The organism is Marivita sp., from assembly GCF_051859345.1.
GTDB lineage: Bacteria > Pseudomonadota > Alphaproteobacteria > Rhodobacterales > Rhodobacteraceae > Marivita.
On sequence record NZ_JBHYFV010000003.1, the window covers coordinates 162094 to 218505 of the forward strand.

Consider the following 56412-nt stretch of genomic DNA (forward strand, 5'->3'; position numbering starts at 1 on the left):
CGCCGTTGGTCTCGCAAAAGTCGATGGCCGCTTCGATGGCATCGTTGCCCGTCTGCTCGGTCTCTCCGGCAAAACCGCGCACATAGATCACGGTCTCGGTCTTGGGCGGCACAAATGCCGCACCCCCATCTTCGGGCAGGGTATGTCCCTCATCGTTCACCGAGGCGTAGGTCGAGACAACGGGAAGATCGTATTTCCGCGCAAAATCAAGGTCGCGCTGGTCATGTGCCGGGCAGCCGAAAATCGCGCCGGTGCCGTAATCCATCAGGATGAAATTGGCGACATAGACCGGCAATTCCCACGCCGTATCAAACGGATGGCGCACGCGAAGCCCGGTGTCGAAGCCACGCTTCTCGGCCTTCTCCAGCGCCTCTTCCGTGGTCCCGCCCTTGCGGCACTCGGCATTGAACGCGGCCAGATCGGCGTTGTTCTTCTCCAGATGCTTGGCCAGAGGGTGGTCCGGCGAGATGCCGACAAAACTCGCGCCCATCAGGGTATCGGGGCGGGTCGTGTACACTTCGATCCGGTCAAACCCGTCCGGTGCGTCAATCGTCGAAAACGCAAACTGCAATCCGCGCGATTTGCCGATCCAGTTGGCCTGCATCAGCTTGACCTTGGCGGGCCAGTCGTCCAGCCCGTCCAGCGCGTCGAGCAGTTCTTCCGACATGTCCGAGATCTTGAAGAACCACTGCGTCAGCTCTCGCCGTTCGACCTCGGCCCCCGACCGCCAGCCTTTACCGTCGATCACCTGTTCGTTCGCCAGAACGGTCATGTCGACCGGATCCCAGTTTACCACCGCGTTCTTGCGGTAAACCAGACCGGCCTCAAGGAAATCCAGAAACAGCGCCTGTTGCTGGCCGTAATATTCGGGATCACAGGTCGCAAACATGCGCGACCAGTCAAGGCCGAAACCCAGCGGTTTCATCTGGCTGACCATCGTGTCGATATTGGAATAGGTCCAGTCCTTGGGATGCCCACCCGACGCCATCGCGGCGTTTTCGGCTGGCATGCCGAACGCATCAAACCCCATCGGATGCAGTACGTTGTGCCCGGTCGCCAGCTTGTAGCGCGCGATCACGTCGCCCATCGTGTAGTTGCGCACATGGCCGATATGGATGCGCCCCGACGGGTACGGGAACATCTCGAGCACATAATATTTCGGCTTGTCGTCCGACCGCACGGCACGGAACGTTTCACTTTCTTCCCAGACGGCCTGCCATTTGGGTTCGATGGCAGAGGGGTCGTAACGCGACATGGGCATGTCCTTTGGGTGTGCATCTCTTGTTGACGGGGTGATAGGCTGATGCCACCGGATCGTCCAGTCCTGCCCACATCTGCGCCATTGTGATACGGGATTTTTCCCGTCATACCAAAGCGCATGGCAGGCATTAAAGATATTTGGGCTGATGAAACTCCTCCTGATCCACCAGAACTTTCCCGGCCAATTCAAACACCTGGGTCCGGCCCTCGCGGAACGCGGCGACCAGGTTGTGGTTCTTACACCAAAGGTCAAGGAACCAACGAAATGGCGCGGAATCACGATTCTGCCCTATACCGTCAATGGTGGCACGACACCGGGAATCCATCCGTGGCTGACGGATTTCGAAACCAAGATCCTGCGCGGCACCGCCTGCTTTGATGCGGCGCTGGCCCTGCGCGAACGGGGGTATGCGCCGGACGTGATCCTGGCGCATCACGGCTGGGGCGAAAGCCTGTTCCTCAAGGATGTCTGGCCCGACGCGCGACTGGGACTCTATTGCGAACTCTACCACCGCTCGGACAAGCAAACGACTTGTTTTGACCCGGAATTCCCAAGCCCGACTCCGGATCGCGATGCCCTGCGCCTGCGGCTCAAGAACCTGAACAACCGCCTGCACGAAGAGGTGATGGATGCCGGAATCAGCCCGACCTATTTTCAGGCCGGCACCTACCCCGACAGCCATCAAAAGCGCATTACGGTGTGTCACGACGGCGTTGACACACAGCGGGTCGCGCCGAATCCCTCGGCCTCGCTGACACCGCCAAATGGCCGGACCCTGACAAGCGCGGACGAGGTTGTGACCTTTATCAACCGCAACCTAGAACCCTATCGCGGCTATCATGTCTTCATGCGCGCCCTGCCTGATCTGCTGCGCCGCCGTCCAAACGCTCAGGTGGTACTGCTTGGAGGCGATGACACCAGCTACGGGGCCAAGCCTGCCAAAGACACAACCTGGAAACAGACCTTCATCGACGAGGTGCGCCCGCAGATTCCTGACGAAGACTGGGCCCGCGTGCATTTCCTTGGCCGCGTCCCTTACGAAACATTCCTGTCCCTGATCCAGGTCAGCCGTGTGCACATCTATCTGACCTACCCCTTTGTGCTGTCCTGGTCCCTGCTCGAAGCGATGAGCACCCAATGCGCCATCGTCGCATCCGATACCGCCCCCGTACGCGAAGCGATCACCGATGGCCAAACCGGGATTCTCGTGGATTTCTTCGACATCCCCAAACTGGTGGACGAAACCTGTGCCTTGCTCGATGCGCCAGAACGGCGGGATTTTCTGGGCAAGAACGCCCGCCGATTCGCCCGCGAGCACTACGATCTCAAGCGGGTCTGCCTGCCGCGCCAACTCAAATGGGTGGACGATCTCGCAAAGGTGCATCCGCCGAAACACCCACGCGACTGATCCCGCGCCCCAGTTCTGGCCTGCCAAGGGGCTTGCGAACGAAAAGGCACAGCCACACGGGGAAACCTCGGCAAACCGATCAATATCGACCGTTCCTACCGTGCAGGTATTCTCAGAATCGGCTGTCCTGCTGACGCAATTGGCGCGCACGCGTCAGAATCGCATCCTCGACCGCGCGCACCGTGGCTCCGTTTGCAGGACCAGAGCGCGTCATCAGCGCCACGTTCAACGACCGCGCATCCAGCGCCGGGTCATTGACCAGAATCGTTGCCCGGTAGGCCTGTCCACCACCCGGAGGTGTGCCGAATCCCGTGGTGATCACACCTGTGAACGGATCAACCGACTGCACCGGAAGAAAATCCAGTGTCTCAAGCGCTGCATTCCAGATGTACTTGTTGACCGCGCCAACCTGGCCCGCGTCATTGCGATTCCTGAAGAAGTCGAAAAGCGTGGACTGCGGCCGCTGGCGATCCTGATAAATGATGTCATCGGCGATTTCCGAGGCTGGCCGAGTCTCGACCGGTTCCCGGTCACCGCCGCCAAAAAATCCGCATCCCGATACAAACGCACCTATAAGAGCAACGCCAAAACCGGTCCTGAAACGTGTAAGGTCCATATGAGACTGCCCTCGATTGCCTGTTTGCCTTATGCTTTGCATACAAGCCGATCCCAATCACGACAAGCCGAACTTGTTCAGGGACAGTAAGGCTGTGATCTTTCAAGGGGAAACGCCGCAACAAAGCTTGTGGCAAATGAGCATCACAGAAGGCGAAGTTGGGAAAGTGCTTGCGGCTTGGCTTGCAAACTGGCCCCCCCAAAGAGCATAGAGTTTCCAGCTAATCCGGACCATCCGGTTTGGTACGTGCCTTACGAACACATGAGGGAAAAAATGAAAACTCTTCTTCTTGCTTCCACCGCGCTGGTTGCAACTGCTGGCATCGCAGCAGCCGAAGTGTCGATCTCTGGTTACGCCGAAATCGGTGTTATCGGCGGCGACCGCTACGCAACATTCGGCGACGACGATGGTTCCGCAGCTGAATTCCACACAGACATCGACGTCACATTCGCCATGACCGGCGAATCCGACGGTGGCCTGGCATTCGGTGCAACCGTTGATCTCGACGAGAACGGCGCATTCGACGCACGCTCGCAGGGCGGCGAAACATACTTCCTGTCCTATGGCGCAATGCGCTTGGACATGGGCGACACAGACGGCGCACTTGACGCAGTCATGAGAGAGACAAACGTCGCTGCTGCATCCATCGCGGATGACGAAACCGAGCATTCGGGCTTCAACGGCAACTCCGGCCTCGACGGTCTGTTCGGCGGTCAGGTTGCTCGCGCGTCCTACTCCGCAGCTGGTTTCACAGCCGCTCTGTCCGTCAACGTCGACGACGCTGGCAAGATGGACCCGGTTTGGGGCCTCGGCGTTCGCTACGTTGCGACACTTGCTGGTCTCGACCTTGGCGTTGGCCTTGGTTACCAGACTCAGTCCGACACAGCTGACATCATCGGCCTGAGCCTTGACACGAAGTTCGCAAACGGCCTGTCCGCTGCGATCAACTACAGCCAGGCTGACATCGACGGCGGCCCGGACGACGCGACACACATGGGTATCGGCTTCGGCTATACCATGAACGCTCTGTCGGTTGGCGTGAACTACGGTGAGTACTCTGACTGGACACTGGGTTGTGGCGATTGCTCCGGCTACGGTATCGCAGCAACATATGACCTCGGTGGCGGCCTCGCGGCTCACCTCGGTTATGGCGCAAGCGACGACGTCGCAGGCACCGTTGCTGGCGGCCCGGACGAAGACAGCTACTCCTTCGGTCTGTCCATGAGCTTCTAATAGCTCATAACCAGACTTGGTTAAGGAAAGAGCGGGCCTTGCGCCCGCTCTTTTCTTTTGTGCGACACCCAAGTAGCAAAGCCCTCAAAAGAGGCGGACATGAACACTGGCGCAGCACAACAGATCAAAGCCGAATACGACCGCGCCCTTAGGCTGGCGCAAGCAGGCCATCTGACAGACGCAGCGGCGCTGCTCGACGGTTTGGCACTCCGCGCCCCAGCAGCCGCCGAAGTCCCCTACAAACGCGCACAGATTGCCGCGCAACTGGGCGACATCGACACATGGTGCAGCGCCATCGACAAGGCGCAGGCGCTCCGTCCATCGGAACCCGCGATCCTTGCCGAGGCCGTAAAGGCCCACCGAACCGCTGGGCATGACACGCGCGTCCTGGCATTGATGGATGCGCACATCGCCCTGGACCGAACCGCCATCGCACCACAGGCCGACAAGGCGCTTTACCTTCAACAGATCGGCCAGTTCGACGCCTCGGAAAAGCTTTTCCGCAGGTTGCTGAAAAAGCACCCAACCGAATCCGAACTTTACCGCATGTTCGCCGCCACCATCCGCTTTAGACCCAACGATCCCCTCATCGCGGCCATGCGACGTCTGGCAAAACACCCACAGCTTTCTCCACAGGGAAAGATGCACATCAACTACGCACTTGCCAAAGCGATGGAGGACACAAAACAGACGGACAAGGTCTTTCCCCACCTGCGCCGCGCCAATTCTGCACAGGCTGCGATCTGGCCCGACGACCGCGACTCCCGCGACATGGAATGGCACGCAGTGGTCAAGGCGCAATCCGGTCTGGCCCCGCTCGCGGACAGCACCGGAACATCGCCGGGTTTGCTCTTCGTGACCGGTCTCCCCCGCTCCGGAACCACTCTCGTCGAACAGATCATCGCAAGTCACTCACAGGTCCACGCGGGCGGCGAAATGGCCACTGCGCTGCGCAACGCCTATGCCTGTTTCGGCTCTGGTGCGAACATGACGGCGCTTTCCTCACGACCTGCCAAAGACCTGCAAGCCTTCGTGACCCAGCTTGATCAGCGCAACCGCATCCACAGGGATCCGTCCAAACCGTGGCTGACGGACAAATCCATCATGGTGTTCCTGATCTACGGCCTGCTGCACGCCACTCTGTCGAACGCACGCTTCATCGTAGTCCACCGCGATCCCCGCGATATCGCCGTTTCGATCTACAAGAACTATTTCAACGGCGGCACACATCGCTATGCCAATGATCTGGCGACCATTGCCGACACGATCAAGACCTTCCGCCAGATCATCACCCATTGGCGCGACACGCTCCCCGACCGGTTTTCCGAAGTCCGGTACGAGGATCTCGTCTCCGATCCATCCACAGGATCCAGACAGCTGATCGCAGCCGCCGGGCTTGATTGGGAAGACCAGTGCCTCAACTTCCATGAGAACCGCGGCACGGTCAAAACCCTGAGCCTGCATCAGGTCCGCCAACCGATCTACAAAAGCTCTGCCGCCGCATGGCGGCGCTACGAGTCAGAGCTGCAACCTTTCTTGGACGCCTGGGGAGACACACCATGGGACTGACCGACATCACCACCCGCATCGCCAAAGCCGCGAAAGAGGCCGACCGCGACCCGTCCAACATTTCCCTGATCGCCGTCTCCAAGGTGCAGCCGAACGACCGCGTCGAGGCTGTTCTGAAGGAAGGCCATCGTATCTTTGGCGAAAACCGCGTGCAGGAGGCCGCGGGCAAATGGCCGGAATTTCGCGAAAGCTATGACGGGATAGACCTGCATCTGATCGGCCCCCTGCAATCCAACAAGGCCCGCCAGGCGTTCGAGTTGTTCAACGCCATTCATACGCTCGATCGTCAGAAACTGGCCACAACCTTCGCCCGACTTGCACAAGAGATGGGCCACTGCCCGCCGCTTTTCATACAAGTGAACACCGGCGAGGAACCACAGAAGGCCGGGATTTCACCCGCCGACACAGACGCCTTCGTGAAGGAATGCCAATCGCTTGATCTGCCCGTTCACGGCCTGATGTGCATTCCTCCGGTCGATGAAACCCCGTCGCTGCACTTTGCCCTGTTGCGCAAACTGGCCGACCGCAACGGCCTCTCGCAGCTTTCGATGGGGATGAGCGACGATTTCGAACAGGCCATCGCTTTCGGCGCCACCCATATCCGCGTCGGCTCTGCACTCTTCGGTGCGCGGGTTCCCACGTCACCTTGATCAAGAACCCAAAAAAGAAAAAGCCCCGGCAAGAACCGGGGCCTTTCAAACCTGTCGCAGATCAACCGATCAGTGAAGTTTCTGCGCTACCTCGGCAATCGAGTCGTCGATGCTCTTGGCTGCGTCCTTGGCCGTCATCTGCTTGGCAACCACATCGCGCGCCGCTTTGATCGCCACCGCAATCGCACGGTCGCGCACCTCTTTGACGGCACCGGCCTGCGCCGAAGCAATCTGATCCTCAGCCGCAGCCAAACGCCGCGAGATCGACTTTTCAAGATCGGCCCGCGCCTGTTCACCGGCCACAACGGCCTCTTCCTTGGCGTGGGCGATGATGCGATCCGCCTGTTCCTGAACCTCGCGCTGGCGACGCTCGTAAGAGGCAAGCAATGCCTGTGCCTCTTCACGCAGCGCCTTGGCTTCGTCCAGTTCGCTGCGAATTCCGTCAGCGCGCTTGTCCAGCATGCCAAGGATCATCGTCGGCACTTTGAAATACAGCAAAACACCAATAAATACGATGAAACCGATGGTCACCACGAAATCAGTATTTCCCAGCGAAAAGAAGGGACCGGTCGCGGCAAGGGCCGGGCTGGCCATCAGGGTTGCGGCGGCGATGGTCATGATACGTTTCATATCGCTCACCCCTTCATCTGCGCATCAACAGCGGCGTTGATCGCGGCGTCATCCGCCTGACCACCGACCGCGGCGACAATCGCACCCGCCGTGTCTTTGGCCACAGCTTCGACGCTTTCAACAGCCGATGCGCGAATGTCTGAAATCGCCTTTTCGGATTCCGCAGTCTTGGCTGCAATCTCGGCATCCGCCTTGGCGATGGCTTTGTCCAACTGCGCCTGCATCTCGGCCTTGTTCTGGGCAATGATCTTGTGCGCTTCGGTGCGCGCATCCGCCAGAGCCTTGTTATAGGCCTCTTCCGCCTCGACAGCCTTCTGCTTGAGATCTTCCGCAGCCGCGATGTCGTTGGTTATCGTGCCTTGTCGTTCCGCCAGAACCGTCGCAATGCGCGGCAACGCGATGCGGGACAGGACAAAGTAAATCGCGATCAGCGCGATCAGAAGCCAGAAAATCTGGTTCGGCATCCAGTCGGCGCACAGTTGCGGCATCCCGATGGCACTGCCATCCGGACCGACGCAGATGCCTGCGGCCTCAAGATCGATGGGTTCGGTTGCCATGTTGTCCTCCGTCGGAACTTGTCGTTACATCGGGCGGGCCGCGTGATTACGGCACCGCCCGCGCGTAAGGATAAAAGTCCGAAGCTTAGACGGCGAACATCAGCAGCAGCGACACGAGGAACGCGAAGATCCCCAGCGCTTCTGCAAACGCGATACCGATGAAGAGCGTTGCTGTCTGCGATGCAGCAGCCGACGGGTTGCGCAGGGCACCTGCAAGGTAGTTGCCGGCCACGTTGCCCACCCCGATTGCGGCTGCGCCGGAACCGATTGCTGCCAGGCCTGCGCCGATATGTGCGAGATCGCCTTCCATGTGAATTCTCCTTACGATTGGAAGTTGCGGTATGATGTAGGGTGCGTGATCTCACGCACCTTGCGTTAGTGAGACGGGTGCAGCGCGTCCTTGAGGTACACGCAGGTCAGGATCGTGAACACATAGGCCTGAATAAAGCCAACGAGCACTTCCAGTGCATAAATTGCGGTAATGCCGAGGATCGACAAAGGCGCCACAGCGGTGATTGCGGCAAAGCCTGCGAACACTTTCAAAACCGCGTGGCCTGCCATGATGTTGCCGGCAAGACGAATGGAATGGCTGACCGGGCGCACGAAATACGAGATCAGTTCAATGATCGCCAGCACCGGACGCAGCGCCAGCGGCGCGCTCGACACCCAGAACAGGCCAAGGAAACCTGCACCGTTCTTGACAAAGCCCAGTACCGTCACCGCGATGAACACGCCGAAACCCAGAACCGCTGTCACACCGATATGCGACGTTGGCGAGAAAGAGGTCGGGATCAGCGCAAGAAAATTCGAGAACACGATGAACATGAACAGCGTGAAGATATACGGGAAATATTTCACCGCATCCTTGCCGGTCACGTCCTCGACCATCTTGTAGACAAAGCCGTACGCCAGCTCCGCCACCGATTGCGTCCGAGACGGCACCCGTGCGCGCTTGGACGTGCCCAGCACCATCAACGCGACCACACAGGCAACAGCCAGAAGCAGCCACAGCGCCATGTTGGTGAAGGTGAACATGCCCACCGCACCGTCGCCGAAAACCGGCTTGACGATGAACTGATCCATCGGGTGGAACACAAGACCACCTTCGCTGTGACCGTTAGCTTCCGTCGCCATGTCGATCCCTCTCGTACTCTCCGGCCTCTTTGGCCAGTTGTTTGACCTGGAACTCCTTGGCGGTGCGCATCATCACCTTCACCCCCGCCGCAAAGCCCAACAATGTAAACAGCACCATCAAGAAGGGCTGCGTGCCGAAAAGCGCGTCTAGCCCGTATCCGATGCCAAACCCGATCCCAAGACCGGAAACCATCTCGATCACCATGCGCCACCCTTGTTGCGCCTGGCTGTAATGCTCCTCCTGGTGCGGCTTGTCTTCGACCCCCTTGGCCGCCGCGATCCGCGCCTCCAGCTCTTTCAGCCGTTGCTTTGGATCACCTTCAGACACGCGCTCCACCTCTTTGGAACTTTCGCCATGTGCTATGGCGGGATGCACGCCGAGTCAAGGCGCGTTGGCGCGCCGGTGGTTGGCGCTCAAACAATTGATAATGCTGCAGATATTTTTACCAACATCCCGGCCTCAATCCCGTCTTGGCGCCACAGATGGTCGCCATGGACCGTAAGCGTTATTCAACTTAACGGTTGAGTTTTGCGGCACCCCTCGGCTACTGCCCTGTATGGCAATGACCCTCGACACTGTATTTGCAGCACTGGCCGACCCGACGCGCCGTCAGATCCTGACGATGCTGCTGGAAGACGATATGGCTGTCACCGACGTGGCCGACCCTTTCGAGATGTCTCTGGCCGCAATTTCCAAACATCTCGGCATTCTCGCGGCCGCCGGCTTGATCAGTCAAGAAAAACGCGGCCGCGTTAAATGGTGTAAACTGGAGCCGGACGCGCTCCGGGATGCCAGCATCTGGATGCAGGCCTTCGGCCAATTCGAAGCCATCAACCTCGACGCTTTCGAACGATTCCTGCAATCCGAAAACCTGACCTCAGAATCGTGAAGCAAACTCTTGCAAGAGTTTGCCGCGTTCCTTCCAAGGATCGCGCACGCCTCTCTTCATCGGCGCGCACCTCGTCCAACGTTATGTCCCGTTTCTTCCGGAACGGTGGCACGTCTACGCCGCAAGCCCCCGTCCCTTGAGCAACGCCTCGACCCCTGGCATACGCCCCCGAAACTTTTGATACAGCACATCCGCTTCCTCGGACCCGCCTGCCGACAGGATGAACCGTTCCAGCTTTTGCGCCATCGCCGGATCAAACGCGCCATCCGCCTCTTCGAAGGCCTCGAACGCATCCGCGTCCATCACTTCGGACCACATATAGCTGTAGTAGCCCGACGAATACCCGTCCCCGGTGAAGACATGCGCGAAATGCGGCGTCGCGTGGCGCATCACAATCGACTCCGGCATGCCTAGATCGGCCAGAACACGCGCTTGCTCTGCCATCGGATCGGCGGGCGGTGCGCCCTCATGGAACGTCAGATCCACCAGCGCGGAGGCCACATATTCCACCGTCTGGAACCCCATGTCATAAGTCGCTGCCGCCAGCACCTTGTCCAGCATCTCTTGCGGCATGGACTCACCCGTATCGGCATGTGTCGCGAATTCCTGCAAAACGGCCGGCACCTCAAGCCAATGTTCATAAAGCTGGCTTGGCAATTCCACGAAATCCCGCGCCACAGACGTGCCCGAGATCATGTCATAGGCCACATCCGACAACATTTGATGGAGCGCGTGGCCAAATTCATGGAACAGCGTCCGTGCATCGTCATATGACAGCAGCGCCGGATCCCCCTTGGCGAAGTTGCACACATTTACCACGACAGGCGCCTGCACATCCGGGAATTTCCGCTGTGTGCGCATGGCCGAACACCACGCACCCGACCGTTTCGATGCCCGCGCAAAGTAATCGCCGATAAACACCGCCACATGTTTGCCGTTCCGCGTCACCTCCCACGCCCGCGCATCCTTGTGGTAGAGAGGCACATCCAGCGCCCGGAACTCCAGCCCGAACAACCGCGACGCACAGGAAAACGCGGCTTCGATCATCCGGTCCAATTGCAGGTACGGCTTCAACTCGGCCTCGTTCAGTGCAAATTCCTCGCGCCGTCGCGCCTCGGAGTAGTAACGCCAATCCCACGCCTGCAACGGGCCATTCACACCATCCGCCACCATCCTTTCTTCCAAGAGCGCCGCGTCCGCCTCGGCCTGCGCTTTTGCAGGATGCCATACGTCCATTAACAACCCCCGAACCGCATCCGGCGTTTTTGCCATCTCGGTCTCAAGCTTGTAGGACGCGAAATCGTCATAGCCCAGCAACTGCGCCCGCTCCTGACGCAACACGAGGATCTCTGCAGCCACATTCCGGTTGTCGGTCGTGCCACCATTCTCGCCACGCGCGACCCAGGCCCGCCATGCCTCTTCGCGCAAGCTGCGGTTTGGACAGAACTGCAAAAACGGCACGATCACGGACCGCGACAACGTGAGCAGCGGCCCATCTGCGCCCCGCTCCTCTCCTGCCGCCCGCACCGCATCCACCACGAACTGCGGCATGCCTTCCAATTCGGCTTCGCTCAACGCGCGCTGCCAGTCCCGCTCATCGGCCAGCAAATTCTGCCCGAATGTTGTACCAAGCGTCGCCAAACGCCCCTTGATCTCTTTCATCCGCGCTGCCGCATCGCCTTCAAGCGCGGCCCCCGCCCGCACAAACCCGCGATGGGTCAGCATCAACACCCGCGCCTGCTCTGGTGTCAGATCCAACGACTCCCGCGCCTGCCAAACCGCCTCAACCCGAGCAAACAACGCGCGGTTACCGTAAATCGCGGCAGAATGCGCGGCCAGTTTGGGGGAAAACTCCCGCATGATCTCTTCGCGCTTTTCGGTGCTGTCCGATCCGGCAAGGTTGTAAAACACCCCCAACACCCGATCCAGAACCGCACCCGTCCGCATCAATCCTTCGATCGTGTTCTCGAAGGTTGCGGCCTCCGGCGCGTTGGCAACCGCCTCGACCTCCGCCAATCCTTCGGCCATCCCTGTTTCGATCGCCGGCGCAAAATGCGCATCCTCGATCAGGTCAAATGGCGGCAACCCAAACGGTGTGTTCCAGGTCTCAAGCAATGGATTGGTCATCGAACTCTCCTTATTCCAACTCAACAGCTAGGCGTCCGGCATGGCGAACACCAGTCCTCAGGGACGATTGCGCAACCGCACTTCAAGACGTCTTAACAGGATCGACAGGCCAATGGTCATCGTGAGATACACGAGCGCCACCACGTTATAGGTCTCGAAATATCTGAAATTCCCTGCCGCCGTGACCTTTCCAAGCTGCGTGACATCCAGCACGCCCAACACTGAAACCAAAGACGAATCCTTGATCATCGCGACAAAATCATTCCCCAAAGGCGGCAAGATCGTGCGGATGGCCTGTGGAAACACGATGAACCGAAACCGGTGCCACCGGCTCAGGCCCAGCGCGTTTGCAGCCTCGATCTGACCCGGATCTACCGATTGCAAACCGGCGCGGAACACCTCTGCGATAAACGCCGAGTACCCGATCATCAACGCGATGATAGCCCGCCACAAGAGTGAAAACTCGCGCGTGCGGATGGGATCAAACCCCAATGGTTCCAAAACAAGGTTCCGAAACGCGACCAAGCCAGGTGCAAGCACAAAGGCCACATATAGCAGCAACACGATGATCGGTATGCCACGCACGATCTCGGTATAGAACCGCGCCACCTGCCGCAGCACCAGCGATCCGGACAACGACATCAGCGCGATCCCAAGCCCCAATGCCGAGGCGAGAGCGAATCCAACAAGCGTGACAAACACCGTCACCTGAACCCCGCGCAACAGCGTGGCCAGGATCTGCGCGTGCAGCTCGCTGATGACGATCTGCCAATACCCCCAAAGGCCAAGGCCGGCCACAGCCACCAGCCAATAGGGGAAATCGCTATCCGGTCTTGACGGCGGCATCATGCGCCAAGTCGCGCCGGTCTACCCGCCAATCTTGAAGTCTAGAAACCAGGTCTTGTTCAGCGCATCCAGGGTGCCATCCGCCTTCATATCCGCAATCGCGGCATTGATCGGCGCGACAAGCTCTGACTCTTTTGGAAAGATGAAACCGAAATCCTCGGTCCCCAGTTTTTCACCCACGATCTTGAGCCCACCGTCGGACGCTTCGACATACCCAGCACCCGCCGTGCCGTCTGTCAACACAAGGTCGACATCACCCGTGCGCAACGCCTGCACACCCGCGCCAAAGGTCTCGAACAGTTTAATGCGCGGGTTCGCCTCGTCCCCGTCCAGAACATCATACACACCCACATAAAACGGCGTGGTGCCCGGTTGCGCGGCCATCAACAGGTCCGCATCTGCCGCAAATCCTGCCGCGTCACTGAACCGGTCTTCGTCGCCCCGCACCAGCATCACCATTTCCGAGGTCATGTAGCTGTCCGAGAAATCCACCTTCTCGGCCCGATCTTCGCGAATTGTGATCCCGGTCATTCCCATGTCGAACTGGCCTTCGCTGACTGCCGCAATCATCGCGTCCCACGAGATATTTTCATAGACAACGGTGATGTTCAGCCGTTCCGCAATCTCGGCCAGGGCATCATATTCCCAGCCAACCGCATCCCCGCTCGCCGGATCGACGAATTGCAGCGGTGGATAGGCGTTCTCTGTAACAACCACCACTTCGCGCCCGTCAAGATCGGGCAGATGCCCCCCGGCCAGCGCCGAACTTGCCGCAAACATCATCGCGCACAGCGCACCGAACATCCGTTTCATATCACCGACTCCCCATCAGGTTTTCGTCAAAGTATGGCCCATGTGCGCCACAGGGCAAGCCCGCCCGACGCGATGCCCCTGCCAGGACACGAATTTACCGTTGATCCAACCTCACTCACTGCCGCTTTCCTGTGCGCCGCTTACTCAATCCCGAAACGCCATCCCGAACATAACAAGAACAAAACCACTCTGGCACGCAATTCCTACGATTTCGTAAATGCTAGCTCTGACGCTCGCCACATATCGGGCATTCTTCACGCCGTTTCAGCGCGATCTTGCGTGTCTCACCCCAAAGCGCATCATAAATCAGCATCTCGCCGCGCAGCGCCTGGCCCGCGCCGGTGATCACCTTGATCGCCTCAACCGCCATCATCGACCCGATCACCCCCGGCAGCGGCCCAATCACCCCTGCCTCGGCGCAGGACGGGGCCAACCCGGCCGCCGGGGCTTCGGGAAAGATACACTGATAACACGGTGTGCCAGAGCCCGTGTCAAAGACCGAAATCTGCCCTTCCCATTGCGACAAGGCACCGGAAATCAACGGTTTTCCCGCCTCAACTGCAACCCGATTGGCAAGATAGCGTGACTCGAAATTATCCGTTCCGTCGAGGAGCAGATCATACTCGCCAACCAGATCCGCCGCGACCGCCTCGGTCAGCCGCCGATGATAGGGCCGCACCTCCACATAGGGATTTTGCGCCATCATCGCGGCCTGCGCGGAAAACACCTTGGGCATGCCGATGTCCTGATCGCGGTGGATCACCTGCCGCTGAAGATTGGCATTCTCGACCACGTCATCATCCATGACACCGATGGTCCCCACTCCTGCCGCCGCCAGGTATTGTAGCGCAGGCGCGCCAAGACCGCCGGCCCCGATCACCAGAACCTTGGCATCGCGCAGCGCTTTTTGACCCGGCCCGCCAATCTCGCGCAGCACGATATGGCGGGCGTAACGCTCCAACTCGCTTGCGGAAAAATTGTCGCCACGCGTGACAGGCGGCGCATTCGCCCCCTCCTTCACCAAGGCGCGGTCCTTCAACCCCTTGATCACGCGGCCATAAAGCACCGCCACCGCCGCAAACACCCCGATCAGAATCCAAAGCGCCGCACTCTCGCCGGTCGCCATGCGCAGCGGATGCCCAAGGGGCAGGGCAATCTGAACAAACAGAACCCCGATATACAGCAGCCCGATCATGTAAAGGCGCGCCCGCGCGGGCATTTTCATCAGTGCCCCAATGCCCCAAAGCGCAGCCGCCATGGCAAAGACAGTGATCATGAAGACACCCCGGTCGATCCAAAGCCGCCTTGGCCACGAGATGTGGCGTCCAGTGCGTCCACTTCTGAAAACGCCGCGCGCATCACCGGGGCCACCACCATCTGCGCAATTCGGTCTCCGTGGGCGATCTCGAAGGCCACATGACCCGCATTCATCACGATCACCCCAAGCGGCCCGCGATAATCGCTGTCGATGGTGCCCGGCGCATTGGGCAAGGTGATCCCGTGCTTCAGGGCCAGCCCCGAGCGTGGCCTGATCTGTATCTCGAACCCCTCTGGTATCGCCAGCCGCAGCCCCGTCGGCACCAAAGCCCGCGCCCCCGGCTGCAAGACAAGTGACCCGCGATCACCTAGATTCGCGCGCAAATCGGCTCCGGCCGCGCCCGCACTGGCATAGACAGGCAGACCCAATGACCGATCCGCACCATCGTCCCACGTCAGTTCAATCGTGACCACGCCTCGCCCTTCTTCTTTTCTCAAATATGCAAAATGGCACAAGCGTGCCGTCAGACCAGCACTTCGGAAATCCGCGCTGCCAATTGTCGCGCCACCGCGTCCTTGCCCATGCGAGGCCAGACCTCCGCACCCGCTTCGGAAATCAGCGTGACCGCGTTTTCAGACCCACCCATGATCCCTGTCGCGGGGGATACATCATTGGCCACGATCCAGTCACAGGCCTTGCGTTTTCGCTTGGCCGTTGCGTTCTCAAGCACATCATCGGTCTCGGCGGCGAATCCGACAACCAAATCGGGACGCCCGTCGATCAATTGCGACACCTCGGCCAGAATGTCGGGGTTTTCCGCGAACTCCAAAGTCGGCAAGGCCCCAGCTTTCTTCTTGATCTTGCTCTGCGATGCACCAACCACCCGCCAATCAGCCACAGCAGCAGCAAAGACAGCCGCGTCAGTTGGCAGTGCCGCCAACACCGCCGCCCGCATCTCGACCGCCGTTTCAACCTGGACAAGCTCGACCCCATGGGGCGGCGCTGCGTCGGCAGGTCCGGTGACGAAGACCACCTCGGCTCCAAGCGAAACCAGCGCCGCGGCAATCGCCGTACCCTGCGCCCCGGAGGACCGGTTCGCAATATAGCGCACCGGATCAATCGGTTCATGAGTGGGTCCCGACGTCACGACAATCCGCTTGCCCTTCAATGGCTTGTCGCCCAGCGCAGCGATCACCTCATCGACAATCTCCAATGGTTCAGCCATCCGACCGGGACCAAATTCACCACAGGCCATGTCCCCGTCATTCGGCCCGACCACCGCAACGTCGTCCCCGCGCAGCATAGCCAGGTTCCGCTGGGTTGCGGCATGCTCCCACATCCGCACATTCATCGCAGGGGCAATCATGACCGGCGTATCCGTGGCCAGCAGCAACGTTGTCGCCAGATCACTCGCCAGCCCTTGCGCCATCTTCGCCATGAGGTCCGCCGTCGCCGGCGCCACCAGCACGAGGTCCGCCACGCGGGACAGCTGGATATGCCCCATCTCGGCCTCGTCCGTCAGATCAAAGATGTCGGAATAAACCTTTTCCCCGGCCAACGCCGACACCGACAACGGCGTCACAAACTCCGATGCCGCTTGCGTCATCACTGGTGTCACCTTCGCTCCGCGTTCGCGCAGACGCCGGATCAGGTCAAGGCATTTATACGCCGCGATCCCGCCGCCGATGATCAGAAGAATTCGTTTGCCGCTCAACATAAGGCACAGTCCTGACAGGGTTCCGCACCTTTGTTACGGGGCCGCCGTGCAAAACTCAATCAGCGGAACGCGTCGCAGGGATTACCCCGATCCACAGATGGTGCGCTTTCGACCAGATCAAAGCTGCCGGACGGCGCAGCATCGTCTTCGCCCTGTCCGAGCGCAACAACCCGCAAAGAGGGTGCGGCCGCTATCAGGTACACCGGCGCGCCCCAGTCCATCCGCGCATGCCCGTTGCCTGTGATCACCACCACCGGCCCACCCTGCGCCTTGAAAGCCTGAAGCGCCGAATAGGCCAGTTCCGCATCCCGCAAACGCTGAATATCCACCATCACCGGCAACATCTCTTGCGGCATCGCATCGCAATGCGCCGCCAACTGCAACGCCTCGCGCTCGGCCTGCTGCGACTCGGGTAACGACTCAAGCAGCCCATATGCCTCTGGATTCCCCCGGAATCCGGTGCTCAGACCCTCGCTCATCGCCCGGCGCGCCGTATCACGCGGCACCGCCGCACCATAATACGCCGCTTCGGGGGCCGCCGCGAAAATCGGATAATACATGGAAAAGTCCGGCCAGCCGCTGTTGTTCCAGTCCAGAACGGCCTCCAGCGCCGCCTCGTCCGCAATCACGGCAGGGGTCACAAGATCCGCTTGCGCCTGTGTCAGCATCTCAAAGACCAAGGCTGGCGCAGACACCTCTGCCACAATCTCCGCCTGACGCGCATGATGGGCAGGATTGTCGTGCAATTCGCCAAGGAAAACCACGTCGGCCCCATCAAAAACGCCCCCAGCGACCAGTGCCGTGGGGGCGAAAATCAGGGCTGCATATCGGAATTTCATACGAGGAAGTGATGCACCTCGGGGCTTTGCGCTTCAAGTGATTTCCGGATTTTAGCAAACGCCGCCGCCTCAAGCTGACGCACCCGCTCTTTCGACAGGCCAAGCTCGTTGCCAAGGCTCTCCAGCGTCCGGGCATCTTCCCGCAGCTTGCGTTCGCGCACGATAAAACGCTCGCGCTCGTTCAGTTGGTTCATCGCCATCGTCAGCCACTGACGCAGCTGCGCAAGATCCAGATCCTCTTCCACTGTTTCTTCTGCCTGCGCAGAATCATCCTCAAGCGCATCAATCCACTCGCGCCCCTCATCCTCGGTCGATTGCGTCGCATTCAGCGAATAATCGGACCCGGACAAACGGCCTTCCATCATCTCGACATCATGCAGCGGCACGCCAATCTCTTCCGAAATCAGGCGGCGCATCTCGTGACCCTCGAGCTTCTTGCCCTCCGCCGCCGCCTCGCGCTCCAGCCGCGCTTGCACCCGGCGCATGTTGAAAAACAGCGACTTCTGCGACGATGTGGAGCCGGTGCGCACGATGGACCAGTTGCGCATCACATAATCCTGAATGGACGCCTTGATCCACCAGACCGCATAGGTCGAAAAGCGCACGCCGCGATCCGGATCAAACTTGTCTGCCGCCTTCATAAGGCCCAGACCCGCCTCCTGGATCAGGTCATTCATCGGCGCACCATAGCGCTTGAATTTCGACGCCATCGAGATCGCCAGCCGCATGTAAGCCGTGATCAGGCGATGCAGCGCAACCTCGTCACGCTCGTCACGCCAAGCATAGGCAAGCTTGAGTTCCGTCTCCGCATCCAGCAATTCTGCCTTCATCGCACGACGAGACAGGGTTTGGTCGTTAAACGAGTCCAGTGCCATGTGAGCCCCCTGAATTTATATCTTGTACCGAATACGCACACCGCCCATCGGTGGATCAAAGATTCATCCAAAAAGTTTCAATATCTCCTCAACGCGCTAACACATCAATTCGTTCCGGTGATGCCCCTGCGCACAATTCGAAATTGGGCAGAAGCACTGCCCTGCGTTAGGATCGCAGGGATCCATCGCAATTCAAGGTGCGTCTGCATGACATATAAGCTTTTTATCGGAGATTACGCGTATTCAAGCTGGTCTCTGCGCGGCTGGCTGCTTTTTCGCACACTCGGCCTCAAACCCGACATCCATCTTGTCGATTTCAACGCCGGCGCGGTCTTTGAACAAATGCCCGAAGTCGCGCCCGCCCGCACCGTGCCGACCATGCAAACCCCCGAAGGCACGGTGGTCTGGGATTCGCTCGCGATGGCGGAAGAACTTCACGACCGGCATCCCGAGGGCGATCTCTGGCCCACCGATCCGACCGCGCGGGGTCTGGGACGGGCCTTGGCCGCTGAAATGCACTCCGGGTTTTCGGCGCTGCGCAGTGAATGCCCGATGAACCTGCGCACCTCTTATCGCAACGTGTCGCTCTCCGAGGCGACCCGCACCGATATCGCACGGATCGAGACTATCTGGAGCCACGCACGATCGAAATTCGCGGATCGTGGCCCCTGGCTTCTGGGCACCTGGTCCATCGCCGACATCGCCTTCGCCCCAGTTGCCGCGCGCTTTGCCGGGTATGATGTGACCCTGTCGGATGTGGCGCAGGCCTATGTCGATACGCACCTGTCAGACACGATGTTCCGTCAATGGCGCAGCATGGCTCTGGTGACGGGGGACACTTTGCCATGGTATGCTAAACCCTTCGACACCAAACCGTGGCCCGGTCCTGCCCCTCTCTTCGCCAAGCCTGTCGAAACCGGACCAGCGGTGAACACGACCTGCCCCTTCACCGGCGGCAAACCGGGGTATTTCCTTGAATATGACGGCAGTGTTTACGGGTTCGAAAACCGGATATGCCGCGATGAGACCGCCCATGACCCGGCGGCATGGCCAAGCTTCATGCAGATGACGCGGACGACCTGACACAGGCGCTCCGTTCCTTCAAAGGAACGGACACACGTCTTCAAAGACGTGTCCCCTCCCCAAGGGTCATCATTGTAGCGCGGACCTGACCACCGGGGGCAAGCCTTCCTTCAAAGGAAGGCGGAAATCTCTTCCAAGAGATTTTGCCCCGCTCCTTGTTAACCATTTCGCAACCATGATCACGCCACCCTCGGCCGACACGAGGACAGGACACCATGGTTGCGCACGCCTACACGGTTGCTTTTGAAGGCGTTGATGCCCGCATGGTCGAGGTGCAATGCGCCATCACTCCCGGAATGCCCGCCTTCGCGGTTGTGGGGCTGCCGGACAAGGCTGTCTCTGAATCCCGGGACCGCGTGCGCGGCGCCCTCTCCACGTTGCACATCGCCCTGCCGTCCAAGCGCATCACGGTCAATCTGTCCCCCGCCGATCTGCCCAAGGAAGGCTCGCATTTCGACCTGCCCATCGCGCTCGCCCTCCTGGCCGAACTGGAAATCCTGCCCAAGGACGCCGTGTCCGACACCGTTGCCCTGGGCGAATTGTCCCTTGATGGCGCACTTGTGCCCGTCATCGGCGCCCTTCCTGCCGCAATGGCCGCCGCATCCGAAAACCGCGCCCTGATCTGCCCGTCCGCCTCCGGCTCCGAAGCCGCCTGGGTCGGCGGGTGCCAGGTCATCGGCGCAAAGGGCCTGATGGACATCATCCAGCACATGACCGGACGCACGCCGCTGCGTCCCTGCGAACCGGGTGAGGTCACACAGTCTCCGGATGGCCGCGACATGCGCGATGTCAAAGGCCAGGAACGCGCCAAACGCGCGCTCGAAATCGCGGCGGCCGGGCGGCATCACGTCCTGATGGTGGGCACGCCGGGGTCCGGCAAGTCCATGCTGGCCTCGCGCCTGCCTGGCATCCTGCCGCCACTCACCCCGACCGAAGCGCTCGAAACCTCGATGGTGCATTCGCTTTCCGGCCTGATCGAAGCCGGTGGCATCTCGCGCGAACGCCCGTTTCGCGAACCGCATCACACCGCGTCCATGGCCGCAATCGTCGGTGGCGGACGCACCGCCAAGCCGGGTGAAATCAGCCTCGCGCATAATGGCGTGCTGTTCATGGACGAATTCCCCGAATTCCCCGGTATTATGGAGCAAACTCACCAGATATGATGATGTTTACGCCGCGTTTGGTGTTTCTCGGTGCCTCACTAGATCAACAAACATGAGCGGCTCAGCTCGCTCCGTGTTTTCTGGCGTATCCAAAAGTCGAAATCCTCGTTTCTCATAGAATTTTATTGACGGCTGCTTTGCGTCTACCACCACAAATCGGCATCCAGCAATCTCGGCAATTTCTAAAGTTCGGCCTAGTGAAAAATCTACAAGAGAACGCCCCAGACCGTACTTCCGGTATTGTTTAGAAACGGCTAATCTAGCAATTTTCATAGCTGGATAATGGTCGTAGTGAAATTCCGCTCCATCGAGATCAGCTATATCGTCGCGCTCAGAAGCAATTTCTCCACATACCAACGTTACATAAGCTACAACTTTGTTTTCTATAGCAAAAACGTAAGTTTTCGCCAGTAATTGCTCTGAAAATTTCTTTGCGTCTCGCTTTAGGAATGTCTTGAGCGGCTGAAACTGAGCATCGCCTAACGAAAACCCGGCGAAGCTATCGCCGGGTTCCAGAAGTCGTAGGTCAAATGACTGCTCCTCAGCCAGAAACCTTTTCCTTATTTGGGCGGGCTGCTTGGAAAGTAACTTTCCCGCCCGTCTTGAATTTCTTCGTTAGTTCTAGTCCGCGCTCAACGCTTTGCTTAGCAGCTTCGCTGGATCGCCCGTATTTTACTTGGCGAGAAAACTTCGCCGCGTCATCCTTTGTAAGCGTCACGCGGCCAAAAGCGTGCGAATTGATGGCCATCGTGTCTTTCCTCATGTTTTTAGTTGTGTGCAGGTGTGTTTGCTTGGTGTTGTGTGGTGTATGTGTTGCACATAGCAACACATGTAGCAGATTTTTTGACTATTCAATGATGAGATTGTCAAAATTGCTCTCTGACATGTGACATTTTCACGCTTCTAGGCTCACAGAGTTCGCCCCTATCGCGTCCATGCACATCAAGAAAAACGCGGTAGTGAAGCTGCCACGGCTTATCTTGTTCGCTATGTTCCGCTCGGTCTCGGGCGTTCCGAGCATTGTCAGCCGATCCGCAAGCTGGCCGTAGGTTATGCCGCGCCGCTTGAGTTCGGCCTTCAGAATGTTCTTGGCTTTGGTTTCGTAGTCATTGACGACTTCAACATCCTTGGGCATGGCGTGGCCTTTCGTTAAAACATCTCATATATGATGATATAACCCTTGCATCCGATGAATACTACACCTATATTCAGTGTAGAACATCATCGGATATGATATAAAATGGCCCAGCACTTCCTTCTTTCCCCCGCCGCAAAGACACTTTCGCTCGTGAAGGTGATGCGTATGTCTGAAGAAGAAGCGCGCACAGCCTTCCGCAAAATCCGCTGGACCGAAACCGAAGGTGAGCCGATCTGCCCCGAGTGCGGATGCGTCGATCACTACGACCTGAAAACCCGCCAGGTGTACAAGTGCAAGGGCTGCAACAAGCAGTTCAGCATCACGTCCGGCACAATCTTTCACGGTCGCAAGCTGCAAGTCCGCGATATTCTGGCGGCAATTGCAATCTTCATAAACGGTGCCAAGGGCTACAGCGCGCTTCAACTGTCCCGCGATCTGTCGGTTGACTACAAAACAGCTTTCGTGCTGCTGCATAAGGTCCGCGAAAGCATAGAGACTGCCCGCGATGCTGGTGCATTGTCCGGCGATGTTGAAGTCGATGGCGCTTATTTTGGCGGCTATGTGAAGCCTGCCAATGAAATCAAAGACCGCAAGGACCGCCGCAAGAAAGCCAACCAATCTGGCAAGCGTCAAAGTGTTATCGTTGCTCGTGAGCGCGGTGGCCGCACGTTGACATACGTTGCCAGCACAGAGGCCGAAGGCGTTGCACACGTCGCTGCGAACGTCACTAAGGGCAGCACTGTTCACGCTGATGAGGCTTCACATTGGGACAAGCTGGCGGCCTACTTTCCGATAAAGCGCATCAACCACAAAGAAGCGTATTCCAAGGATGGCGCTTGCACCAACCAAGCCGAAAGCTTCTTTAGCCGCCTGCGTCGCGCTGAGATTGGCACGCACCATCACATCGCAGGCAAGTATCTTGGCGCGTATGCCGCTGAAATGGCATGGCGTGAAGATAGCAACCGCGTTGCCAACGGCTTTCAGTTTGCAATGGTTATGGGTGCTGTGAGTGCCGCTGAGAAGTCCTCCAAGTGGTGCGGATACTGGCAGCGCTGGGCATAAAAAGAGGCGGGGAATCTCCCCCCGCCCTAGTCAAGTTTCATACAAGCTTCTTGGGCCGCTATCGCCTAGCCTAGATGCGTTCGTCGTGCTTTGCGCGGGTTAGCGGCTACGCCAGTGGGCGCAGACACGCTCTACCCTGCCAAAGCGAACGCGCTCGTATGCGTTCACAAAGACACCAGTATTCATGCCCCGTCTCCTATTGAGAGGGTTTCCCTTGAAATGGGGCAGAACTCTTGTCATATTGCGAGTGTCTAGATCGCTTTTGACAGGGTGAATTCTGCCCCGGTTAATTGCTGCTATGGGGGGCCGATCCGCTTTATTGCTGGTCGGCCTTTCCCGTTAGTCCCCCTGCAACGCCGCACAGCTTACGGAGCAAGGCTCTCTGGGTATCTTCATGGCGAATCCTTCTACATGTTGGGGCAACCCATGCGCCCACATCGACTCCTAGAACCAGTCAAACCGCCTGTCAATGCGCTACGGCGCATTTGGCTTAGAATTTTGTTGCGCCAGTTGGTGTTTTACGCTATCTGGACAGCAAGATTTATGGAGTTGGCGGCATGGCAAGGCAAAGAAGTCCAGGATATCCGAATACAAGCCTCAAGGAGTGTATTGATAATATAAGAAAAATTCACGATCAGGACTACACTAACCCAGTTTCGAGAGAAGTAGCTGCGCGTCACATGGGTTACGCTGGCACCACCGGGACCTCTGATCGTGCGATCTCTGCCTTGATGCACTTTGGTCTTTTAGAGAAGGTATCAAAAGGTGAAGTGCGGGTGTCACAGCTTGCGATTGACATCTTGTTCCCCGAATCTACTGAATCCCGTTCAGAGGCAATTCGAGAGGCCGCTAACAGGCCTGTGCTTTTTGGGCGGATTTCGGCAAAATTCCCAGAGGGGCAGCCATCAGACCACAGTTTGAGAAACTACTTGTCGAGGGAGGGCTTCGTTTCTGCGGCCATTGATCCGGCTATGAAATCTTACCTTGAGACGCAGCAATTTGTACAGCAAGAGAGCGCTAGCGAAAGTTATGGACCGTCAGTGCCAATGCAGGCAGAGTCTTTGCGTATTTCGGAAAAAGATAAGGATACGCAGTTGCTTAGCACTTCACAGTCGGAACCAGTCGCGCCGCATCCTTCGGCACTGCCCGTAGAAGCTGGCCTAAACAAAATCAACGCTGAGATTCGAGGGGGTCAAGTCTACATATCGGCACTAATGGACCTAGAAGGACTACAGCGCTTGAAGAAGAAGATCTCTGCCTTAGAGGATTTCTTGTCAGAAGAGTAAAAAAGGGCGGCTCACACGCCGCCCTTTTTCAATGCCCAAAGTTTATACGGCCCGTTCCCGTCATGGTCACGCGTCCAGCCGTGATCTTCAACCAGCCCCTGATCCCTACAGCCCTTTATACAAGCCCCGATGCGCTTACGCAGTGTGGCGTAGGTCGCATCATCACAGACCAGCCCCCGATCTGCGGCCCATTTCTCGGTTATCTGGCGCGATGTAAGCGGTTCTTCGGCTTCACGCAGGCAATCCAGAACGAACCGCTTCACAGTGCCTTTCTGCGCTCGGTGTTTGGTCACATACTGCTTTATCGCGTAGCTGTCCGCGTCTGGATCAAACAGGCGGATTGCGGCGTCCAGGTGATCTATGTCAACCGTCAGCTTTTTGATTTCCGCTTTGTAACGGTCGCGCAGCGCGGACAACTCAGCGTGCTTTGCGACCAGTCCCGATACAGTGTTCGGGCGCTCATAATCTACTGTGTCTTTCATGCTCACAGCATAACATCATCATATGTGGCGTACTAGTCATTAAATTTGGTGAGTTTGCTCCATAATACCGGAATTCCCCCGCGCCGTATTGGAAACGCTCCGCCAACCCATCGAAACCGGCGAAGTCATGATCGCCCGTGCCAACGCACATATCAAATATCCCTGCCGTTTCATGCTGGTCGCCGCGGCAAACCCCTGCAAATGTGGCTACCTGAGCGACCCTGCCCGCGCCTGCTCGCGCGCGCCGAACTGTGGAGAAGACTACATGGGGCGCATCTCGGGCCCCTTGATGGACCGCTTCGACTTGCGCGTCGATGTGCCTCCAGTGGCTTTCCGTGACCTCGACCTTCCCGGCTCAGGGGCCACCAGCCGGGACATCGCCACCCGCGTTGCCGCCGCCCGCGCAATCCAGACCGACAGGCTCAAGAGCCATCCCGGCATGCGCCAGAACGCCGATCTCGAAGGAGAACTGCTGGATCAATCAACCCTGCTCGACGAAACGGCCCGCGCCCTCCTGACCAACGCCGCAGACCGCTTTGGCCTGTCGGCGCGTGGCTATCACCGCGTGCTTCGTGTCGCCCGCAGCATTGCCGATCTCGAAGCCACCGACACCATCACCCGCGACCACGTCGCCGAGGCGCTAAGTTACCGATTGCCCAAAGGCACCACATGACAAGGGCAAAAGGCCCCCAGCGCCGCTGTCAGGCACACAAGGCCTGTGGAACACTTGTCAGAGTTTCGCCTCGATCGCCTGCCAGATGGTTGCAGCGACGTTGATGCCGTCGAACCGCTCAAGTTCCTGAATGCCGGTGGGCGACGTCACGTTGATTTCAGTCAGGTAGTCCCCGATCACGTCGATCCCCACAAACACCTGGCCTTTCTCCTTCAGCAACGGCCCGATCCGCGCGCAGATTTCCAGATCACGCGCGCTCAACCCGATCTTTTCGGGCCGACCGCCCACATGCATGTTCGACCGCGTCTCACCTTCCGCCGGCACCCGGTTGATCGCGCCAACCGGGTCGCCATCCACAAGGATCACCCGCTTGTCGCCCGCAGACACGTCCGGCAGGAATTTCTGTACAATCAACGGCTCCCGCGAAAACCCGGTAAACAGCTCGTGCAACGAGGTCAGGTTGCGGTCCCGTGCATCCAGCCGGAACACCCCCGCCCCGCCATTGCCGTAGAGCGGCTTAAGAATGATATCCCCGTGGCGCGCCTTGAACGCCTTGATCGTCTCCAGATCACGCGCGATCATCGTCGGCGGTGTCAAATCCGGAAAATCCAGCACCAACAGCTTTTCCGGGTAATTGCGCACCCAGAATGGATCATTCACCACCAAAGCCTTGCCCTTCAGCCGGTCCAGCAGATGCGTCGACGTGATGTAATGCATGTCAAACGGCGGATCCTGCCGCAGCCAGACCACATCGAAATCCGCCAGATCGACCTGCTCAAAAGGCCCCAGCGCCACATGATCGCCCTGCACCCGCTGCACCGTAAAGCTCTGCCCGACCGCGAGAATGCGCCCTTCGTCATAAGCCAGCTTGTCCGGGCTGTAGAAGAAAAGCTCATGCCCGCGCGCCTGCGCCTCTTCGGCCAGTCGAAAACTGCTGTCAGCGTTGATATTGACCGATTGAATCGGATCCATCTGAAACGCGATTTTCATGTGCTGCCCCCTGAAAACTCTGCCTTCCTAATGGCCCAAGCCATTGGGGCACGCAAGGTCAGGCAATCACAAGGCCAAGCTGGCATTCGGGATGATGTCGATCACCCCCTGGGCATCCACCAAGGCCACATCGAGGCGCGCATCGGTCAGGCTTCCGTTCGGGCAGGACCCAAGATAATCTTCGGCGCTTTGCAGAATCCGTGCCAATTGGCGCGGTGTCACGCGTTGTACCGCCTGGGCATGGGTTCGGCTTTTCTTGACCTCGACAAAGACCACCGTGTCACCTTCTGACAGGATCAGATCAATTTCCCCACACCGCCCGCGCCACCGCGTTTCGCGCAGGATGGCACCTTGATCGCGGTAATGCCGTTCCACCGCCTGTTCGGCACTCAGCCCGGCATGGTAATTGGTGCGCCGGGCATCCCCGACGCGGTCGCGGTCATTTCGAAAATCAAACGGCATCCATCGCCCCTTCCAGAATCACCCTGGCCAGACTCACCCTGAACCAAACCATCTAATTTTCGCCTAACGCCATCGCCCTTTGATACGCATCCCGCCGGGACACACCAAATGTCTGGGCCACTTCGCTCGCCGCATCCTTGACCGAAAGTCGCGTCAGGGCATCCTGCAACGCGGCGTCCAGCGTGGCCTGATCCGTCTGCACACCCGCCCCGCGATCAATCAGGACAACGATCTCTCCCTTGGGCGTCTCGTCGCTGTACTTCTTTGATAAGTCCGACAAACCCCCCGCACAACGCTCTTCAAACTTCTTGGTTAACTCCCGACAGACCACCGCATCCCGGTCCGCGCCCAGCACCTCTGCCGCATCCCGCAGCATTGCCCCCAGCCGCTTGGGCGATTCATAAAAGATCAGCGTGGCAGGCACCGCAACAAACTCCGCCAGCGCCTTCTTGCGCTTGCCAGAGCTGTTGGGCAGGAACCCCGCAAACAGGAACCGGTCCGACGGCAATCCCGACAGGGTCAGCGCCGCCACCGCCGCCGTTGCCCCCGGTGCCGTGGTGCAGGCATGGCCCGCCTCCAGCGCCGCGCGCATCAAATCGAACCCCGGATCGGAAATCAGCGGCGTTCCCGCCTCTGACGCATAAACCACCGACTGCCCCGCCTCCAAAGCCGCCATCAACCGGGGCCGCGCCCGGTCGCCATTATGGTCGTGATAGGCCACCAGCGGACGGTCGCCGACGGGGACGCCATGAATATCCATCAACCGCCGCAAGGACCGCGTGTCCTCTGCAGCCAGCACATCCGCCGCTGCCAGAAGGTCCAGCGCGCGCAGTGTGATGTCGCGCGCATTGCCCAGCGGCGTCGCCACCAGATACAACCCCGGCGCGATATCGCGTGTCTGCCAATTCATGTCTGGACCCGCCTTTCGCGTTGTCTATGATCGCCCCCATTCAACAAACCGTGCGCGACGTCTCGGCGCACGAAAAGGGAGTGCGTTTTATGTTGGCCGTTTTGTCCACCCCCCGCAAGCTGTTGCGCAAAGCCGTGGCGATTGCCGCTTTCATGGGTCTGACCGCCTGTGATCCAAGCATGACGGCGTTGCCCGGAGCGGGGTCCGGACCCAGCGTGAACGCAAACGCACCGATCCCCGTTGCCCTGCTGATTCCGCGCAGCGACAGCGGTGCAGGTGGCGTGGCTTCCAGCCTTGAAAACGCCGCGCGCCTTGCCTTGGCCTCGCTGGACGGTGTTCAGATCGACCTGCGCGTCTACGACACCGGAGGCAACGCCCAGCGCGCTGCGGTGCAGGCCGAAACCGCTGTGGCCGAAGGCGCAAAGATCATCCTCGGACCGCTCTTTGGGGAAGCCGCCAACGCCGCCGGTGTGGCCGTTGCCGACAATGGCGTAAACGTGCTCAGCTTCTCGAACAACCCAAGCATTGCAGGCGGAAACGTCTTTATCCTGGGCCCGACCTTCCGCAACACAGCCGACCGCTTGCTGCGCTACGCCTCCCGTCAGGGCAGAACATCCGTCGTGATCGTGCATCCGCAAAACGTCGAGGGTGAATTCGGCAAATCCGCGATTCAACTGGCGGCAAGCCAGAATGGTGTCCGCGTGGCAGGTGTCGAATCCTTTGCGTTTTCTCAAGAGGGCGTCGCTTCGGCCGTGCCGCGAATCCGCAGCAGACTTGACTCCACGGGTGCGGATTCGGTCTTTCTGACCTCGAACGCTGCCGGCGCATTGCCGACGCTGCTGCAACTGATGCCCGAAGCCGGAATCAGCCCATCAGCCACGCAATACATGGGCCTGGCCCGTTGGGATGTGCCCGCACAGATCCTGTCGATGCCCGGCGCCCAGGGCGGTTACTTCACCCTGCCCGACCCGGCCGCAAAAGCCGCCTTCGAAAGTCGCTACACCGCGCAGTTCGGACAGGCGCCACACCCGCTCGCCGGTCTTGCATTTGACGGTATCGCCGCCATCGGCGCTCTGGTACGACAGGGCCGTTCGGACGCGCTCAGCGTCCGGGCGCTGACACAAAGCTCGGGCTTTCAGGGGGCCAACGGCGTCTTCCGAATCCGCCCGGACGGAACCAATGAACGCGGCCTCGCAATCGCGACCGTGCGCAACAACCAGGTGACCATCCTTGACCCAGCCCCATCCGGCTTCGGCGGCGCAGGCTTCTAAGTCCTTGACCAAGTCCACCGCGTCGGACGCCCCCGTGGTGTCCGACACGTTTTCCGATGTCCTGGATGTCCCGTCACTGCGCGACACTCTGTGGCAAGCCGTCGGGGCTTCTACCGATGAACGCACAGTCCGCGCGGCGACGGTCACGGTTCTCAAGGACGCGCAGGCATCTGGCCGCGCCGCGATCTCGGCCCGTCTGGACGCACAGCCCAGGAACGCGCTGCCTGTCACAACCGGGTACACATGGCTGACCGATCAACTGGTTGGCCTGACCTTCGAAATTGTCACCGAACGCATCCACCGCAACCCCAACCCGACCGAAGGTGAACGCATGGCGGTGCTGGCCGTGGGGGGATATGGCCGCGGTGAAATGGCCCCGTTTTCGGATGTCGACCTGCTGTTTCTGACACCCTACAAGATCACCGCATGGGCCGAGAGCGTGATCGAATCCATGCTCTACATCCTGTGGGATCTGAAGCTGAAGGTCGGTCATTCCTCGCGCACCGTCAAAGACTGCCTGCGCCTCGGAGCCGAGGATTTCACCATCCGCACGGCGATGCTCGAACATCGCTTTCTGGTCGGTCATGAACCGCTGGCCGATGACCTTGACGGCAAACTCTGGAAAACACTCTTTCGCGGCACCGAGGTTGAATTCGTCGAAGCCAAGCTTGCCGAACGCGATGCGCGTCACGTCAAGCAGGGCCAACGCTACATGGTCGAACCCAACGTAAAAGAAGGCAAGGGCGGGCTGCGTGACCTGCAATCGCTGTTCTGGATCGCAAAATATATCCACCACACCGACGATCTGGGCAAACTGGTGCGCGCCGGCGTCTTCCAGCCCGAGGAGTTTGACACCTTCGTCAAAGCCGAAAACTTCCTCTGGGCGGTGCGCTGCCATCTGCACCTCGCCTCGGGTCGCGCTACCGAACAGCTTACCTTCGACATGCAGGTCGAAGTGGCCGACCGCATGGGCTATGTCGACAAGGGCGGGCGTCGCGGTGTCGAGATCTTCATGCAGGACTTCTTCCGTCACGCCACCTCTGTCGGCGATCTGACCCGTATCTTCCTGACCTCGCTGGAAGCCTCGCAACAAAAGGAACCGCCGCTTCTGATGCGGCTTCTGAAACGCGCGCCCAAGATCAAGGACGGTTACGAAGTGGTCAACGGCCGTCTCGGCATCGTCGACAACGCGGCGTTCCTTGCGGACAAGATCAACCTGCTGCGCATCTTCGAAGAGGCGCTGCGCACCGGCCTTCTGATCCATGCCGACGCCATGCGCCTGATCAGCGCCAACCTGCACCTGATCGACACCGACATGCGCAACACCAAAGAGGCCCAGCGCATCTTTCTCGACCTCCTGCTCAAACACGGCAACCCGGAACGCGCCCTGCGCCGCATGAACGAACTTGGCGTACTGTCCGCCTTCATCCCCGAATTCGAACCGATCGTGGCGATGATGCAGTTCAACATGTACCACCACTACACGGTGGACGAACACACCATCCAATGCATCTGGCACCTGAGCGAGATCGAGAACGGCAACCTTGTCGAAGAACTCCCGGTCGCCAGCTCCATCCTCAAACACGGCGTCAACCGCAAGGTGCTCTATGTGGCGCTGCTGCTGCACGACATCGGCAAGGGCCGGGACGAGGATCACTCCATCCTCGGTGCCAAGATCGCCCGCAAGGTCGCGCCTCAGCTCGGCCTCAACAAACAGGAATGCGCCACCGTCGAATGGCTGGTGCGCTATCACCTGCTGATGTCCGACATGGCCCAGAAACGCGACATCGCCGACCCCCGCACCGTGCGCGATTTCGCCAAGGCGGTGCAGACCCGCGAACGGCTCGACCTGCTTTGTGTGCTCACCGTCTGCGACATCCGCGGCGTCGGGCCCGGCACCTGGAACAACTGGAAGGCCGTCCTCATCCGCGCGCTCTACCGCCAGACCCGCCGCGGACTCGAGGACGGGATGGAGGCGCTCAACCGCGAGAACCGCGGCGCCGAGGCCAAGAAAGCGCTGCGCGCCGCCCTCGCCGATTGGGACGCACGCGACCTGCGCATCGAAACCGGCCGCCACTACCCGCCCTATTGGCAGGGCCTGCACATCACGGCGCACAAGGTCTTTGCCAAGCTGCTGCGCGATATCGGCGATGACGAGATTCGCATCGACATCCACCCTGACGAAGACCGCGATGCAACCCGGGTCTGCTTCGCCCTGTCCGATCACCCCGGCATCTTTTCCCGGCTCGCCGGTGCCCTGGCGCTGGTCGGGGCGAACGTGGTCGATGCCCGGACCTTTACGTCGAAAGACGGCTTTGCCACAGCCGCCTTCTGGATTCAGGACGGCGATGGATCGCCCTACGAAGACGTCCGCATCCCGCGCCTGCGCGACACCATCTCCAAGACTCTGCGCGGAGACGTTGTCCCCCGCGAGGCGATGAAACCGCGCGACAAGATCAAGAAACGCGAACGTGCCTTCAAGGTGCCCACCTCGATCACCTTCGACAACGAAGGGTCCGAAATCTACACCATCATCGAAGTCGACACACGCGACCGCCCCGGCCTGCTGTTCGATCTGACTCGGACGCTCGCCAACGCCAATGTCTACATCGCGTCCGCCGTGATCGCGACATATGGCGAACAGGTGGTCGATACCTTCTACGTCAAGGACATGTTCGGCCTGAAGTTCCATTCCCAAAGCAAGCAGAAGGCCCTTGAGACCAAACTGCGCAGCGCAATTTCTGAAGGGGCGGCACGGGCAAAAGAATGACCCAGGCCCCGGTCCAGCACTAGGAGACCCGCATGCAATTCGCCTATACCGGCAATAATTCGTATTTCCTTGAACAGTCGCTTTTTGATCTCGATGGCGCGTTGAGCGTCGATATCACTTCGGTCACGCCGACCGAGATCGTGTTCAGCCACACCCAATTCACCGAAGCGGGCGTCTCTGTGACGCTCAACGGTGCCGGTTTCGCGGCAAGCCCGCTTGGTTTTATCACCACCGGGCAAATCACCTCGATCGAATTCAATGGGCTTGGCATTCGTCAGGGCACCATCACCAATATCAACTGGAGCGCCCAAGCCTTTCAATCCGCGTTGTTCGATATCGACGAAACCGGCGACTTCACCGCGATAGCCGCCCTGTTCAACAGCGCCGGCCCCATCACGATCGACGCCAGTGACGCCCGCAGCGGCTTTGATCAGGAAATCGCCTGGGAACCGTTTCTGCCCCTGCTATCACAGCCAATCACGGTCATCGGCTCTCCCTTCGATGACAGTGTCTCGGGCGGCTCCGGCGACGATATCATCGACACGCGCAACAATGGCGAAGACGGAGATCGCATCTCGGGAAGCGAAGGGGATGACACCATCTTCTTTGACCTGCCCCAAGGGTCGTCGGCAGCGGGGTACATCCTTGACTACGACCAGATCAGCGCACCCGTGATCTTCGATGTCGATGGCACAGCCAACACCGGGAGCATCTCGGGCACCGGCTTTAGCGACACTCTGGAAAACGTGAATGTTGCGCTTGGGCGTTATCTTGGCCTGGAAGGCACGGCTGGCGCAGACAGCTATGATATCCGTCTCGACACCGGTCAGGTCCTGTCTCTGATCGGGGGACCGGGGGCTGACAGCTATGTGATCGAGGCGGATGGAGCGATCCCCATTCTGGATTTCCTTTTCGGCGACGCAACCTCGGGTCTCGATCTTGATTTCGCAACGGGAACCATAGCCGATGACGGCTTCGGCTTTGCCGAAACCCTCGACCTCACCGGCACGCCATTCAGAACGATCCTGTTTGCCACCGACAACAACGACCGCGTCAGCGATGGTGCAGGCAACCAGTTCGTTCGCTTCTATGACGGTGATGATGTCTTTCTGGCCACCAACACCGGCGCAGACAGCGTTGATGGCGGCAATGGCACCGATACGGTCAGGTTCGATACCATGGCACAGGGACAGGCTACGCTCACCTTCGAAAGTGGCGTCAGCACCCTGGTTGATCGCAGCAATCCAGTCGGCAGCACCGCCCTGCTCAACGTCGAAGCCATCGAGACCCAGGGCGGCGTTCAGATCGAGTTGAACAAACATGACGGGATCAGCCTGATCTCTGCTGAAAACCTGACCACCCTGACCGAACTTTACATCGCCTATTTCAACCGCGCCGCCGATGCGCTTGGCCTGTCGTTCTGGGCCACCGCCTTTCAGAAGAACGGATTTTCCTTCGAGGACATCGCCGACCTCTTCTTCACCCAGCCGGAAACCGTCGCGCTTTACTCTGATGTCAGCGACGGGGATTTTGTTCAGGCGGTCTACAACAATGTGCTTGGCCGCGATGCCGATCAGGCCGGGTTCGACTTCTGGACCGGGCAACTGGCCACCGGCAACATCACCGAAAGCGGTTTCATCCTTGATCTTCTTGCGGGCGCACGTGCAGCCACTGGATCGCCCGCTGATGTCGCCTATATCGAAGCCAAGACCGATATCGGCCTCTATTACGCGGTGATTCAGGGGCAGAACAATATCACTGAGGCCAACGATGTCATGGCAGCCTTCAACGGCACCGAAAGCAGCCTCGCGGCCGCACAATCGCTTGCGGATACGGCGCTGTCGGCGGCACAAAGCAGCGATACGGAATTGCTGATGCCTGTCATCGGCGTTGTCGAAACCCCTTTTGCGGATATTGTCTAGGATCCGACACAACACGCCCCAGCACGCCAACCACAGAAATCCGCACATAATCCTGAACGGCCGTGTTGCGCCGGTGGGACGGGTGGACGGGCTTGCCCGAAGGGTCTGCCGAGCCGTCATCAGATGGAGAGCCTGCCGGTCGCGTCATGCCCAGCCATGTCTGTCACCGCCTCGCGCAGCCGCGGTTTGTCCTGCGTCTTCAGATCACGGTGCTTATCGCGGTATTTGCGATCCGCGCGCGTGGCCTCGAACAGCGCGTGCGCTTCGGCGATGGGCACAATCCCCGCCACAGACCGCCCCCGGCGCAAGATGGCGTATTGGACACTGTGAAAATTCACCTGTTCCAGCACCAACCGCAGGTTGCTGCGCAGCCAGTCAGTGCTGATCTCCTCCAGCGAAGAGGATTTGTAACTGTACAAAAGGCAGTCCCCCGACAATCGCGTCAGACCAATTTGCTGTCGAAAGGTTGAGAAATCGTAACCCCACGACGCCGTTTCTTCCGAATGCAGACTTGTACGGAAACTCCGTACCATTCCCCCGTCCGAACCGTACAGTTCGACCCGACCCGCCCGCCAAATCGTTAAAACCCGCCGGATTCCCCTCGAATCCCCCGTTGAACCGTACGGATCCGCCTCACCAACCGTACAACAGGTACTTTTCGCCGGACGATTTCTGCTCTACCCGTCTTTCACGCGCAAGGAGCCCGCATGAAACCGATCCGCCTCATTTCCGGTGTTCTCACCGTCGGCTTCTGGACCCTCATGAGCCGCATTCTGGGCGTGCTGCGCGAAGTCATGATCCTTGCCTTCATCGGTCCTGGCCCCGTCATGGACGCCTTCGTGGCGGCCTTCCGTCTGCCAAACATGTTCCGCCGCTTCTTCGCCGAAGGCGCGTTCAACGCGTCCTTTGTTCCGATGTTTTCCAAACGCTTAGAGGTCAATGACGATCCCGTGGCCTTCGCCAATCAGGCCCTGAGCGGCCTGGCCTTCGTCCTTCTGATCCTCAGCGCGGTGGCCATGATCTTCATGCCTGCCCTCGTCTGGCTGACCGCTGGCGGCTTTGTCGGCGACGCCCGGTTTGACCTCACGATCGATTTTGGACGGATCGTCTTTCCCTACATCCTGCTGATCTCTCTGACCGCGCTTTTCTCGGGCGTCCTGAACGCCACGGGCCGCTTTGCGGCGGCGGCGGCGGCACCTGTGTTCCTTAATATTTTCGTATGCCTGTCAATGGCTTGGGCAGCCTATTCCGGAGGAGAAGTGATCCGCTGGCTGGTCTGGACAGTCCCTGTCGCGGGGCTGGCCCAACTTGCCCTCGTCTGGATTGCCGCAGATCGCGCCGGGGTGCGTCTGAGGCCCACTTGGCCCCGGTGGACACCCGAGATGAAGCGCTTGGTTGTTGTCGCTGTTCCGGCAGCCCTCGCCGGTGGTGTGATGCAGATAAATCTGCTTGTTGGTCAACAGGTTGCGTCACATTTCGAAAAGGCCGTCGGATGGCTCTACGCCGCTGACCGACTCTATCAACTGCCCCTCGGCGTGGTCGGAATCGCGGTTGGCATCGTCCTTTTGCCAGACCTCTCACGACGCCTCGGCGCACAGGACGACGCAGGGGCCAAACACGCGTTCTCAAGGGCGGGTGAACTGTCCCTCGCACTGACCATCCCGGCCGCCGTCGCGTTGATCGTGATCCCGCTTCCGGTTGTCACGGTTCTGTTCGAACGAGGGGCCACGGGGCCGGACGATTCAGCCGCCATTGCGGTGGCCGTTGCGATCTATGGTTTGGGGCTTCCGGCCTTTGTCTTGCAGAAGGTCTTGCAGCCCCTTTTCTTTGCGCGCGAAGACACGAAATCCCCTTTCCGTTATGCGGTTTGGGCCATGATCATCAATGCGTTCGTGGCGGTTGGGCTGGCGCCGGTTCTGGGCTGGATCGCACCTGCGATTGCCACGACTCTGGCGGGGTGGGTCATGGTCTTTCTGCTCGCCCAAGGGGGGCGAAAACTGGGCGATGTGGCGCGGTTCGACGACCAGTTCCGCCGCCGCATCTGGAGGGTTTGCATGGCCTCGGTCATGATGGGTGCGGTGCTTTGGGCCAGCACTGTATTGCTTGGTCCGTTTTTTGCCATTTCAGGTATTCGCTTCATTGCCCTTGCCGCGCTGATTGCGTTGGGAATGGTCAGTTACGCGATCCTCGGCCAACTGGTCGGGGCGTTCTCGCTTCGGGAATTCCGCACTGCGTTTCGCAGACGGAACGGCTAGTTGCGTTGACGCAGGCGGTCGACCAGTTTTGACCAACCTCCGGGAACCAGAACACTCGACAGAGCAAAGCCAATCGCAAAGCCTGCAATGTCGGAAACCCACTCTGAATTCGCTCCGAACAACAAGCCGAAAATCAGTTGGAACAAGAGCAGAAATCCGATCAGGGTAAACGCCCTGATCTGGTTTTCGCCCAGTTGACCCAGCCGCAGCCAAAGCATGTAGGTGAACCCGCCGATCAGCCCGTAAACCGCTGGAAACGCGCCAATAAGTGGTGCGGAACTGCCAATCGAAAGCGCGTAAATCAAGGCGCCACCGGCAGCGGAGCCAAAGAAGATCAGCACGACAGCCAGACTGCCCATCGCCTCGCCCACCATCTTGCCCAAGGCCAAAAGCATGACTCCGGCAAACAGCGCATGGGTAAAGCTGGCATGCACAAACGGGTAGGACACAAACCGCAGGACATGTTCGATCGGCCAGCGTCCGGTCTCGCGCATCCAGGCGAAAATCTCTGCGGAAAAGGCGAATCGTTCCAACGTGCCAAGCCGCCAACCCACCGCCTGCGGGCCCCCCATCAGCCCACGCGCACCCAGGTTGAACACAACCTCGATCCCGACGATCACGAGGAACAGCGCAATCACCACCGGAGGAAGCGGGTTCAACGGGGGTTCGTTATGGGGATGTGTCACGGTATGGGCCCTTGCTTGACGGCACTGGGGGTCATGGGTAAGGCACCGACAGCACTTTTGCCAGATGGAGTTTTGCCATGACTGCGGCACCTTCCGAGGGGCTCCAAACCTCTCGTGCCTTCACGCCCCGCGTCTTTTCGGGGATTCAGCCCTCGGGGGGGCTGACACTGGGCAACTACCTGGGCGCAATGAAGCGTTTCGTCGAAATGCAGGGCCAAGGGTTCGAGACCATCTACTGCATGGTCGATATGCACGCGATCACTGTCTGGCAAGACCCCGATGCGCTTCGCCGCCAAACCCGAGAACTCGCCGCAGGCTTTATTGCGGCCGGCATCGACCCGGAAAAATCTATCCTGTTCAACCAAAGCCAGGTGCCGGAACACGCTCAGCTTGCGTGGATCTTCAACTGCGTCGCCCGCATGGGCTGGATGAAACGCATGACGCAGTGGAAAGACAAGGCCGGAAAAAACCAGGAGAACGCCTCTCTGGGCCTGTTCGCCTACCCTGCCTTGATGGCAGCGGACATCCTGATTTATCACGCGACCCATGTGCCGGTTGGCGAGGATCAGAAGCAACATCTTGAATTGGCGCGCGACATTGCGACCAAGTTCAACCATGATTTCAAGACCGATTTCTTTCCGCTGACCGAACCGGTCATCGAAGGTGCGGCAACCCGTGTCATGTCGCTGCGTGACGGATCGAAGAAGATGTCGAAGTCCGATCCCTCAGATGCCAGCCGCATCAACATGACCGATGATGCCGACGCGATTGCGCAGAAAATCCGCAAGGCCAAGACCGATCCTGATCCCCTCCCGTCCGAGGCCGAAGGACTTGAAAACCGACCCGAGGCGCGCAACCTCGTCAACATCTACGCGGCCCTGTCGGAACAGTCGGTCGACGATGTGCTGCGGGATGTCGGCGGCAAGCCGTTCTCGGAATTCAAACCGATGTTGTCCGACCTTGCTGTGGACAAACTGTCGCCGATCTCGTCCGAGATGGCCCGTTTGATGCAACAACCCGACGAGATCGACGCGATCCTGCGCAAAGGGGCGGACAAGGCACGCGCGATTGCCTCACCTATCCTCAAACAGACTTACGAGATCGTCGGAATGGTCGCTTGAGGCCGCACAAACGCACATAACTTGCGCGTCCTGGACCCTTTTCCACACTGGCGCGCAAGGATACTCTGATCATGACGGTCGAAAGGACAGAGCATGATCAAGGCGCATACACAGACACGGATTGGCCACGTTCACCTCAAGGTTTCGGACCTAGAGAGGTCCATTGCGTTCTATCGCGATGTGATGGGCTTTGATCTGACCCAGAAATATGGTGAGGACGCCGCGTTCCTGTCGGCAGGCGGCTATCACCACCACATTGGCCTCAACACCTGGTTCAGCAAAGGCGGGCCATCCGCTCCGAAACGCAGCGCGGGGTTGTTTCACGTTGCCTTCCTGTATCCCGACCGCGCGGCCCTTGCGCAGGCGTTCAAATCTGTTCTGGATGCGGGGATCGAGATTGAAGGCGCGGCAGACCATGGCGTCAGCGAGGCGATCTATTTCAGCGATCCCGACGGCAACGGAATCGAGATCTATCGCGACCGTCCGGAACCCGAATGGCCGCGCACTCCAGACGGGCAGTTGGAGATGATGAACAGCCCGCTTGACCTTGACGCCCTGCTTCAGGAGCTGGCGTAGCATCCGAACCTGCGCCGACGGTCTGGACCTTCCCGTGTCCCGCACCTAACGTGCGCCACAACGAGAGAGGTCCCCATGGCAACCGGCAAGAACATCCACACCTATTTCAACGGAACCTGGCACAACGGCGACGTCGCCGTGATGAATGCCGCTGATCATGGCGCGTGGCTTGGCAGCGGCGTGTTCGACGGTGCGCGCTATGTGAATGGCGTGGCACCCGACCTGCTTGCGCATTGCCAGCGGGTAAACCGCTCTGCCGAAGCCCTGATGGTGACCCCGACGGTCAGCGCCGAGGACATGGTCCAGATTGTCTGGGACGGACTGCGCGCCTATCCCAAAGACTCGGCGGTCTATATCCGACCCATGTACTGGGCCATCGACGGCGACTTGACCGCGATTGTGCCACAGGCGGACAAGACCGGATTTGCAATCTGTCTTGAAGAAATCCCGATGGCGCCTGAAACGGCCAGCGTGTCACTGGGCAAGACCCAGTTCCGCCGCCCCGTTCTGGAAAGTTCCGTGGTGAATGCCAAGGCGGGCTGTCTCTATCCCAACAACGCGCGGATGCTGGCCGAAGTGCGGGCGCGCGGCTTTCAGAATGCGCTGGTGACGGATGCGATGGGCAATGTCGCCGAAAGCGCGACCGCCAACGTGTTCATGGTAAAGGATAGTGAGGTCTTTACCCCCATCGCCAATGGCACCTTCCTTGCCGGGATCACAAGGTCACGGCACATGGCCAACTTGCGCGCCGATGGCACGGCGGTACACGAAGCCGTCCTGACCTTCGCCGATTTCGAAGCGGCGGACGAGGTGTTCCTGTCGGGCAACATGAACAAGGTCACACCGGTCGTAGGGTTCGAAGACATCTCGTATCAGGTTGGCCCCGTCACCCGGCGCGTGCGCGAGATGTATTGGGACTGGGCGCATTCCGGATGAAACCGGGCGTCGTGTGATCCCAATGCCAAGATCTATTGCACGGGTTCCGTTCCTGCGTCATGATCCGCGACGGGAGAACCTCTATGCGTAAATTTCTGGTTGTGCTGGATGACAGTCGCGAGTGCCTGAACGCCATGCGGTTTGCAGCGATGCGGGCCGCCAATACCGGTGGCGGGGTCGAAGTCCTCTCGATCATTCCGTCCGACGAGTTCAACCACTGGATCGGTGTTGGAGAAGTCATGCGCGAAGAGGCGCGGGAACGTATTCACGCGCATTTCGAGGTCTTCGCCAAATGGATGCGCGACAAGCAGAACGTGGATCCTGAACTGGTGATCCGCGAAGGTGAAGCGGTGACAGAGATCATCGCGCAGGTGAACGAAGACCCGGATATTGGCGTGCTGGTGCTGGGGGCGAATTCCGGCAAGAAGGGCCCCGGCCCGCTGGTTTCGCAATTGACCAAGAACGCCGGCAGCCTGCCCATCCCGATCACCATCGTACCGGGCGAATTGTCGAAAGAGCGGCTTGAAGCAATCACCTGACCTTTGTCACGCCGCCATCAAGGTTTAGAACAGTTCTAAACCTTGACGCTGCCCGTATGGCACCGCATATAAGTGTCAGCGATCAGGAGGGGACGCCATGTTTATCCAGACCGAATCCACGCCCAACCCGGCCACGCTCAAATTCCTGCCCGGACAGACCGTGCTTGATATGGGCACTGCCGATTTTCCATCGGCTGACGGCGCGTCGGCATCGCCGCTTGCAGCACGTCTGTTTGGTGTTCCGGGTGTGAAAGGCGTGTTCTTCGGGCATGACTTTGTCACCGTCACCAAAGAAGATGCAACGGACTGGGATCATCTCAAACCGTCGCTTCTTGGCGCCATCATGGAGCATTTCCAGTCCGGTGATCCGGTGATGTCCAGCGATGCAAAGGCTGCGTCAGGCCATGCCGAACACACCGGTGAAGACGGCGTGATTGTGGGTCAGATCAAGGAGTTGCTCGACAGCCGCGTGCGCCCGGCCGTGGCTCAGGATGGTGGCGATATCACGTTCCACGGCTTTGAACGTGGCGTTGTGTACCTGCACATGCAGGGCGCCTGCGCGGGCTGCCCGTCCTCGACCCTGACGCTCAAGATGGGAATCGAGAATCTGCTGCGCCACTATATCCCCGAAGTGACCGAGGTGCGCCCGGTTGCCGTCTGACACGACACTTCTGGCATTTGACACATCGGCTGCGCATTGCGCAGCCGCTTTGCTTTGTGGCGACAGGATCGTTGCAACCCGCGTAGATGATATGGCGCGCGGACAGGCAGAACACCTGATGCCGATGCTCGAGTCGTTTCTGGCCGAACAGGCAAAGACCTGGGCCGACCTGACCCGCATTGGCGTGGGAGTCGGTCCGGGAAATTTCACCGGCATCCGCATTTCGGTCTCTGCTGCGCGCGGGCTGGCGCTGGGGCTGGGCATTCCGGCCATCGGCGTGTCGACCCTTCAGGCGATCCACCATGTGACACCGGGCGTCACAGCCGCCGTCACCGCGCCGCGCGACATGCTCTATATCCAGAGGCCGGGGTCGCCACCTCGACTGGTCGCGGCCACGCCGGACGCCGTCTTTGGACCCTCCGCAGACTCCTTGATCGCCGCCATCGCTCAGGTCGCGGCAAAGGCAGATGCACAGCAATCAGACCGTCCCAAACCGCTTTACATCAAACCTGCCGATGCGGCCCCTGCGCGCGACCGCGCACCGGTGATCCTGCCGTGACTCCCGCCGCCTTTGCTCGGATCATGGATCGTGCCTATTGCGAAATGCGCCCCTGGTCAGCCGATGAAATCGCCGACACACTCGCCAATCCGCATGTTGTCTTTCTCACCCAAACCCATGGTGGGCTGATTGCGCAGATCGTGGCAGGAGAGTGCGAAATCCTCGCCTTTGCCACGGATCCCGAGGCCCAGCGTACCGGTGTCGGGTCTGCATTGATCACCGACCTGATCGAGAAAGCGCGTGCAGCCCATGCCGATCGCATCTTTCTGGACGTGGCAAGCCGCAACCACGCGGCGCGCGCGTTTTATGACGCGAAGGGATTCGCCCCGGTTGGCACGCGACGGGGATATTACACGTTGCGCGATGGCACAAAGGACGATGCGGTGCTGCTTTCACGCGCCATAGCGCGAGGTCAAGCAAATGATGCGTCAACGTCACACGGGGCAACGTCAAAAAGCGGTTGACCCTTTGATCCGCGTAACAGTTAATTGCATCTGATCAACCGATCTAATCAAGCGACGCAATATAGCCGTCGCAGTCCAATACCTGGGAGCTGAAAATGACCCTTATGACAAAACTTTACGGTGCCGCCGCTGCTTTGGCGCTCACCGCTGGCGCGGCTGTGGCCGAACCGGCCCTGATCTACGATCTGGGTGGCAAATTCGACAAGTCCTTCAACGAAGCCGCCTTCAACGGAGCAGAGCGCTGGGCCGAGGAAACCGGCGGTTCGTATCTTGAAATCGAGATCCAGTCCGAAGCTCAACGCGAACAGGCGTTGCGCCGCTTTGCCGAAGCTGGTGCCAACCCGGTCATTACGACTGGTTTTGCCATCGCATCCTCTATCGAAGAGGTCGCTCCGGATTATCCGGACACGAAATTCGTGAATATCGACGGCTTCCTGCCCGAGATCCCCGAGAACGTTCAAATGATCTCCTTCCAGGAACATCAAGGCTCCTACCTTGTTGGCATGATGGCGGCGATGGCGTCCGAGTCCGGCACTGTAGGCTTTATCGGAGGCATGGATGTTCCGCTGATCCGTCATTTCGGCTGCGGCTATGCCCAGGGTGTCAAAGCGGTCAATCCCGATATCGAGGTGATCGCGAACATGACGGGTACAACACCGGCCGCGTGGAACGATCCCGTCAAAGGCTCCGAACTGGCCAAGGCGCAAATCAGCCAGGGCGCTGACGTGATCTATGCCGCTGCTGGTGGCACGGGCGTCGGCGTTCTTCAAACCGCCGCTGACGAGGATATCCTGTCCATCGGTGTCGACAGCAACCAGAATCATCTTCACCCAGGCAAGGTTCTGACGTCGATGCTCAAACGGGTCGATGTCGCGGTTTATGACTCGATGACAGCCGGCACCGATCTTGAAACAGGCATCGGCATCACGCTTGGCCTCGAGGAGGACGGCGTTGGCGTTGCAATGGACGAGAACAACGAAGGTCTGGTCACAGAAGAGATGATGGCCGCAGTTCAAGAAGCGCGTCAAAAGATCATTGACGGCGAGATCGAGGTCGTCAGCTACTACGCGAACGACAGCTGCCCAGCGGTCAACTTCTGAGCGCGCGAACCCGACAAGAGGTACGGAGCGGCCGGAAACGGCCGCTCCGCCATGTATCGGGCGACAGACCCGAAGACTGACGCAGGGATAGTTCATGACCACCGCTGTTGCCGCCCCCCCCGAGACCGACGCCACACTTCTCCAAGTCGCCCCCGCGATCGAATTGAAAGGCATTTCAAAGGCATTTGGCCCGGTTCAGGCCAACAAGAACATCTCGATCAGCGTCAAACCCGGCACGATCCACGGGATCATCGGTGAAAACGGTGCGGGAAAATCGACCCTGATGTCGATCCTATACGGGTTCTACAAAGCCGACAGCGGCGAGATTTTCATCAACGGAAAACAGACCGAAATTCCCGACAGCCAGGCCGCGATCAAAGCGGGGATCGGGATGGTCTTCCAGCATTTCAAGCTGGTGCAGAACTTTACTGTCCTGGAAAACATCATCCTTGGTGCCGAAGACGGCCCCCTGCTCCGCCCGTCGCTGAACAAGGCGCGCGGTGTGTTGAAGCAACTGGCCAAGGAATACGAACTGAACGTCGACCCCGACGCGATTGTCGAAAACCTCAGCGTCGGCCACCAGCAACGTGTGGAAATCCTCAAGGCGCTGTATCGGCAGGCGGATATCCTCATTCTGGACGAACCGACCGGCGTTCTGACACCCGCCGAGGCCGACCACCTGTTCCGCATCCTTGATAACCTGCGCAAAGAGGGCAAGACGATCATCCTGATCACCCACAAACTGCGGGAGATCATGAACGCCACCGACACCGTGTCGGTGATGCGGCGCGGTGAGATGACGGCAACCGTGCAAACCTCCGAAACCAGCCCCGAACGGCTGGCCGAAATGATGGTGGGGCGCAAGGTTCTGCTACAGGTCGACAAGGCAGCCGCAACGCCTGGCAAGCCGGTGCTCGAGATCGAAAATCTGCGTCTCACCGATGATAAAGGCGTCGAGCGGCTCAAGGGAATTTCCCTTGAGGTGAAGACAGGGGAAATCCTTGGCGTCGCCGGGGTTGCAGGCAACGGACAATCCGAACTTCTTGAAGTGCTGGGTGGATATGCCAACGGCACCGGCACGATACGGGTCAACGGACAGGAAATCGACCTGACCGGCAGCGCCTCTGACGGCCAGTCGCGGCGCGCGCGCGGTATCGCCCATGTTCCCGAAGACCGTCACCGCGCAGGTCTGATCATGCCGTTCTCGGCTTGGGAAAACACCATTTTCGGCTACCATCGCGATCCGAAAATCCAGTCCGGCCCGCTGATGAACAACGCCGCGATCAAGGCCGAAGCCGCCGCCAAGATGGAGCGTTTCGACGTACGTCCACCGAACCCGAAACTGGCGGCCCGCAACTTTTCCGGCGGCAACCAGCAGAAGATCGTGCTGGCGCGCGAGATCGAACGCAATCCGGACATCCTTCTGATCGGTCAACCGACGCGCGGCGTGGACATTGGTGCGATCGAATTCATTCACCAGCAGATCATTCGCCTGCGAGACGAAGGCAAGGCGATCCTTCTGGTGTCCGTCGAACTGGACGAGATCTTCTCGCTTTCGGATCGAATTGCGGTGATGTTTGACGGACAGATCATGGGCGAACGGGATCCCGGCGAAACAAACGAACAGGAACTGGGTCTGCTGATGGCCGGCATCACCGACACCGCCCACGCGGCAATGCCCGCATCCCCGATGGCCATGACGGAAACCGAACTGCAGCAAGCGGCAGAGACAGAGACAGAGACAGAGACAGAGACAGAGACAGAGACAGAGACAGAGACAGAGGGCGACCCAGAACCAGCAGCAGACGCAACCGACACTGTGCCCGCAGAAACCGAGCCACCACAGCCAGACGCCGCTTCGGCGGACTCGGACCCACCTGAAGAAGTCAAGGCAGAGACGGCTGTCGCAGCCGACGCCCCGCCGCAACAAGAGGCTGTGGTCGAAGAATTCTCGACCACCCCGGCAGAAGATACAGATGCGCCAAGATCCAGTTCTGAAAGCCTTTTCAGCCTAAGCGCGACGATCTCGCAAGCAGCCCCTTCCGTGCCAAAGAACCCAAGACCCGCAAAAGACTCTCAAGAAAAAGACTCTCAAGAAAGTGACAAAGATGGATAAGATGCCCGGCTGGGCCGATGCGGTCCTTGTCCCCCTGATCTCGCTCATCCTTGCCGCGATCCTGTCGGCGCTGGTGATTATCGGCATTGGCGAAGATCCGGTTGCCGCGTTCAAGCTGATGGTCGATGGCGCGCTGATGCGGTCCTCCGGTTGGGGATATACGCTGTATTACGCGACCAACTTCGTCTTCACCGGTCTTGCGGTTGCGGTGGCCTTTCATGCCCGCCTGTTCAATATCGGCGGCGAAGGTCAGGCAATGATCGGGGGTCTGGGTGTGGCGCTGGCCTGTCTCTATATCCCGTGGCCCAACTGGTATGTGGCGTTGATCGGGGCGACCGTGTCTGCCGCGCTTTTCGGCGCGTTCTGGGCGCTGATCCCGGCCTACCTTCAAGCCAAGCGCGGCAGCCATATCGTGATCACAACGATCATGTTCAACTTCATCGCAGCGGCGGTTCTGAACTATATTCTCGTCAACGTCCTGCGCCCCCAGGGCGCGATGGACCCGGCCACGGCGCGCTTTCCCGAGGCAACCACGCTGCCCACCTTCCAGGACATGTTTTCAACTGCGGCAGAGCCGATGTTCCGCGGTGCCCCGGCCAACGTCACGTTCTTTGTGGCGCTTCTTGCCTGTCTGGTTGTCTGGGTCCTGATCTGGCACACCCGGCTTGGATACGAAATCCGTGCCTTCGGCCACTCGGACTCCGCCGCCAAATACGCGGGCATCAACCCGGTAAAAATCACCGTTGTGACAATGCTCATCTCGGGTGGGCTTGCTGGCATGATGGCGCTCAACACCACGATGGGCGAGGCCGAACGCCTTGTGATGAACGCCACCGAAGGTGCCGGGTTCATCGGCATCGCCGTGGCGCTGATGGGTCGATCCCATCCGCTGGGCGTTCTGCTGGCCGCGCTCCTGTTCGGTTTCCTCTATCAAGGGGGCGCAGAACTGGCCCTTTGGACAAACATCCCGCGCGAGTTGATCGTGGTGATTCAGGCGCTTGTGATCCTCTTTACCGGAGCGCTTGACAACATGGTGCGCATGCCGCTTGAAAAAATCTTCCTCGCGGCCCGGAGGAAAGCCTGATGGATTTCGCAACTCTGCTGCAAGTGCTCGACAGCACTGTTCGCCTTGCCACCCCACTTCTGCTGGCCTGCCTGGCCGGACTGTTTTCCGAACGCGCCGGGATTTTCGACATCGGGCTTGAGGGCAAGATGCTGGCCGCCGCGTTTTTCTCGGCCGCAGTTGCCTCCATCACCGGCGATGTCTGGATGGGGCTTGGTGCAGGCATCGCGGCATCGCTCGCGTTGTCGATCCTGCACGGGCTTGCTTCGATCACCTTCCGGGGCAATCAGCTTATCTCGGGTGTGGCCATCAATTTTCTCGCCGCAGGTCTCACCGTCCTGATCGCGCAGGACTGGTTCAACCAGGGTGGGCGCACCCCATCCCTGATTGGGGCGGGTCGGTTTGAACCCATTGTTCTGCCGGGGGCGGACACGCTGTCCGGGGTTCCCCTGATCGGCCCGATTTACGCCGAACTGATCTCGGGCCATTCGATCCTTGTCTACGTCGCCTTCGCAATGGTCCCCCTGACATGGTGGCTGATGTTCCGCACACGCTTTGGCCTGCGTCTGCGCGCGGTGGGGGAAGCCCCGGAGGCCGTGGACACGGCGGGCGTGTCGGTTGTCGGGCTGCGCTACGTTGCGGTGGGCATCTGCGGCATTCTCTGCGGCGTGGCCGGAGCCTATCTGGCAACCGCGCTTCAGGCGGGGTTCGTCAAGGACATGACCGCCGGACGGGGGTTCATCGCGCTGGCGGCGCTGATCTTTGCCAAGTGGCGGCCGTGGTACGCGCTGTATGCCTGCCTGTTGTTCGGTCTCTTGCAGGCGGTTGCCCTGCGCTACCAGAATATCGACCTTGGCGTGTTTGTCGTGCCGGTGCAGTTCATGGATGCGTTGCCCTATATCCTGACCGTGGTGATCCTTGCCGGGTTTGTCGGCAAGGCAATCCCGCCCCGTGCAGGTGGGGAACCCTACGTCAAGGAGCGGTGAGGCGCGGGGCGTTTCCATCAACGGAAACGCTTTGATGCATCACCGCATCAACCGCCCGTGGCTGAGTCCAGTTGAGAGGGAAACGTAAGTCCTTTTTGCACCTGCGGCGCTGGGCCGCTTGAAACGGAACAAAGGTTGGGTTTAAGGACAACCATGCAAATCTACCTCCCCATCGCCGAGGTCTCGGTCAATATGTTCCTGCTCTTGGGACTGGGAGGTTTGGTGGGTGTGCTGTCCGGCATGTTTGGTGTCGGCGGAGGGTTCCTGATGACCCCCCTGCTCTTCTTCATCGGCATCCCCCCGGCGGTTGCCGTGGCCACCGGTGCCAATCAGATCGTCGCCGCATCTTTCTCGGGACTGCTGGCGCATATTCGACGAAAGACCGTCGATTTCCGGATGGGCATCGTCCTGCTGATCGGTGGTCTTGTCGGTGCCGCTATCGGCATCTGGATCTTCAACTATCTCAAAAGCCTTGGTCAGGTCGAATTGCTGGTCAAGCTGTGTTATGTGATCTTCCTCGGCGTGATCGGCGGACTGATGTTTGTCGAAAGCCTGAATGCCATTCGCAACACGCGGCGCGGAAAACCTCCCCCCCGCAAAAAGCACAACTGGATTCACGGGCTGCCGTTCAAGATGCGCTTTCGGACCTCGGGGCTTTACATCTCGGTGATCCCGCCGCTGGTGGTCGGGGTTCTCGTGGGTGTCCTTGCCGCCATCATGGGTGTGGGCGGCGGCTTTATCATGGTTCCGGCGATGATCTATTTGCTGGGCATGCCGACAAAGGTCGTGGTCGGAACCTCGCTGTTCCAGATCATCTTCGTCGCCGGGTTTGCCACGCTGATGCACGCCACGACAAGCTATATCGTGGACATGGTGCTGGCCCTGTTCCTTTTGATCGGCGGCGTTTTCGGCGCACAGATCGGGTCGCAAATCGGAACCAAGCTGAAGGCCGAACAGTTGCGCATCCTTCTGGCGATCATGGTTCTGGCTGTCTGCGGCAAACTCGCTCTGGAACTGCTGATCCAGCCGTCTGAACTCTATTCCATCGCACAGATCGGGGACATCTGATGCGCTGGCTGCTGGTGTTCCTCTTCCTGATCGCGGCCCCGTTGCGGGCCGAAGAAGTGGTGCTGGGCCTCAGTCAGGACCAGGTGTCTATCTCCACCAATTTCGATGGCTCTGAGATCATCATCTACGGTGCGATCAAACGGGAACGCCCGATCCCGACCGACGCCCCGCTTCAGGTCATTGTTTCGGTGTCAGGACCGCTCGAACAGGTCACCGTCCGTCGCAAGGAACGCCGCTTTGGCATCTGGATGAATGTCGATTCCGTCGAGGTCGATGCCGCCCCCAGCTTTTACGCCGTCGCCACATCCGCACCGTGGAGCGAGGTGATCACCGATACCGAAGACCTGCGCCGGACAATCTCGATCCCGCGCGCAATCCGGTCGGTCGGGGCACCGATGAACGTGAACGAACCGCAGGCCTTTTCTAACGCGGTGATCCGCATCCGCAAGGACAACGGCCTCTACGCGCTCATGGAAGGGGCTGTCGAACTACAGCAATCAACGCTGTTTCGAACCGCCATACAAATGCCGGCCAACCTGACCGAAGGCGCCTATCTCACGCGCATTTTCCTGACCCGGTCGGGCGAGGTCGTGTCGTCGGTCGAAACCAGCATCGACGTTCGCAAAGTCGGCATTGAACGCTGGCTGTTCAACCTGTCGCGCCAGCAACCCCTGATCTACGGCCTGCTGTCGCTGGCCATCGCGATCTTTGCGGGCTGGGGGGCATCTGCGGCGTTCCGCCTGATCCGGTCCGGCTGATGGCGCACACACCACCGGGCACCCGCGCAGACTACCGCGCCTTTCGTATCCTGCCGACCCGCTGGCAGGACAATGACGAATACGGCCACCTGAACAATGCCACCTACTACGCGCTGTTCGACACTGCCGTGAGCCTCTGGCAAATGGACCAGGGGATCGAAATCCGGGGACCGCAGGCAACCAAATTGCTCGTCGTGGAAAGCGGTTGTCGCTATCATGCGGAACTCGGCTTTCCCGACATCCTGACCGCCGGGATCCGCATCGCCCATATCGGCACTACGTCGTTCCGCTACGAGATCGCCCTGTTCGGCAACGAGTCCCACACCGCCGGGGCCGAAGGGTTCTTTACACAGGTGCATGTGGGGGCCGACAGCCGCCCGGCCCCACTGCCCGAGGCGATCTGCGCAAGGCTTGCCACCTTGACCGCCTAGGAGTTCTTCGGGCGTCAAATACCTCCGCCGGAGGCAACCCGAGGCCGCAGCGCGAAGCGTGAGGACCGAGACAACCTGCGTGCGCGTCAGCGCACACAATTCCGTAATCAGCCTTTCTCGTGGAAGAACGCGTAAATCCGCTCCGCCAGCGCTTCGCTCACACCTTCAACCGCCTTGAGGTCGGCCAAGTTGGCCCGGCTGACTGCCTTGGCTGATCCGAAATGCGCCAGAAGCGCCCGTTTTCGGGCCGCCCCCACGCCGGACACCTCGTCCAGCGGGTTCGCCATCTGCGACTTGGCCCGCTTCGCCCTGTGTGTGCCAATGGCAAAGCGATGTGCCTCGTCCCGCAGGCGCTGCACAAAATACAGCACCGGGTCGTTGTGGCGCAATGCAAAGGGTCGCATTCCGGTGCGGTGGAATTCCTCCTTGCCCGCATCGCGGTCCACACCCTTGGCGACCCCGACCATCGGCACATCCTCCACCCCGTATTCCTTCATGATCTCGCGCACCGCCGACACCTGCCCCGCGCCGCCGTCGATGAGCAAAAGGTCCGGCCACAGACCCTTGTCACGATCCGGATCATCCTTGAGCAGCCGCTTGAACCGGCGGGTCAACACCTCTTTCATCATGCCGAAATCATCGCCGGGGGTCAGGTCTTCTCCCTTGATGTTGAACTTGCGGTACTGGTTTTTCAGATAACCGTCCGGCCCGGCCACGATCATCGCGCCCACCGCGTTGGTGCCCTGAATGTGGCTGTTGTCATAGACCTCGATTCGTTCGGGCGGCGTGTCCAGCGCAAAGGCTTCGGCCAGTCCGCGCAGCAGCTTCGCCTGCGTCGCCGTTTCCGCCATACGCCGCGCCAGCGATTCCCGCGCATTGCGCAGTGCGCCGTCCACCAGTTCGGACTTCTCGCCCCGGCGCGGCACCGCGATGTCGACCTTGCGACCCAGCTTGTCTGACAGCGCCTCCGTCATCAGATCTGCATTCTCGATCGGGTGCGACAGCAGCAAAAGCCGTGCAGGTTCCTTGGTGTCGTAGAACTGGCCAAGGAACGCCTCCAGCACCTCGGCCTCTTCCACGTCCGGGCCGACACGCGGATAGAAATCGCGGTTGCCCCAGTTCTGGTTCGCGCGGATGAAGAACACCTGCACGCAGGCCTGCCCCTTTTCCAGATGCAGCGCGATCACGTCCGCCTCGGTCACGCCGCGCGGGTTGATGCCCTGCGCCGTCTGCACCTGCGTCAACGCACGGATACGGTCGCGCAAGGCTGCTGCACGTTCGAATTCCATCGCTTCGGACGCTTCGGCCATCTGTTTCGCCAGGGTTTCCTGCACATTGGTGGATTTGCCCGACAGGAACCGCTCTGCGTCGCGCACGCTGGCTGCGTAATCTGCTTCACTGATCTTGCCGACACAGGGCGCCGAACAGCGTTTGATCTGATATTGCAGGCAGGGCCGCGTCCGGCTGTCGAACATCGCGTCCGAACAATTGCGCAGCAAGAAGACACGCTGAAGCTGATTCAATGTCCGGTTCACCGCGCCGGCGCTGGCGAAAGGGCCGTAATACGCGCCCTTGTCCTTTTTTGCGCCACGATGCTTGTGGATCATCGGGAAGGCGTGATCCGTGACATGGATATTGGGAAAGGACTTGTCGTCCCGCAGCAACACATTGTAGCGCGGTTTCAACTGCTTGATGAGGTTCTGTTCCAGCAGCAGCGCTTCGGTTTCCGTGCGCGTGGTCAGGAACATCATCGACGCGGTTTCCGAGATCATCCGGGCGATCCGCCCCGAATGTCCTGCCGCACGCGCATAGTTCGACACCCGCGCCTTCAGGTTGCGCGCCTTGCCCACATACAGCACCCGCGCCTGTGCATCGAGCATCCGATAGACACCAGGACTGGAGTCCAGTGTCTTCAGATACGCCTGGATACAGGCATGTCCTGTCAGGGTTTTGGTTTCGGTCTCTTGTGTCATGTGAACGTGTCTGGACGCCTTTTCAGAGGTCATGATTCTGCTGAATTCGCTGCCTGATTGAAACCCTATATGCAACTGTTAAGGCATCCACTGTTTCTGTGGATAACTCTGCGGAGAACTTTTGGAAGTTAACGATTTTCCTTTGAATCCCGGCGCGTTCCCTGATCTGCCTAATTTTTAGGCTGTATTTCAACCCTTTGTTTTAAAATGATAATTTTCTTTACATGCGTCAAGTTACTGAAATCATTAACAGTTTCGTAACAGTTTCGTAACGTCAACTTGAGACGTGCAAAACTTGTCTGCAGGATACATCATTCCTTGCCGATGACGTCCGGTGTCTGCCATCCAAGATGCTGCCCACCATCGACACAAAGCAGTTGCCCGGTGATCGCCGGTGACTCCAGAAAGTACCCCAAAGCCGCCGTGATATCGGATGTGTTGGAACCGCGTTCCAGGATCGTGGCAGCGCGTTGCTTGGCAAAATGCGCTTCGCTCTGACGGCCTCCACGCAGGGTCGGTCCGGGTCCGATGGCGTTCACACGACACTTGGGTGCGAGGCCCTGTGCGGCCGTCTGGGTGAAGGCCCAGAGACCCATCTTGGCGATCGTGTAGGTCATGAACTCGGGCGTCAGTTTGCGCACCCGCTGGTCAATCATGTTCACCACCAGTCCAGAGGCAATCGGCTCGTCCCGGTCATCGGTTTCCGGTTCGGGCAGTTGCGCTGCGAAATGCTGGGTCAGCACGAAGGGCGCGCGCAGATTGCTTTCCATATGCCGGTCCCAGCTGTCACGGGTCGCGGTCTCGATGTTGTCGTATTCAAAGATCGACGCGTTGTTGATCAGCACGGTCAGCGGGCCGCCCAGCCCGTCGATGGCACGCGCTGTCAGGGACTGGATCGCATCCTCGTTCAAAAGATCGGCCTGAAGCGTACAGGCCTTTTGCCCCTTGGCCCGGATCATCGCCGCAACCTCTTCGGCGGCGTCGGCAGAACTGGCAAAATGAACGGCCACGTCGTGTCCGCGCTCTGCGAGGTACAGCGCCATCGCGCGCCCCAGCCGTTTGCCAGCGCCTGTGATCAAAGCTTTGCTCATCGGTTCGTCCTGTCGTTACATGATGACAAGCGCAATGTAGCCCAGATAAAGCGCCGACAAGACCACACCCCAGATGCGGGTCAGGTCTTTGGCAAGGAACACCAGCGGGAAAATCAGCAGCGACGCCCCCAGCATGACCCAAAGATCAAAGCGCAGGAATTCCGGATCGACCGGGATCGGCGCAATCAGCGACGCAACACCGATAATGGCCAGCAGGTTGAACATGTTCGATCCGATCACGTTGCCCAGCGCCACGTCCGCCTGACGGCGCAGCGCGGCCATCACGGTGGTTGCCAGTTCGGGAAGCGAGGTGCCCAGCGCAACCAGCGTCAGGCCAATCATCGTGTCGCTGACGCCGAAGATGGTGGCGATCTGGACGGAACTGTCGACCAGAATATCCGCGCCCAGTGGCAGGCCGACAAGGCCGAGGACGAGGAAGAGAATGATCTTCCACCAAGGCATGTCCGGGTCCGCCCCTTCCGGCTCTTCTTCCTCCGGAGCCGCTTTCCCGGCGCGGCGATGCGCCAGCGCTTCGCGCATGGAGTCGCCAAGAATGATCGCGAGAACGACAAGCAGGATGATTCCGGCCAGAGGGTCGAAGATGCCGCGAAACGCCAGTGCGATGAACAGGACCGACGACCCCACCATGATCACATAGCTTTTGCGCGTGTTGCATTCGCTGGTGTGCATCACCGCGAGCAGCGCCGGAATGCCAAGCACCAGAAGGACATTGGCGGTGTTGGACCCCACCACGTTGCCCAGCGCAATACCCGGCACATTGTCGAGCGCCGCATTGATCGAGATGAGCAGCTCGGGCGCGGAGGTGCCGAACGCCACCACCGTCAGGCTGACGATCAAGGCCGGGATGCCAATTCGCAACGACAGGTTCACCGCGCCCCTGACAAGCGCGTCTCCGGCCAAAAGAAGGATCACCAGACCGACGACCACGCTTCCCCAGATCATCAGCATATCAGCTTTCCTTTCCGGTGCAGGGACACGGACCTTTGCCAATGCGGTAGCGCCCGCATTTCTTGCACTTGGCACTCGACAGCCGCTTTGCGCCCGGAATGCGCAGCTTGCCGAACATGGCAAGGACACCCATGAAGATCAGGAACAGAAAAACGATCTTTGTGATCACGTTACAGTCCGTAGCGCGCAAACTCGGCACGCTCCTCAACGGCGCTGAGCGCATCGCTTGTGACTTTCGCACCGAAACGGGTTAGGAACGGGCGTCGCAGTTCGTAGCGGCGGAATTGCACCTTGTCCCCGAACCGGTCTTTCATCGCGGGCACAAGATGTCCGATGGTGTCGGCAAGACCAACATCCACAGCGCCCTGACCGACCCAGATTTCGCCGGTGAACAGATCCGGATTGTCGGCAAGCTTGTCGCCCCGGCGGGATCTGACATAGGTGATGAAAGTGTCGTGCAACTGACCAAGAAGCCGGTTCAACCGCGCCACGTCTTCTTCGTTTTCCGGGCGGAACGGGTCGAGCATGGATTTCGACTTGCCCGCCGTATGAACGCGCCGTTCGATTCCTTGACGTTGCAGGAAAACATGCGCGCCGAACCCGGCGGAAACCACACCGATGGACCCGAGGATCGAACTTTGGTCGGCATAGATTTCATCCGCCGCGCTGGCGATCCAATAGCCCCCGGACGCCGCGACGTCTTCGACGAAGGCGTAGACCGGAACTTCGGTTTCTTCGGAAAGCCTTCGGATACGCGCCCCGATCATCGAACTTTGCACGGGCGATCCGCCCGGCGAATTGATCTCAAGCGCGACTGCATCCGGCTTTCCCTTGCGAAAGGCCTTTTCCAGAATGGTGCGCAAACTGGCATCGCTGAGGGTGCCACGGCTGCCTGCCGCAATGGTGCCCTGCATCCGCACAACCGAGACCGTGGGGCCGGATTTAACAAAAGGGATAAATCGCTTCATGAAGGCCATGTAGATTGGCGCGGATGGGCATACAAGGTATGGGCCGAAAAAGGAGGCCTGTGTGGACTGCGCGCCTCTGCCCGGGAAGGGTGCGGATCCTGACCTATTGTTTCGCGCGCTAAACATTGGGGCCGGAGCGGACCTATTAAGCTTTCATCCAGACCTTACCGTCGATGCCAACTCGGCCACAGTCCGCCTCGCCAAAGCACCAGAGCGGATCGGGGACTATGATCCTGGTCAAAGTCTGCCGTCCGGGGCCGTGTTACGTTTGGCGGGAAGCAAGGAGGACTCCGATGGAAGACTTGATCAAACTTGGAAAGGACTTTGTCCAGGCGATGCGGGATCGCCGCGGCATCGCGCATGTCACCGACGTCTACACCGAAAACGCAGAGTCGGTTGAGGCGGTTAATCCGCCCGGTCGCGATGTGCGGATCGCCAAGGGTCGCGGTGCAATCCAGACCAAACGCGAGGTTTGGGCAGAGGCGCACGAGATCCACAAGCTTGACGCGGACGGGCCCTATGTCCATCCGCCAAACCGTTTCGCCGTGCGGTACGAAGTCGAGGTGACGCAGAAAGAGACCGGTCGCCAGATGACCCTGCGCGAGATCGCGATCTACACGGTCGAAGAGGGCAGGATCGTCCGCGAAGAATTCTTCATGATGCCGAAATAGCCAATGCAGAGGCAGAGCCGGATGCCTTGAACACCTGAACATCTCGGGGGACTTGCAAATGTGTTTTTCCGCGACAGCAAGCTTTGCTGCGGGCGCTGTGTTGATGCCCGTTGCAGCCTATACAATCAGCACGGCCCTGAAGATGGACAAACGGTATCTGGGGTTCGCGGTCTTCCCGCTTTTCTTCGGTCTCCAGCAATTTCTGGAAGGCGGCATCTGGATCGGTCTCGACCAACCAGAGACGGCGCGATTGCATCTCTACGCCTTGGGGTTCTTGTTTTTTGCCTATTTCCTCTGGCCTTTCCTGGTGCCGTTTGCCGCGTATCTGATTGAGCCTCGCGAAGACCGAAGACGGGTTTTTCTGGGCCTGAGTGTTTTCGGGCTCCTGCTTGGACTGTCGCTTTTCGCGCCCTTGCTGTTCAACCCTGACTGGATTCCGCTTAGAATCGTGAACCATTCCATCGACTACAATTCCCGGCTGATCTGGGAGGGCATCCTGCCCTACGCCGTCATCCGGGTTGTCTATGCCGGCATCGTGTGTGTGCCTTTGCTGCTGTCATCAGAAAAGCATATCCGGATCTTCGGCGTGATCATCACGCTGTCGGTGATCGCCGGTTTTGTCTTTGCGCATTATGCCTTCACGTCGGTCTGGTGCTTCATGGCGGCAATCGTCTCTACCTACCTTCTGTTCGCGTTGCGCAGCCTTGGCAGGCGGCGCTTGCAGGTCAGAGGTCACCCTGTCTGAGCGCCCGATGAGGGAACGCGGGTCAGTAGAAACTCTGCGGGTCTATGTCGATCGCCATGCGCAATTCGCCCCTGAGTTTGAACGGAGCGACCCATTCCGCAAGGGCGGGTTGCAGCGCCGTGCCCTTGGGGGCTTTGACAAGTAGCCTGACACGGTGCCGACCGCGCACGCGGGCAATGGGGGCCGGGGCCGGGCCGAACACTTGCGCACCCACGCGACGCAGCGGGCCGTCATTGCGGGCCAGCGCGTTGCCAAGGTCGAACACCTCTTGCACATCGGTGGAGGACAGGATGATCCCCGCAAGCCTTCCGTAAGGCGGCACACCAGCGGCGCGGCGTTCGCCGGCCTCGGCAGCCCAAAAATCCTGTTCGTCGCCGGACAGGATCGCGCGGATCACCGGGTGTTCGGGCTGGTAGGTCTGCATCAAGGCCTGACCGGGTTTGTCGGCGCGGCCCGCCCGACCCGCGACCTGCCGCATCAATTGAAACGTGCGTTCCGCCGCGCGCAGGTCCGACCCTTGCAGGCCAAGGTCGGCGTCGATCACACCGACCAGCGTCAGGAGCGGGAAGTTGTGGCCCTTGGCGACCAGTTGCGTCCCGATGATGAGGTCGGCACCGCCGCTGGCGATGGTCTCGATCTCGGCCTTGATCGCGCGGGCAGAACCGAACATGTCCGACGACAGCACGGCAAGCCGGGCATCGGGGAACAGGCTTTGCGCCTCTTCGGCCAGACGTTCGACACCGGGTCCGACTGCGGCCAGCTTGTCTTCGGCCTCGCAATGCGGGCAGACATTCGGGAGCGGTTTGGTTTCGCCGCACTGGTGGCAGACAAGGCGCTTGAGGAACCGGTGTTCGACCATCCGCGCATCGCAGTGATCGCAGCCGATCTGGTGCCCGCAGGCGCGGCAGATGGTGACCGGCGCATAGCCCCGGCGGTTGATGAACAAGAGCGCCTGTTCGCTGTTGTCGAGCCGCTTTTGCACGGCGCGACGCAGGGTTGGGCTGATCCAACTTGATCCGGGCAGATCTTCGGTCCGCATGT

The 56412-nt window shown here is 59.6% G+C and carries 57 protein-coding genes and 3 pseudogenes (1 of these 60 only partly in view); 30 read left to right on the forward strand and 30 right to left on the reverse strand.

The window, feature by feature from the left end; all coding sequences use genetic code 11:
* The coding region (locus ACTIEN_RS03635) for a class I tRNA ligase family protein (RefSeq protein ID WP_439521745.1) at nt 1-1255 on the reverse strand (1255 nt) is incomplete at its 3' end.
* Between the two features lie 151 nt (nt 1256-1406).
* Here ACTIEN_RS03635 and ACTIEN_RS03640 point away from each other — a divergent pair.
* Nucleotides 1407-2669 carry a glycosyltransferase gene (locus tag ACTIEN_RS03640; protein ID WP_439521746.1) on the forward strand — a complete coding sequence of 421 codons (1263 nt, stop codon included), beginning with the start codon at nt 1407-1409 and terminating at the stop codon, nt 2667-2669.
* 112 nt (nt 2670-2781) lie between these two features.
* Here the strand turns inward: ACTIEN_RS03640 and ACTIEN_RS03645 are convergent, their stop codons facing one another.
* Entirely contained in the window at nt 2782-3285 is a 504-nt protein-coding gene (locus ACTIEN_RS03645) for a DUF3576 domain-containing protein (protein WP_439521747.1), read from the reverse strand.
* Between the two features lie 273 nt (nt 3286-3558).
* Here ACTIEN_RS03645 and ACTIEN_RS03650 point away from each other — a divergent pair, with 273 nt between their 5' ends.
* The 3 genes from ACTIEN_RS03650 (at nt 3559) to ACTIEN_RS03660 (ending at nt 6737) form a co-directional block, all read left to right on the forward strand.
* Entirely contained in the window at nt 3559-4518 is a 960-nt protein-coding gene (locus ACTIEN_RS03650) for a porin (protein WP_439521748.1), read from the forward strand.
* A 99-nt stretch (nt 4519-4617) separates the two neighbouring features.
* Nucleotides 4618-6087, forward strand: a complete 1470-nt coding sequence (locus ACTIEN_RS03655; protein ID WP_439521749.1) for a tetratricopeptide repeat-containing sulfotransferase family protein — start codon at nt 4618-4620, stop codon at nt 6085-6087.
* Nucleotides 6078-6737 (forward strand): YggS family pyridoxal phosphate-dependent enzyme, encoded by a 660-nt coding sequence (locus tag ACTIEN_RS03660; RefSeq protein WP_439521750.1) that lies wholly within the window; start codon nt 6078-6080, stop codon nt 6735-6737. Before ACTIEN_RS03655 ends, ACTIEN_RS03660 begins: the two co-directional genes overlap by 10 nt.
* A gap of 69 nt (nt 6738-6806) precedes the next feature.
* Here the strand turns inward: ACTIEN_RS03660 and ACTIEN_RS03665 are convergent, their stop codons facing one another.
* From ACTIEN_RS03665 to ACTIEN_RS03685, 5 genes are all read right to left on the reverse strand, one after another.
* A complete protein-coding gene (locus ACTIEN_RS03665; protein ID WP_439521751.1) occupies nt 6807-7367 on the reverse strand; it encodes a F0F1 ATP synthase subunit B in 561 nt (186 codons plus the stop codon).
* Nucleotides 7368-7372: 5 nt separating this feature from the next.
* Nucleotides 7373-7924, reverse strand: a complete 552-nt coding sequence (locus tag ACTIEN_RS03670; protein ID WP_439521752.1) for a F0F1 ATP synthase subunit B' — start codon at nt 7922-7924, stop codon at nt 7373-7375.
* 85 nt (nt 7925-8009) lie between these two features.
* Nucleotides 8010-8234 carry a F0F1 ATP synthase subunit C gene (locus tag ACTIEN_RS03675; protein WP_072775827.1) on the reverse strand — a complete coding sequence of 75 codons (225 nt, stop codon included), beginning with the start codon at nt 8232-8234 and terminating at the stop codon, nt 8010-8012.
* A 65-nt stretch (nt 8235-8299) separates the two neighbouring features.
* The gene (locus ACTIEN_RS03680; protein WP_439521753.1) at nt 8300-9058 is read right to left on the reverse strand and encodes a F0F1 ATP synthase subunit A; all 759 of its coding nucleotides are present in this window, start codon (nt 9056-9058) and stop codon (nt 8300-8302) included.
* Nucleotides 9042-9386 (reverse strand): AtpZ/AtpI family protein, encoded by a 345-nt coding sequence (locus ACTIEN_RS03685; RefSeq protein ID WP_439521754.1) that lies wholly within the window; start codon nt 9384-9386, stop codon nt 9042-9044. The genes ACTIEN_RS03680 and ACTIEN_RS03685 overlap by 17 nt, the downstream gene beginning before the upstream one ends.
* 229 nt (nt 9387-9615) lie before the next feature.
* Between ACTIEN_RS03685 and ACTIEN_RS03690 the strand changes: the two genes are divergently transcribed.
* A complete protein-coding gene (locus ACTIEN_RS03690) occupies nt 9616-9948 on the forward strand; it encodes an ArsR/SmtB family transcription factor (RefSeq protein ID WP_439521755.1) in 333 nt (110 codons plus the stop codon).
* 114 nt (nt 9949-10062) lie between these two features.
* On the opposite strand, the gene ACTIEN_RS03695 is transcribed toward ACTIEN_RS03690, so the two are convergent.
* The 8 genes from ACTIEN_RS03695 to ACTIEN_RS03730 form a co-directional block, all read right to left on the reverse strand.
* Nucleotides 10063-12075 (reverse strand): M3 family metallopeptidase, encoded by a 2013-nt coding sequence (locus ACTIEN_RS03695; RefSeq protein WP_439521756.1) that lies wholly within the window; start codon nt 12073-12075, stop codon nt 10063-10065.
* A 57-nt stretch (nt 12076-12132) separates the two neighbouring features.
* Nucleotides 12133-12921 (reverse strand): amino acid ABC transporter permease, encoded by a 789-nt coding sequence (locus ACTIEN_RS03700; protein WP_439521821.1) that lies wholly within the window; start codon nt 12919-12921, stop codon nt 12133-12135.
* A 21-nt stretch (nt 12922-12942) separates the two neighbouring features.
* Nucleotides 12943-13734 carry a transporter substrate-binding domain-containing protein gene (locus ACTIEN_RS03705; protein ID WP_439521757.1) on the reverse strand — a complete coding sequence of 264 codons (792 nt, stop codon included), beginning with the start codon at nt 13732-13734 and terminating at the stop codon, nt 12943-12945.
* A 220-nt stretch (nt 13735-13954) separates the two neighbouring features.
* Nucleotides 13955-15010, reverse strand: coding sequence for a HesA/MoeB/ThiF family protein (locus ACTIEN_RS03710; RefSeq protein WP_439521758.1), 1056 nt, complete (start codon nt 15008-15010; stop codon nt 13955-13957).
* Nucleotides 15007-15465, reverse strand: a complete 459-nt coding sequence (dut, locus tag ACTIEN_RS03715) for a dUTP diphosphatase (protein WP_439521759.1) — start codon at nt 15463-15465, stop codon at nt 15007-15009. Before dut ends, ACTIEN_RS03710 begins: the two co-directional genes overlap by 4 nt.
* Nucleotides 15466-15515: 50 nt before the next feature.
* On the reverse strand, nt 15516-16709 hold the full coding sequence (gene coaBC, locus ACTIEN_RS03720; RefSeq protein WP_439521760.1) for a bifunctional phosphopantothenoylcysteine decarboxylase/phosphopantothenate--cysteine ligase CoaBC: 1194 nt from the start codon (nt 16707-16709) through the stop codon (nt 15516-15518).
* A gap of 59 nt (nt 16710-16768) precedes the next feature.
* Nucleotides 16769-17548, reverse strand: a complete 780-nt coding sequence (locus ACTIEN_RS03725) for a ChaN family lipoprotein (RefSeq protein WP_439521761.1) — start codon at nt 17546-17548, stop codon at nt 16769-16771.
* Entirely contained in the window at nt 17545-18423 is an 879-nt protein-coding gene (locus ACTIEN_RS03730; RefSeq protein ID WP_439521762.1) for an RNA polymerase factor sigma-32, read from the reverse strand. The genes ACTIEN_RS03725 and ACTIEN_RS03730 overlap by 4 nt, the downstream gene beginning before the upstream one ends.
* A 207-nt stretch (nt 18424-18630) precedes the next feature.
* Here ACTIEN_RS03730 and ACTIEN_RS03735 point away from each other — a divergent pair, with 207 nt between their 5' ends.
* Together ACTIEN_RS03735 and ACTIEN_RS03740 are read left to right on the forward strand one after the other, a co-directional pair.
* Nucleotides 18631-19506: a glutathione S-transferase gene (locus tag ACTIEN_RS03735; RefSeq protein WP_439521763.1), complete on the forward strand. Its 876-nt coding sequence runs from the start codon at nt 18631-18633 to the stop codon at nt 19504-19506.
* A 215-nt stretch (nt 19507-19721) separates the two neighbouring features.
* Nucleotides 19722-20657 (forward strand): annotated as a pseudogene (locus ACTIEN_RS03740) (YifB family Mg chelatase-like AAA ATPase); the annotation flags it as partial.
* 18 nt (nt 20658-20675) lie between these two features.
* On the opposite strand, the gene ACTIEN_RS03745 reads toward ACTIEN_RS03740, so the two are convergent.
* The 3 genes from ACTIEN_RS03745 to ACTIEN_RS03755 all read right to left on the reverse strand — a co-directional run bounded on the left by ACTIEN_RS03745 (nt 20676) and on the right by ACTIEN_RS03755 (nt 21804).
* Nucleotides 20676-21233, reverse strand: a complete 558-nt coding sequence (locus ACTIEN_RS03745) for a GNAT family N-acetyltransferase (protein ID WP_439521822.1) — start codon at nt 21231-21233, stop codon at nt 20676-20678.
* Nucleotides 21211-21417, reverse strand: a complete 207-nt coding sequence (locus ACTIEN_RS03750) for a hypothetical protein (protein WP_439521764.1) — start codon at nt 21415-21417, stop codon at nt 21211-21213. The genes ACTIEN_RS03745 and ACTIEN_RS03750 overlap by 23 nt, the downstream gene beginning before the upstream one ends.
* Before the next feature lie 147 nt (nt 21418-21564).
* Entirely contained in the window at nt 21565-21804 is a 240-nt protein-coding gene (locus ACTIEN_RS03755; protein ID WP_439521765.1) for a DUF6471 domain-containing protein, read from the reverse strand.
* Between the two features lie 105 nt (nt 21805-21909).
* On the opposite strand from ACTIEN_RS03755, the gene ACTIEN_RS03760 reads away from it, so the two are divergent.
* Nucleotides 21910-22869 (forward strand): IS1595 family transposase, encoded by a 960-nt coding sequence (locus ACTIEN_RS03760; RefSeq protein WP_439521766.1) that lies wholly within the window; start codon nt 21910-21912, stop codon nt 22867-22869.
* A gap of 557 nt (nt 22870-23426) precedes the next feature.
* A complete protein-coding gene (locus ACTIEN_RS03765; RefSeq protein WP_439521767.1) occupies nt 23427-24155 on the forward strand; it encodes a hypothetical protein in 729 nt (242 codons plus the stop codon).
* An 11-nt stretch (nt 24156-24166) separates the two neighbouring features.
* On the opposite strand, the gene ACTIEN_RS03770 is transcribed toward ACTIEN_RS03765, so the two are convergent.
* Nucleotides 24167-24637: a hypothetical protein gene (locus ACTIEN_RS03770; protein ID WP_439521768.1), complete on the reverse strand. Its 471-nt coding sequence runs from the start codon at nt 24635-24637 to the stop codon at nt 24167-24169.
* A gap of 67 nt (nt 24638-24704) precedes the next feature.
* Between ACTIEN_RS03770 and ACTIEN_RS03775 the strand changes: the two are divergent.
* Nucleotides 24705-25310, forward strand: a pseudogene (locus ACTIEN_RS03775) (ATP-binding protein); the annotation flags it as partial.
* Between the two features lie 57 nt (nt 25311-25367).
* Here the strand turns inward: ACTIEN_RS03775 and gshB are convergent.
* The 3 genes from gshB to rsmI all read right to left on the reverse strand — a co-directional run bounded on the left by gshB (nt 25368) and on the right by rsmI (nt 27672).
* Nucleotides 25368-26300: a glutathione synthase gene (gene gshB, locus ACTIEN_RS03780; protein WP_439521769.1), complete on the reverse strand. Its 933-nt coding sequence runs from the start codon at nt 26298-26300 to the stop codon at nt 25368-25370.
* Nucleotides 26301-26366: 66 nt separating this feature from the next.
* A complete protein-coding gene (locus tag ACTIEN_RS03785) occupies nt 26367-26762 on the reverse strand; it encodes a YraN family protein (RefSeq protein ID WP_439521770.1) in 396 nt (131 codons plus the stop codon).
* A gap of 52 nt (nt 26763-26814) precedes the next feature.
* Complete coding sequence (gene rsmI, locus ACTIEN_RS03790) at nt 26815-27672, reverse strand: 16S rRNA (cytidine(1402)-2'-O)-methyltransferase (RefSeq protein ID WP_439521771.1); 858 nt, start codon at nt 27670-27672, stop codon at nt 26815-26817.
* A gap of 89 nt (nt 27673-27761) precedes the next feature.
* Here rsmI and ACTIEN_RS03795 point away from each other — a divergent pair, with 89 nt between their 5' ends.
* The 3 genes from ACTIEN_RS03795 to ACTIEN_RS03805 are packed head-to-tail and all read left to right on the forward strand — an operon-like array spanning nt 27762 to nt 33635.
* Nucleotides 27762-28943: a penicillin-binding protein activator gene (locus ACTIEN_RS03795; RefSeq protein WP_439521772.1), complete on the forward strand. Its 1182-nt coding sequence runs from the start codon at nt 27762-27764 to the stop codon at nt 28941-28943.
* Between the two features lie 4 nt (nt 28944-28947).
* Nucleotides 28948-31713 carry a [protein-PII] uridylyltransferase gene (locus tag ACTIEN_RS03800; protein ID WP_439521773.1) on the forward strand — a complete coding sequence of 922 codons (2766 nt, stop codon included), beginning with the start codon at nt 28948-28950 and terminating at the stop codon, nt 31711-31713.
* 32 nt (nt 31714-31745) lie between these two features.
* Nucleotides 31746-33635 carry a DUF4214 domain-containing protein gene (locus tag ACTIEN_RS03805; protein ID WP_439521774.1) on the forward strand — a complete coding sequence of 630 codons (1890 nt, stop codon included), beginning with the start codon at nt 31746-31748 and terminating at the stop codon, nt 33633-33635.
* Between the two features lie 119 nt (nt 33636-33754).
* Here ACTIEN_RS03805 and ACTIEN_RS03810 read toward each other — a convergent pair whose 3' ends face one another.
* The gene (locus ACTIEN_RS03810) at nt 33755-34054 is read right to left on the reverse strand and encodes a hypothetical protein (RefSeq protein ID WP_439521775.1); all 300 of its coding nucleotides are present in this window, start codon (nt 34052-34054) and stop codon (nt 33755-33757) included.
* Nucleotides 34055-34342: 288 nt separating this feature from the next.
* Between ACTIEN_RS03810 and murJ the strand changes: the two genes are divergently transcribed.
* A complete protein-coding gene (murJ, locus tag ACTIEN_RS03815; RefSeq protein ID WP_439521776.1) occupies nt 34343-35890 on the forward strand; it encodes a murein biosynthesis integral membrane protein MurJ in 1548 nt (515 codons plus the stop codon).
* Here murJ and ACTIEN_RS03820 read toward each other — a convergent pair.
* On the reverse strand, nt 35887-36576 hold the full coding sequence (locus ACTIEN_RS03820) for a rhomboid family intramembrane serine protease (protein WP_439521777.1): 690 nt from the start codon (nt 36574-36576) through the stop codon (nt 35887-35889). The two genes, murJ and ACTIEN_RS03820, sit on opposite strands and share 4 nt — an antisense overlap.
* A gap of 77 nt (nt 36577-36653) precedes the next feature.
* On the opposite strand from ACTIEN_RS03820, the gene trpS reads away from it, so the two are divergent.
* The 14 genes and pseudogenes from trpS to ACTIEN_RS03890 all read left to right on the forward strand — a co-directional run bounded on the left by trpS (nt 36654) and on the right by ACTIEN_RS03890 (nt 48954).
* Nucleotides 36654-37697 carry a tryptophan--tRNA ligase gene (gene trpS, locus ACTIEN_RS03825; RefSeq protein WP_439521778.1) on the forward strand — a complete coding sequence of 348 codons (1044 nt, stop codon included), beginning with the start codon at nt 36654-36656 and terminating at the stop codon, nt 37695-37697.
* Nucleotides 37698-37790: 93 nt separating this feature from the next.
* Nucleotides 37791-38273, forward strand: coding sequence for a VOC family protein (locus ACTIEN_RS03830; RefSeq protein WP_439521779.1), 483 nt, complete (start codon nt 37791-37793; stop codon nt 38271-38273).
* Nucleotides 38274-38348: 75 nt separating this feature from the next.
* A complete protein-coding gene (locus ACTIEN_RS03835) occupies nt 38349-39209 on the forward strand; it encodes a branched-chain amino acid aminotransferase (protein WP_439521780.1) in 861 nt (286 codons plus the stop codon).
* An 83-nt stretch (nt 39210-39292) separates the two neighbouring features.
* Nucleotides 39293-39748, forward strand: coding sequence for a universal stress protein (locus tag ACTIEN_RS03840; protein WP_439521781.1), 456 nt, complete (start codon nt 39293-39295; stop codon nt 39746-39748).
* A 97-nt stretch (nt 39749-39845) separates the two neighbouring features.
* Nucleotides 39846-40409 carry a NifU family protein gene (locus ACTIEN_RS03845; protein WP_439521782.1) on the forward strand — a complete coding sequence of 188 codons (564 nt, stop codon included), beginning with the start codon at nt 39846-39848 and terminating at the stop codon, nt 40407-40409.
* Nucleotides 40399-40968, forward strand: coding sequence for a tRNA (adenosine(37)-N6)-threonylcarbamoyltransferase complex dimerization subunit type 1 TsaB (gene tsaB, locus ACTIEN_RS03850; RefSeq protein ID WP_439521783.1), 570 nt, complete (start codon nt 40399-40401; stop codon nt 40966-40968). Before ACTIEN_RS03845 ends, tsaB begins: the two co-directional genes overlap by 11 nt.
* Nucleotides 40965-41432 carry a GNAT family N-acetyltransferase gene (locus tag ACTIEN_RS03855; protein WP_439521784.1) on the forward strand — a complete coding sequence of 156 codons (468 nt, stop codon included), beginning with the start codon at nt 40965-40967 and terminating at the stop codon, nt 41430-41432. Before tsaB ends, ACTIEN_RS03855 begins: the two co-directional genes overlap by 4 nt.
* A 95-nt stretch (nt 41433-41527) precedes the next feature.
* Nucleotides 41528-42532: a BMP family lipoprotein gene (locus tag ACTIEN_RS03860; protein ID WP_439521785.1), complete on the forward strand. Its 1005-nt coding sequence runs from the start codon at nt 41528-41530 to the stop codon at nt 42530-42532.
* Between the two features lie 94 nt (nt 42533-42626).
* Nucleotides 42627-44192, forward strand: a pseudogene (locus ACTIEN_RS03865) (ABC transporter ATP-binding protein); the annotation flags it as partial.
* A gap of 448 nt (nt 44193-44640) precedes the next feature.
* Nucleotides 44641-45732, forward strand: coding sequence for an ABC transporter permease (locus ACTIEN_RS03870; protein ID WP_439521786.1), 1092 nt, complete (start codon nt 44641-44643; stop codon nt 45730-45732).
* Nucleotides 45732-46697 carry an ABC transporter permease gene (locus tag ACTIEN_RS03875; RefSeq protein WP_439521787.1) on the forward strand — a complete coding sequence of 322 codons (966 nt, stop codon included), beginning with the start codon at nt 45732-45734 and terminating at the stop codon, nt 46695-46697. The genes ACTIEN_RS03870 and ACTIEN_RS03875 overlap by 1 nt, the downstream gene beginning before the upstream one ends.
* A 153-nt stretch (nt 46698-46850) precedes the next feature.
* Nucleotides 46851-47765, forward strand: coding sequence for a sulfite exporter TauE/SafE family protein (locus ACTIEN_RS03880; protein ID WP_439521788.1), 915 nt, complete (start codon nt 46851-46853; stop codon nt 47763-47765).
* On the forward strand, nt 47765-48523 hold the full coding sequence (locus ACTIEN_RS03885) for a TIGR02186 family protein (RefSeq protein ID WP_439521789.1): 759 nt from the start codon (nt 47765-47767) through the stop codon (nt 48521-48523). Before ACTIEN_RS03880 ends, ACTIEN_RS03885 begins: the two co-directional genes overlap by 1 nt.
* Complete coding sequence (locus ACTIEN_RS03890) at nt 48523-48954, forward strand: acyl-CoA thioesterase (protein ID WP_439521790.1); 432 nt, start codon at nt 48523-48525, stop codon at nt 48952-48954. The genes ACTIEN_RS03885 and ACTIEN_RS03890 overlap by 1 nt, the downstream gene beginning before the upstream one ends.
* 107 nt (nt 48955-49061) lie before the next feature.
* Here the strand turns inward: ACTIEN_RS03890 and uvrC are convergent, their stop codons facing one another.
* The 5 genes from uvrC to ACTIEN_RS03915 all read right to left on the reverse strand — a co-directional run bounded on the left by uvrC (nt 49062) and on the right by ACTIEN_RS03915 (nt 53955).
* Complete coding sequence (gene uvrC / locus ACTIEN_RS03895; protein ID WP_439521791.1) at nt 49062-50927, reverse strand: excinuclease ABC subunit UvrC; 1866 nt, start codon at nt 50925-50927, stop codon at nt 49062-49064.
* Between the two features lie 311 nt (nt 50928-51238).
* The gene (locus tag ACTIEN_RS03900; RefSeq protein WP_439521792.1) at nt 51239-52018 is read right to left on the reverse strand and encodes an SDR family oxidoreductase; all 780 of its coding nucleotides are present in this window, start codon (nt 52016-52018) and stop codon (nt 51239-51241) included.
* A 15-nt stretch (nt 52019-52033) separates the two neighbouring features.
* Nucleotides 52034-52981: a calcium/sodium antiporter gene (locus ACTIEN_RS03905; protein WP_439521823.1), complete on the reverse strand. Its 948-nt coding sequence runs from the start codon at nt 52979-52981 to the stop codon at nt 52034-52036.
* A 7-nt stretch (nt 52982-52988) separates the two neighbouring features.
* Nucleotides 52989-53156 (reverse strand): hypothetical protein, encoded by a 168-nt coding sequence (locus tag ACTIEN_RS03910; protein WP_439521793.1) that lies wholly within the window; start codon nt 53154-53156, stop codon nt 52989-52991.
* A gap of 1 nt (nt 53157) precedes the next feature.
* Entirely contained in the window at nt 53158-53955 is a 798-nt protein-coding gene (locus tag ACTIEN_RS03915; RefSeq protein WP_439521794.1) for a S49 family peptidase, read from the reverse strand.
* A gap of 293 nt (nt 53956-54248) precedes the next feature.
* On the opposite strand from ACTIEN_RS03915, the gene ACTIEN_RS03920 reads away from it, so the two are divergent.
* Nucleotides 54249-54626 (forward strand): SnoaL-like domain-containing protein, encoded by a 378-nt coding sequence (locus ACTIEN_RS03920; RefSeq protein ID WP_439521795.1) that lies wholly within the window; start codon nt 54249-54251, stop codon nt 54624-54626.
* 58 nt (nt 54627-54684) lie between these two features.
* Nucleotides 54685-55371, forward strand: coding sequence for a DUF6629 family protein (locus tag ACTIEN_RS03925; RefSeq protein ID WP_439521796.1), 687 nt, complete (start codon nt 54685-54687; stop codon nt 55369-55371).
* 22 nt (nt 55372-55393) lie between these two features.
* Here ACTIEN_RS03925 and ACTIEN_RS03930 read toward each other — a convergent pair whose 3' ends face one another.
* Nucleotides 55394-56412 carry the 3' end of a primosomal protein N' gene (locus ACTIEN_RS03930; RefSeq protein ID WP_439521797.1) on the reverse strand. Its footprint extends 1180 nt past the window's final position, so only the last 1019 of its 2199 coding nucleotides appear in the window; its start codon lies off the right edge, out of view; its stop codon occupies nt 55394-55396.

Bases quoted from the DNA above. Each gene is read 5' to 3' on its own strand.
- ACTIEN_RS03640 (WP_439521746.1), top strand. From the start codon at position 1,407: ATGAAACTCCTCCTGATCCACCAGAACTTTCCCGGCCAATTCAAACAC.
- ACTIEN_RS03645 (WP_439521747.1), bottom strand. From the start codon at position 3,285: ATGGACCTTACACGTTTCAGGACCGGTTTTGGCGTTGCTCTTATAGGT.
- ACTIEN_RS03650 (WP_439521748.1), top strand. From the start codon at position 3,559: ATGAAAACTCTTCTTCTTGCTTCCACCGCGCTGGTTGCAACTGCTGGC.
- ACTIEN_RS03655 (WP_439521749.1), top strand. From the start codon at position 4,618: ATGAACACTGGCGCAGCACAACAGATCAAAGCCGAATACGACCGCGCC.
- ACTIEN_RS03660 (WP_439521750.1), top strand. From the start codon at position 6,078: ATGGGACTGACCGACATCACCACCCGCATCGCCAAAGCCGCGAAAGAG.
- ACTIEN_RS03665 (WP_439521751.1), bottom strand. From the start codon at position 7,367: ATGAAACGTATCATGACCATCGCCGCCGCAACCCTGATGGCCAGCCCG.
- ACTIEN_RS03670 (WP_439521752.1), bottom strand. From the start codon at position 7,924: ATGGCAACCGAACCCATCGATCTTGAGGCCGCAGGCATCTGCGTCGGT.
- ACTIEN_RS03675 (WP_072775827.1), bottom strand. From the start codon at position 8,234: ATGGAAGGCGATCTCGCACATATCGGCGCAGGCCTGGCAGCAATCGGT.
- ACTIEN_RS03680 (WP_439521753.1), bottom strand. From the start codon at position 9,058: ATGGCGACGGAAGCTAACGGTCACAGCGAAGGTGGTCTTGTGTTCCAC.
- ACTIEN_RS03690 (WP_439521755.1), top strand. From the start codon at position 9,616: ATGGCAATGACCCTCGACACTGTATTTGCAGCACTGGCCGACCCGACG.
- ACTIEN_RS03695 (WP_439521756.1), bottom strand. From the start codon at position 12,075: ATGACCAATCCATTGCTTGAGACCTGGAACACACCGTTTGGGTTGCCG.
- ACTIEN_RS03700 (WP_439521821.1), bottom strand. From the start codon at position 12,921: ATGCCGCCGTCAAGACCGGATAGCGATTTCCCCTATTGGCTGGTGGCT.
- ACTIEN_RS03705 (WP_439521757.1), bottom strand. From the start codon at position 13,734: ATGAAACGGATGTTCGGTGCGCTGTGCGCGATGATGTTTGCGGCAAGT.
- ACTIEN_RS03710 (WP_439521758.1), bottom strand. From the start codon at position 15,010: ATGATCACTGTCTTTGCCATGGCGGCTGCGCTTTGGGGCATTGGGGCA.
- coaBC (WP_439521760.1), bottom strand. From the start codon at position 16,709: ATGTTGAGCGGCAAACGAATTCTTCTGATCATCGGCGGCGGGATCGCG.
- ACTIEN_RS03725 (WP_439521761.1), bottom strand. From the start codon at position 17,548: ATGAAATTCCGATATGCAGCCCTGATTTTCGCCCCCACGGCACTGGTC.
- ACTIEN_RS03730 (WP_439521762.1), bottom strand. From the start codon at position 18,423: ATGGCACTGGACTCGTTTAACGACCAAACCCTGTCTCGTCGTGCGATG.
- ACTIEN_RS03735 (WP_439521763.1), top strand. From the start codon at position 18,631: ATGACATATAAGCTTTTTATCGGAGATTACGCGTATTCAAGCTGGTCT.
- ACTIEN_RS03750 (WP_439521764.1), bottom strand. From the start codon at position 21,417: ATGGCCATCAATTCGCACGCTTTTGGCCGCGTGACGCTTACAAAGGAT.
- ACTIEN_RS03755 (WP_439521765.1), bottom strand. From the start codon at position 21,804: ATGCCCAAGGATGTTGAAGTCGTCAATGACTACGAAACCAAAGCCAAG.
- ACTIEN_RS03760 (WP_439521766.1), top strand. From the start codon at position 21,910: ATGGCCCAGCACTTCCTTCTTTCCCCCGCCGCAAAGACACTTTCGCTC.
- ACTIEN_RS03765 (WP_439521767.1), top strand. From the start codon at position 23,427: ATGGCAAGGCAAAGAAGTCCAGGATATCCGAATACAAGCCTCAAGGAG.
- ACTIEN_RS03770 (WP_439521768.1), bottom strand. From the start codon at position 24,637: ATGAAAGACACAGTAGATTATGAGCGCCCGAACACTGTATCGGGACTG.
- gshB (WP_439521769.1), bottom strand. From the start codon at position 26,300: ATGAAAATCGCGTTTCAGATGGATCCGATTCAATCGGTCAATATCAAC.
- ACTIEN_RS03785 (WP_439521770.1), bottom strand. From the start codon at position 26,762: ATGCCGTTTGATTTTCGAAATGACCGCGACCGCGTCGGGGATGCCCGG.
- rsmI (WP_439521771.1), bottom strand. From the start codon at position 27,672: ATGAATTGGCAGACACGCGATATCGCGCCGGGGTTGTATCTGGTGGCG.
- ACTIEN_RS03795 (WP_439521772.1), top strand. From the start codon at position 27,762: ATGTTGGCCGTTTTGTCCACCCCCCGCAAGCTGTTGCGCAAAGCCGTG.
- ACTIEN_RS03805 (WP_439521774.1), top strand. From the start codon at position 31,746: ATGCAATTCGCCTATACCGGCAATAATTCGTATTTCCTTGAACAGTCG.
- murJ (WP_439521776.1), top strand. From the start codon at position 34,343: ATGAAACCGATCCGCCTCATTTCCGGTGTTCTCACCGTCGGCTTCTGG.
- trpS (WP_439521778.1), top strand. From the start codon at position 36,654: ATGACTGCGGCACCTTCCGAGGGGCTCCAAACCTCTCGTGCCTTCACG.
- ACTIEN_RS03830 (WP_439521779.1), top strand. From the start codon at position 37,791: ATGATCAAGGCGCATACACAGACACGGATTGGCCACGTTCACCTCAAG.
- ACTIEN_RS03835 (WP_439521780.1), top strand. From the start codon at position 38,349: ATGGCAACCGGCAAGAACATCCACACCTATTTCAACGGAACCTGGCAC.
- ACTIEN_RS03840 (WP_439521781.1), top strand. From the start codon at position 39,293: ATGCGTAAATTTCTGGTTGTGCTGGATGACAGTCGCGAGTGCCTGAAC.
- ACTIEN_RS03845 (WP_439521782.1), top strand. From the start codon at position 39,846: ATGTTTATCCAGACCGAATCCACGCCCAACCCGGCCACGCTCAAATTC.
- ACTIEN_RS03860 (WP_439521785.1), top strand. From the start codon at position 41,528: ATGACCCTTATGACAAAACTTTACGGTGCCGCCGCTGCTTTGGCGCTC.
- ACTIEN_RS03870 (WP_439521786.1), top strand. From the start codon at position 44,641: ATGGATAAGATGCCCGGCTGGGCCGATGCGGTCCTTGTCCCCCTGATC.
- ACTIEN_RS03875 (WP_439521787.1), top strand. From the start codon at position 45,732: ATGGATTTCGCAACTCTGCTGCAAGTGCTCGACAGCACTGTTCGCCTT.
- ACTIEN_RS03880 (WP_439521788.1), top strand. From the start codon at position 46,851: ATGCAAATCTACCTCCCCATCGCCGAGGTCTCGGTCAATATGTTCCTG.
- ACTIEN_RS03885 (WP_439521789.1), top strand. From the start codon at position 47,765: ATGCGCTGGCTGCTGGTGTTCCTCTTCCTGATCGCGGCCCCGTTGCGG.
- ACTIEN_RS03890 (WP_439521790.1), top strand. From the start codon at position 48,523: ATGGCGCACACACCACCGGGCACCCGCGCAGACTACCGCGCCTTTCGT.
- uvrC (WP_439521791.1), bottom strand. From the start codon at position 50,927: ATGACACAAGAGACCGAAACCAAAACCCTGACAGGACATGCCTGTATC.
- ACTIEN_RS03900 (WP_439521792.1), bottom strand. From the start codon at position 52,018: ATGAGCAAAGCTTTGATCACAGGCGCTGGCAAACGGCTGGGGCGCGCG.
- ACTIEN_RS03905 (WP_439521823.1), bottom strand. From the start codon at position 52,981: ATGATCTGGGGAAGCGTGGTCGTCGGTCTGGTGATCCTTCTTTTGGCC.
- ACTIEN_RS03915 (WP_439521794.1), bottom strand. From the start codon at position 53,955: ATGAAGCGATTTATCCCTTTTGTTAAATCCGGCCCCACGGTCTCGGTT.
- ACTIEN_RS03920 (WP_439521795.1), top strand. From the start codon at position 54,249: ATGGAAGACTTGATCAAACTTGGAAAGGACTTTGTCCAGGCGATGCGG.
- ACTIEN_RS03925 (WP_439521796.1), top strand. From the start codon at position 54,685: ATGTGTTTTTCCGCGACAGCAAGCTTTGCTGCGGGCGCTGTGTTGATG.